The 42,521-nt window shown below is 68.5% G+C and carries 34 protein-coding genes and 1 pseudogene; 21 read left to right on the top strand and 14 right to left on the bottom strand.

All coding sequences use genetic code 11. The features are described from left to right. Window positions 1-29: 29 nt before the first annotated feature. From GBZ48_RS29880 to GBZ48_RS29845, 8 genes are all read right to left on the bottom strand, one after another. Window positions 30-563, bottom strand: a complete 534-nt coding sequence (locus GBZ48_RS29880; RefSeq protein ID WP_174474344.1) for a nitrous oxide reductase accessory protein NosL — start codon at window positions 561-563, stop codon at window positions 30-32. Further along, window positions 563-1,387, bottom strand: a complete 825-nt coding sequence (locus GBZ48_RS29875) for an ABC transporter permease (protein ID WP_174474343.1) — start codon at window positions 1,385-1,387, stop codon at window positions 563-565. Before GBZ48_RS29875 ends, GBZ48_RS29880 begins: the two co-directional genes overlap by 1 nt. Continuing rightward, entirely contained in the window at window positions 1,384-2,322 is a 939-nt protein-coding gene (locus GBZ48_RS29870; protein WP_174474342.1) for an ABC transporter ATP-binding protein, read from the bottom strand. The genes GBZ48_RS29875 and GBZ48_RS29870 overlap by 4 nt, the downstream gene beginning before the upstream one ends. After that, complete coding sequence (locus GBZ48_RS29865) at window positions 2,319-3,683, bottom strand: nitrous oxide reductase family maturation protein NosD (protein ID WP_174474341.1); 1,365 nt, start codon at window positions 3,681-3,683, stop codon at window positions 2,319-2,321. The genes GBZ48_RS29870 and GBZ48_RS29865 overlap by 4 nt, the downstream gene beginning before the upstream one ends. A 188-nt stretch (window positions 3,684-3,871) precedes the next feature. Continuing rightward, on the bottom strand, window positions 3,872-5,821 hold the full coding sequence (gene nosZ / locus GBZ48_RS29860; protein WP_174474340.1) for a TAT-dependent nitrous-oxide reductase: 1,950 nt from the start codon (window positions 5,819-5,821) through the stop codon (window positions 3,872-3,874). 86 nt (window positions 5,822-5,907) lie between these two features. Beyond that, window positions 5,908-8,247, bottom strand: coding sequence for a 4Fe-4S binding protein (locus GBZ48_RS29855; protein ID WP_174474339.1), 2,340 nt, complete (start codon window positions 8,245-8,247; stop codon window positions 5,908-5,910). A 361-nt stretch (window positions 8,248-8,608) separates the two neighbouring features. Further along, the gene (locus GBZ48_RS29850) at window positions 8,609-9,496 is read right to left on the bottom strand and encodes a ParB/RepB/Spo0J family partition protein (RefSeq protein ID WP_343049720.1); all 888 of its coding nucleotides are present in this window, start codon (window positions 9,494-9,496) and stop codon (window positions 8,609-8,611) included. Beyond that, entirely contained in the window at window positions 9,486-10,499 is a 1,014-nt protein-coding gene (locus GBZ48_RS29845) for an AAA family ATPase (RefSeq protein ID WP_174474338.1), read from the bottom strand. The genes GBZ48_RS29850 and GBZ48_RS29845 overlap by 11 nt, the downstream gene beginning before the upstream one ends. Window positions 10,500-10,584: 85 nt before the next feature. Between GBZ48_RS29845 and GBZ48_RS29840 the strand changes: the two are divergent. From GBZ48_RS29840 to GBZ48_RS29815, 6 genes and pseudogenes are all read left to right on the top strand, one after another. Beyond that, window positions 10,585-10,863: pseudogene (locus tag GBZ48_RS29840) on the top strand (DDE-type integrase/transposase/recombinase); the annotation flags it as partial. Between the two features lie 195 nt (window positions 10,864-11,058). Beyond that, the gene (locus GBZ48_RS29835) at window positions 11,059-12,216 is read left to right on the top strand and encodes an ABC transporter substrate-binding protein (protein ID WP_174474337.1); all 1,158 of its coding nucleotides are present in this window, start codon (window positions 11,059-11,061) and stop codon (window positions 12,214-12,216) included. Window positions 12,217-12,288: 72 nt separating this feature from the next. Continuing rightward, window positions 12,289-13,323 carry a branched-chain amino acid ABC transporter permease gene (locus GBZ48_RS29830; protein WP_174474336.1) on the top strand — a complete coding sequence of 345 codons (1,035 nt, stop codon included), beginning with the start codon at window positions 12,289-12,291 and terminating at the stop codon, window positions 13,321-13,323. Then, on the top strand, window positions 13,316-15,091 hold the full coding sequence (locus GBZ48_RS29825) for a branched-chain amino acid ABC transporter ATP-binding protein/permease (RefSeq protein ID WP_174474335.1): 1,776 nt from the start codon (window positions 13,316-13,318) through the stop codon (window positions 15,089-15,091). Before GBZ48_RS29830 ends, GBZ48_RS29825 begins: the two co-directional genes overlap by 8 nt. After that, window positions 15,091-15,888 (top strand): ABC transporter ATP-binding protein, encoded by a 798-nt coding sequence (locus GBZ48_RS29820; RefSeq protein WP_174474334.1) that lies wholly within the window; start codon window positions 15,091-15,093, stop codon window positions 15,886-15,888. Before GBZ48_RS29825 ends, GBZ48_RS29820 begins: the two co-directional genes overlap by 1 nt. 109 nt (window positions 15,889-15,997) lie before the next feature. Continuing rightward, window positions 15,998-16,627 (top strand): TetR/AcrR family transcriptional regulator, encoded by a 630-nt coding sequence (locus GBZ48_RS29815; protein WP_174474333.1) that lies wholly within the window; start codon window positions 15,998-16,000, stop codon window positions 16,625-16,627. Between the two features lie 110 nt (window positions 16,628-16,737). On the opposite strand, the gene GBZ48_RS29810 is transcribed toward GBZ48_RS29815, so the two are convergent. From GBZ48_RS29810 to argE, 4 genes are all read right to left on the bottom strand, one after another. Continuing rightward, window positions 16,738-17,280: a MarR family winged helix-turn-helix transcriptional regulator gene (locus tag GBZ48_RS29810; protein WP_174474332.1), complete on the bottom strand. Its 543-nt coding sequence runs from the start codon at window positions 17,278-17,280 to the stop codon at window positions 16,738-16,740. A 149-nt stretch (window positions 17,281-17,429) separates the two neighbouring features. Next, window positions 17,430-18,650 (bottom strand): alpha-hydroxy acid oxidase, encoded by a 1,221-nt coding sequence (locus GBZ48_RS29805; RefSeq protein WP_174474331.1) that lies wholly within the window; start codon window positions 18,648-18,650, stop codon window positions 17,430-17,432. Beyond that, window positions 18,647-20,005 (bottom strand): MFS transporter, encoded by a 1,359-nt coding sequence (locus tag GBZ48_RS29800; protein WP_209798455.1) that lies wholly within the window; start codon window positions 20,003-20,005, stop codon window positions 18,647-18,649. The genes GBZ48_RS29805 and GBZ48_RS29800 overlap by 4 nt, the downstream gene beginning before the upstream one ends. Next, window positions 20,002-21,486: an acetylornithine deacetylase gene (argE, locus tag GBZ48_RS29795; RefSeq protein WP_209798456.1), complete on the bottom strand. Its 1,485-nt coding sequence runs from the start codon at window positions 21,484-21,486 to the stop codon at window positions 20,002-20,004. The genes GBZ48_RS29800 and argE overlap by 4 nt, the downstream gene beginning before the upstream one ends. A 355-nt stretch (window positions 21,487-21,841) precedes the next feature. Here argE and GBZ48_RS29790 point away from each other — a divergent pair, with 355 nt between their 5' ends. From GBZ48_RS29790 to GBZ48_RS29745, 10 genes are all read left to right on the top strand, one after another. Continuing rightward, window positions 21,842-22,936 (top strand): diiron oxygenase, encoded by a 1,095-nt coding sequence (locus GBZ48_RS29790; RefSeq protein WP_174474330.1) that lies wholly within the window; start codon window positions 21,842-21,844, stop codon window positions 22,934-22,936. Between the two features lie 151 nt (window positions 22,937-23,087). Next, window positions 23,088-23,543, top strand: a complete 456-nt coding sequence (locus tag GBZ48_RS29785; protein ID WP_174474329.1) for a MaoC/PaaZ C-terminal domain-containing protein — start codon at window positions 23,088-23,090, stop codon at window positions 23,541-23,543. Between the two features lies 1 nt (window position 23,544). After that, a complete protein-coding gene (locus GBZ48_RS29780; protein WP_174474328.1) occupies window positions 23,545-24,315 on the top strand; it encodes an enoyl-CoA hydratase/isomerase family protein in 771 nt (256 codons plus the stop codon). A gap of 2 nt (window positions 24,316-24,317) precedes the next feature. Next, entirely contained in the window at window positions 24,318-24,737 is a 420-nt protein-coding gene (locus tag GBZ48_RS29775; RefSeq protein WP_174474327.1) for a Zn-ribbon domain-containing OB-fold protein, read from the top strand. Continuing rightward, window positions 24,734-25,888, top strand: coding sequence for an acetyl-CoA acetyltransferase (locus tag GBZ48_RS29770; protein ID WP_174474326.1), 1,155 nt, complete (start codon window positions 24,734-24,736; stop codon window positions 25,886-25,888). The genes GBZ48_RS29775 and GBZ48_RS29770 overlap by 4 nt, the downstream gene beginning before the upstream one ends. 22 nt (window positions 25,889-25,910) lie before the next feature. After that, the gene (paaN, locus tag GBZ48_RS29765) at window positions 25,911-27,578 is read left to right on the top strand and encodes a phenylacetic acid degradation protein PaaN (protein WP_174474325.1); all 1,668 of its coding nucleotides are present in this window, start codon (window positions 25,911-25,913) and stop codon (window positions 27,576-27,578) included. Window positions 27,579-27,649: 71 nt separating this feature from the next. After that, window positions 27,650-28,987 (top strand): phenylacetate--CoA ligase family protein, encoded by a 1,338-nt coding sequence (locus tag GBZ48_RS29760; RefSeq protein ID WP_174474324.1) that lies wholly within the window; start codon window positions 27,650-27,652, stop codon window positions 28,985-28,987. A 2-nt stretch (window positions 28,988-28,989) separates the two neighbouring features. Next, complete coding sequence (locus tag GBZ48_RS29755; protein WP_174474323.1) at window positions 28,990-30,171, top strand: CaiB/BaiF CoA transferase family protein; 1,182 nt, start codon at window positions 28,990-28,992, stop codon at window positions 30,169-30,171. A 60-nt stretch (window positions 30,172-30,231) separates the two neighbouring features. Next, window positions 30,232-31,305 carry a 2Fe-2S iron-sulfur cluster-binding protein gene (locus GBZ48_RS29750; RefSeq protein WP_174474322.1) on the top strand — a complete coding sequence of 358 codons (1,074 nt, stop codon included), beginning with the start codon at window positions 30,232-30,234 and terminating at the stop codon, window positions 31,303-31,305. Between the two features lie 41 nt (window positions 31,306-31,346). Further along, the gene (locus GBZ48_RS29745; protein WP_174474321.1) at window positions 31,347-32,762 is read left to right on the top strand and encodes an FAD-binding oxidoreductase; all 1,416 of its coding nucleotides are present in this window, start codon (window positions 31,347-31,349) and stop codon (window positions 32,760-32,762) included. A 32-nt stretch (window positions 32,763-32,794) separates the two neighbouring features. On the opposite strand, the gene GBZ48_RS29740 is transcribed toward GBZ48_RS29745, so the two are convergent. Then, on the bottom strand, window positions 32,795-33,145 hold the full coding sequence (locus GBZ48_RS29740) for a YciI family protein (protein WP_174474320.1): 351 nt from the start codon (window positions 33,143-33,145) through the stop codon (window positions 32,795-32,797). Between the two features lie 130 nt (window positions 33,146-33,275). Between GBZ48_RS29740 and GBZ48_RS29735 the strand changes: the two genes are divergently transcribed. Then, window positions 33,276-36,749: an indolepyruvate ferredoxin oxidoreductase family protein gene (locus tag GBZ48_RS29735; RefSeq protein ID WP_209798457.1), complete on the top strand. Its 3,474-nt coding sequence runs from the start codon at window positions 33,276-33,278 to the stop codon at window positions 36,747-36,749. A 3-nt stretch (window positions 36,750-36,752) separates the two neighbouring features. Here the strand turns inward: GBZ48_RS29735 and GBZ48_RS29730 are convergent, their stop codons facing one another. Continuing rightward, entirely contained in the window at window positions 36,753-37,034 is a 282-nt protein-coding gene (locus GBZ48_RS29730; RefSeq protein ID WP_174474319.1) for a hypothetical protein, read from the bottom strand. A 144-nt stretch (window positions 37,035-37,178) separates the two neighbouring features. Between GBZ48_RS29730 and GBZ48_RS29725 the strand changes: the two genes are divergently transcribed. From GBZ48_RS29725 to GBZ48_RS29710, 4 genes are all read left to right on the top strand, one after another. After that, complete coding sequence (locus tag GBZ48_RS29725; protein WP_174474318.1) at window positions 37,179-39,254, top strand: 3-hydroxyacyl-CoA dehydrogenase NAD-binding domain-containing protein; 2,076 nt, start codon at window positions 37,179-37,181, stop codon at window positions 39,252-39,254. A 409-nt stretch (window positions 39,255-39,663) separates the two neighbouring features. Then, a complete protein-coding gene (locus GBZ48_RS29720; RefSeq protein ID WP_174474317.1) occupies window positions 39,664-40,341 on the top strand; it encodes an RraA family protein in 678 nt (225 codons plus the stop codon). Window positions 40,342-40,388: 47 nt separating this feature from the next. Further along, window positions 40,389-41,459, top strand: coding sequence for a hydroxyacid dehydrogenase (locus tag GBZ48_RS29715; protein ID WP_174474316.1), 1,071 nt, complete (start codon window positions 40,389-40,391; stop codon window positions 41,457-41,459). Between the two features lie 20 nt (window positions 41,460-41,479). Continuing rightward, the coding region (locus GBZ48_RS29710) for an FAD-binding oxidoreductase (RefSeq protein ID WP_174474315.1) at window positions 41,480-42,521 on the top strand (1,042 nt) is incomplete at its 3' end.

The raw sequence follows: 42,521 nt of genomic DNA, 5'->3' as shown, positions 1-42,521 counted from the left end.
GGTGAAGGGGCGGGTGAGAGCGGTTTCCATCAATGCTCTCCCTCGGCCATGGTGGCGGCGGGCGGGGTGAGGATCCGGTCCTCATGCACGTCGGCGAAGCGCAGGATTGTGCCGCCGTTGGCTGCGGCGAAGCGCTCTGCCGCCGCCTTGTCGGAGAAGGGATAGGGCTCCGCCTCGCCCATGCCGCCGCGCAAGCGGCTGCCCAGCACGTACCACGCCTTGCGCGCCTCCACCCAGGCCGTCATGTCGGGGGCGGCGGGGTCCTTGGCCTTGGCGATGTCGGTGACATAGATGGCGCCGATCTCCTTCGGCTCCTCCGGCAGCATGGTGAAGGCGAAGGTGTCGCGGACGGAGGACAGCCAGATCGGCCGCTCCTGCCCCTTCACCAGGATCTGGCCCTTGGGGCCGGCATGGTCGGCGAGGTTCATGCCGCAGTAATGGCCGATGGCGTCGGCGGTCAGGGTGGCCGGCGGCGGCGGGGCGACCTCCGCCTTTTCCTGCTTGCAGGCGGCGAGCGGTGCCAGGAGGGCGGCGGCGAGAAGGAGGGTCCGGAGGGTGCGCATCAGATCTGCTTCCTCGAAAAGAGGGCGGCGGCCAGCGCCAGCGGGGCGGCGATCCAGCCGGCCATCACCGCCAGCAGCAGCGGGACCGAAAGCTGGACATGGGCGGCGAGGCCGGCGGTGCCGGCGAAGGCGCTGACGCCCTTGAAGCCGGTCAGGTTGAACAGGCGGTAGGCGTCGGCCGGGTTGGCGAGCAGCAGCCAGTTCAGCGTCTCCACCCCCAGGCCGCTGCCGCTGGCGAGGATGCCGAGCAGGGCCATGTCGTAGAGCAGGACGAATCCCAGCCACACCGCCACCGCGATGCCGGCCGCCGTGCCGCGGTCGCGGACGATGGTGGAGGCGAGATAGCCGAGTGCGGTGAAGGCGGCGCCCAGCATCACGCTGGACCCGATCATCGCGGCGAAGGCGCGCCAACTCTCCGGGCCGATGGCGGTATTGCCCATGGCGAGCGCCACCCCGGCGGCGCCGTAGCCGACCACCGTCGCCAGCGCGATCACCGCGGCATGGCCGAGGAACTTGCCGAGCAGGAGCTGCCAGCGCGCCACCGGGTAGGACAGCAGCAGCGTCATGGTGCCGCGGTCGATCTCCCCCACCACGGCGTCGAAGGACAGCAGCAATGCTATCAGGGGCAGCAGGAAGATGGTCAGGCTCGACAGGCTGACGATGGTGACCTCCACCGGGCCGACGCCGACCGTGCCGGTGGGGACGGAGCCGAGGAAGCTGAGCGTCAGGGCCAGCGCCGCCATCAGCAGGGTGGTGGCGACGACCCAGCGGTTGCGCGTCGCCTCGCGCAGTTCCTTGCCGGCGACGATCAGGAGCGTGTTCATTCGGCGGCCTCCCGGCGCAGGAAGTGGGCGTACATCTCGTCCAGGCTGGGCTGGAGGATCTCAATGTCATCGACGGCGATGGGAGCGGTGGGGCCGTTGCAGGTGATGCGGCGGACCAGGGCGACCTTGTCGTCGTTGGCGCAGGCCAGTTCCACCACCCCGCCGGCCAGCCGGGTCAGGGCGGCGCCCTCCCCTACCCTGCTCGCCAGTGCGTCGATCTCGCCGGTCGGCAGGGTCAGGCGGATGCGGACCGGCAGTTGGGCGAGGCTGCGCAGGGTGGCGAGCGAGCCGTCGGCGACCTTGTGGCCGCGGTTCATCACGACGACGCGGTCGGCCTGCCCTTCCAGCTCGGTCAGGGCGTGGCTGCACAGCAGGACGGTGGTGCCGCGGTCGCGCAACTCGGCGACGATGGCGTAGAAGCTCTGGCGCAGGGCCGGGTCGAGGCCGGTGGTCGGCTCGTCGAGGAACAGCAGCTTCGGGCCGCCGAGCAGGGCCTGGGCCAGCGCCAGACGCTGGCGCATGCCCTTGGAATATGTCGAGACGCGGCGCCTGATGGCGGCGGGCTCAAGCCCGACCTTCTCGAACAGCGCGTCGTTGTCGCGGCAGGGCGCGCCCTTCAGCCGGGCGTAGAAGTCCAGCGTCTCCCGCCCGGTCATGCTGGGGTGGAAGGCGACATTCTCCGGCAGGAAGCCGATCCGGCGGCGAATGGGGGAGCAGGCGGCGCTGGCCGGGTCGCCGCCCAGCACGCGGATGCTACCTGCCGTCGGGGTGGTCAGGCCGAGCATCAGCTTGATGAGGGAGCTTTTGCCGGCGCCGTTGTGGCCGACCATCGCCACGCATTCGCCGGGCGCCAGCGTCAGGTCCACGCCGCGCACCGCCTCGGTCTCGCCGTAGCGCTTGGTGACGCCCTGCACCTGTGCGGTGAAGTTGGTCATGGCTGTTTCCTTTCGGCAGTCTGGAGCAGGCTCGGCATGGGGGGAGGCGTCATCAGGGGCGCGCTGTCGATCACGCCGCCGGGGTGCAGGGCCGGGAACTGCTTCTGTGCCCAGCGGATCACCTGGACGCCGGGGCTGTTCATCAGCAGCTTGGCCGCCGGGTACTCCCACATCACCCGGTCGACCACGTCGTTGGGGCGATAGGGCTCGTCGGAGATGCCGTCGCCGTTCAGGTCGAAGGCGGCATTGTCCGACCAGTAGTTGCCGCGCCCATTCTCCGACCAGTCGAGATAGCGGGTGCCGACATACTTCACCTGGGTGCGGTTGCCGATGAAGGCGTTGCCGGTCAGGCTGTTGCGTTCCGATCCGGCGGTGAAGTGGACGCCGATCTCGCAGCCGTCGAAGCGGTTGCCGGTGAAGCGGTTCTTGTTGGCGTTGTAGATGAAGACGCATTTCCAGGTGCCGCTGCGCAGCCGGTCGCTCATCGCCTCGCTGTCGCGCGGGATGTCGCTGTCGGGCAGCGCCTCGCCGGCGTCGGACAGCGCACCGGCGAAGCGGCCTTCGATCACGTTGCCTTCGATGCGCGCGCTGTTGGCGTTGTTCAGCATCAGCCCGTGTTCGCGGTCCGCCCTGGAGCGGTTGTTGCGGATCAGCAGGTTGTTGGAGAACATCACCGCATAGCCGACGTTGTTGGCGACGGAGACGTTGTCGGTCAGCTCGGAATCGTTGGTGTACATGTAATGGACGGCGAACCGGACATGCTCGAACCGGTTGCCGGAGAAGACGTTTCTGCGGGACGAGGTGGTGAACAGCCCGTCGCGCCCCTCGCGCACGCTGTTGTCGAGGATGCGGGTGCCCGGCGCGTTCCACAGCTGGATGCCGTTGCCGCGTTCCGACACGCGCAGGTCGGTGCGGCCGACGATGTCGTTGCGGCGGACCAGGCTGTCGGCGGCGCCCCAGATGTAGACGCCGATCAGGTTGTCGCGCAGGCTGTTGTCCTCGACCACCGCGCCGCGGGCCTCCTTGCCGAGGAAGATACCGGCATTCTGGTCGATCAGGCTGAGGCCGGAATTGCGGATTTCCAGATGCCGCAGCGTGACGTTCGGCGCGAGGATGGTGAGCGTGCTGCCGCTGCCCTGCCCGTCGATGACGGCGCCCGGTTCGCCGGTCAGGGTGACCGGGGTGCGGACGGTCAGCGGGCCGGGATGGACGCCGGCGGACAGCACCAGCGTGTCTCCGGGCGCCGCGGACGCCAGCGCCGCCTCCAGCCCGCCGGGGGCGACCGTCGCCGTGGCGGCGAGCGCCGGGGCGGCCGGCAGGGCCAGGGCGGCGGCGAGGAGTGTCGCGGTGCGGAGGAACATGGGTCGTCCATTGGTGGGGGAGATCCCCTCTCCCGTCCCGGGAGAGGGAGGGACCCGCCGAAGGCGGGAGGGTGAGGGGTGATCCAAGGAACCGAAGGCGTATGGTTCCTTGCACTACCCCTCACCCTTCCCATGCTCCGCATGGGCCCCTTCCCTCTCCCGGGGCGGGAGAGGGAGTGTCAGGTCGATCAGGTGGAGGACGGCTCGACGATCATGCGGCCGGCCATCTCCATGTGCAGGGCGTGGCAGAACCACTGGCAGTAGTACCAGTAGACACCGGCCCGGTCGGCGGTGAAGGTGACCGACGCGGTCGCCTGCGGGCCGACCTCCATGCAGACGCCGTAGTTGGTGATGCTGAAGCCGTGGGTCAGGTCGTCGATGTCGTCCATGTTGGTGACATAGACGGTGACCTCGTCGCCCTGCTTCACCGTGAAGTCCTCCAGCCCGAAGGCCGGGGCGCGCTGCCACATGTAGACGCGGACCTTCTTGCCGTCGCGGATGACCTTGGCGTCGTCCTCCAGCACCACGCCGTCCTTCTTGGCCTGCTGGCGCGCCTCTTCCCACAGCGGGTCGTTGCGGTCGTAGACCGAGCGCGGGTTCACCTTGGAGCGGTGGACGATCAGCGTGTCGTGGGGCTCGGCGAAGGTGGGGCCGTCATGCACCAGCTTCATCTCGTCGCCGGAGATGTCGATCAGCTGGTCGTTCTCCGGCTTCAGCGGGCCGACGTTGAGGAAGCGGTCCTTGGAGAACTTGTTCAGCGACACCAGCCACTTGCCGTCGGCCTCCTTGGTCTCGCCCATCGAGCTGTGGTTGTGGCCGGGCTGGTACTGGACGTCCAGCTTCTGGACGATCGGATCGACCTTCTCGCCCTTGAAGGCGCGACGGGCCTTGTCGATGTTCCACTTCACCAGCTGGCTGTCGAGGAACAGGGTGGTGTAGGCGTTGCCGCGGCCGTCATAGGCGGTGTGGAGCGGGCCGAGGCCGAGCTGCGGTTCGGCGACCACCACGTCGCGCGGCTTGATCTTGTCGTCGAACAGATCGTCCAGCAGCCGCACGTCGAAGACGGTGACGGTCGGCGACAGCTTGCCGTTGACGGTGACGTGGATGCCGTCGGGGGCGGCGTTGATGCCGTGCGGGTTGGCCGGCACCGGGATGTAGCGGGTGTAGGGGCTGCCGTGGCGGCCGTCGACCACCGGCACGCCGTTCACCGCCTGGATCTTGCCGGCCTTCACCGCCTCGTCGATGCGCTTCAGGTTGAAGACGACGACCCAGTCCTGCTCGCCGCTGGTCATCTCCGCCGCGGTGACGCCCTCTTCGGAATCGTAGCAGGTGGAGAAGGCGTATTTGCCTTGATAGTCGGCGTCGGTGTTGTCGAGGTTGCCGTCGACCCAGACCTGCCACGCGATCTTCATCGTGTCGCCGTCGATGGCGGTGAAGTGCGATTTGTAGGCCTTGGTGGCGGTCAGGTCGCGGCCGTCGTTCGGGGTCGGCACGCGCTGTTCGCCGTTGGCGAAGACATAGCCGGTGCGAGGGAACCGCTGCGGGCGCAGACCGTGGATGGCGGCGGCGTTGGGGATCTCGATGATGGTGTCGGTCTTCATGATGTCGCAGCGGATGCGTGCGACACGGGTGTTGGCCTTGTCGTTGATGAAGATGTAACGGCCATCGTAGGTGCCGTCGGTGAAGGACATGTGCGGGTGGTGGGCGTCGCCGTTCAGATAGATGCCGCCGCGCGTCTCCAGAAACTTCTTCGTTTCCGGCAGCATATGCTCGGTCAGGATCTTCCGGCTCTCGTTGGTCATGCCCCAGCCGGTGGCGGAGCAGCGGTTGAAGACCGGAATCCGCATCAGTTCGCGCATCGACGGCAGGCCGAGGATGCGGACTTCGCCGGAATGCCCACCGGAATGGAAGGCGTAATATTCGTCGAGGTCGCCCGGCTTCACGTCGGCGTTGAGGTGGCCGGCCTGGGCGTTGGCGGCCATCGCTTCGGTGGCGCCGAACAGGGCGCTGCCCGCGATGCCGCCGGCGGTCGCCCCGCCCACGGCACCGCCGAGGCCGGCGAGCGCCGCCGCCTTCGCCGTTCCGCCCAGTAGCGCGCGGCGGTTGACGCCTGCGCTGTTGTTGGTCTCGCTCGACATGGTCTGCTCCTTCGCTGCCCCCGCCTTGCGGGGTGTCATGGGGCCCGTTGCGACCGGGTCCCGTTATCGGGGTGAGGGTGTGTGGCTCAGGATCCGTGCGGCCGGATCGTCAGCCGGCCGGTGGCCGGGTCGGCGGTGGCCGCCGTGCTGCGGGCCGTGGCGCTGCGGGCGGCGGCCTCTTTTTCGGCGGCCAGCTTCGCCTCGGCGGCCTGCCACTTCTCGCGCTTCTGCCGCTTCTGGATCATGACCGGGCATTTGTGGTCGTGGTGGTAGAGCATCTGGCAGTGCAGGCACTGGATGCATTCGTTGGGGTTGATCGAGCCGTCGGGGTGGATGGCCTGCACCGGGCATTCGTTGCCGCAGCGCTGGCACGGGCTGCCGCATTCCTTGTAGCGGCGCAGCCAGTCGAACATCCGCAGCCGGCCGGGGATCGCCAGCGCCGCGCCCAGCGGGCAGAGATAGCGGCAGAAGAAGCGTTCGATCACCAGCCCGGCTGCCAGCAGCGCCACGGCGAAGGCGACGAACCACCAGTCGCGGATGAAATGCAGGATGATGGCGGTCTTGAACGGCTCGATCTCCGCCGCCTTCTCCGCCGTGCCCAGCGATTGCAGCGACACGCCGAACAGCAGCAGGAAGACGATGTATTTGATCGGCCACAGCCGCTGGTGCAGGGCGAAGGGCACGGTGATCTGGCGGATGCCGATGCGCTTCGCAGCCTTCGACGCCAGTTCCTGGAGCGCGCCGAACGGGCAGAGCCAGCCGCAGAAGGCGCCCCGTCCCCAGAACAGCAGCGACGCCGCCACCGAGAACCACAGGATGAACACCAGCGGGTCCATCATGAAATAGTCCCAGCGGAAATCGGTGCGCAGCGCGTTGGCGAAGGTCAGGACATTGACCACCGACAGCTGGGCCGTGGCGTACCAGCCGAGCCAGACCAGGGTGAAGACCAGATAGGCGGTGCGCACGCGCTCGTACAGCTTCGGGCGTTTGGTCAGCTGGTCCTGGAAGAAGAAGATGCCGGTCAGCAGCAGGATGGCGGAGGTCAGCACCGCGATGTCGAGCTGCCGGTTCTGCCAGATGCGCTGCCACAGCGGGACTTCGGCGGCCTCCTCCGCGGCCTCGGCACCGGCGGCCTGGATGGCGGCGCTGTGGCTGGCGGACGGGTCGGGAGACGGGGCGGCGGCAGCGGTTGGGGCCCGGGCCGGCTGTTCGGTCTTCAGGTATTTGTCGGGCGGCTGGTAGCCGAGGTCGAAGGTGACGAACACCTTGTCGAGTGCTGCGATGGCGCGCTGGACCAGAAGCTGGAGGCGCCAGGGCTCGGCCGGGTTGAACTCGGTGCCTTCCGGCAGGACGAACAGGCCGATTTCCGGGAAATCGGGGGCACCGGCGGCGGCGACGCTGCCCAGGCGCTTGTGCATCTTGTCGCGGAAGCGGATCGAGCCCTCATGCTGGATCATTTCGACCCGGTCGAAGATGCCGCCGCGGACATAGCCCGAGCCCTTGAAGGAATAGCGCCCCTGCCCCGCCACCCACACCGCCTGCTGGCCGGGCTTCAGACGCCCGGTCAGCGTCCCGTACTCGGCATCGCCCAGCAGCGAGCGGCCGATGGACGGGATCGACACCAAGGCGGCGTAGAGGTCGATGAAGGTTTCGTCGGGGCTGCCGGCCTCGGCGCGGGCGATGGCCTCCGCCCGGCCGGTCCTCTCGAAGGCGGCGTTCACCTCCCCCACCGTCAGGGTCAGGCGGCGGACCGAACCGTCGCCGATCAGGGTCGTCCAGTCCTCCACCGCCGTCTTCGACAGGTCGACGGATTTGACGATTGTCGGTGCGCTGTCCGGCTCGGCCTTCCCCGCTCCATTCTGCCCAAGGCTCTGCATCATCTTCTTGCCGGAGCGGATGATGGAATCGCCGATCACCATCACCGTCACCGTGGCGCCCGACACGATGTCGACCGGCGGGCTGGCGGCGCTCTGGGTGGCGAGCGTCAGCACGTTCTTGCCGACATAGCCGTCGATGAAGCCATTGATGCGGGCCGGCGGGATGCCGATCAGCACGATGGGTTCGTGATGGTCCATCAGCCGGGCGCCGGTCACCGTGCCGTCCGCCGTCAGCCCGACGACCACGTCGATGGGGCGGCCGGAATAGCCGGTGGTGTTGACGAAGTCGGAGGTCAGATAGGCATGGCCCACCACCGCATCGCCCTTGTAGACGGGGACGGTGGGGGTGTTCGGGGTGGGCTGGCCGAAGCGGTCGGCGCCGGGGACGAGGTCGGAGGGGTGCAGCTTCGCCAGATAGGGCAGCAGCCGGCCGCTGTCGGCGGCCTCAGCCGTGGCGATGTCTGGGGCGATCCCGGTCAGCAGCAGCAGGAGGGCGACGAGCGCCGATCCCAACCAAAATTGTACGCGCCTGAACCTCACGACGGCCATCCTCCGGCTTTCGCCACCTTGCGGCGGCGTCTGCATTGGTGTCTCGGAGGGCATGAAAGCCCCTGGCGGCGGGGGAGTTCTTGACCGCGGTCAAGCGGGCCGGGGGGGCTTGTGCGAATTGCGCCAGATCAACAACCATTGGGGGAAGGGGGGACACCGCCTGCCCGACAGTCACGGCGTGCCCCAGGCTGGAGCGAAGTGTCCGACACCCCGCAGAAGCCGAGTGGCCATTGGCTGGCGGATGGGGGCGGCGAGGGGCGGTGATATTCCCTCTCCCGTCCCGGGAGAGGGCATTTTTGGAGAGTTCAGTCCCGGTCGGAATCCGACCACTGCGAAATGGGTGGTCGGATTCCGACCGGTCTTACTGTCCGGTCGCGGCCAGGATCGCGTCGATGGCGCTGCGCATGTCCGCCAGCGCCTGACGGTCGGTGTCGGACAGCGACTGCGGCTTGGCCTGGAGTTCCCGCAGCACGTCGCGGGCCTGGAACACCGGCTTGGCAGTCCGGGCGGGCAGGGCGCTGGAGGCGATGCCGGCGGGCGCGCTGACCGGCTCGCGCCTGGACGGAGCGGCGGCGGGTGCCGCCGGGGAGGAGGGCAGGGGGCCCATCTCGGCGCGCTTCAGCTTCTCCCAGGCGCGGAGCTGCTCGTCCCGGTCGTCGATGGCGGCGAGCGCCTCCAGCCTCGCCTTGGTCGGGCGCAGCAGGGGATAGTCCTCGCGGATCGCCGGGGCCAGGCGCTGGAAGGACAGCATCATGGTGACGTAGGTCTTCTTGCGGCCCAGCGCCTCGGCGAGCTGGCGGTGGGAATAGCCGTGCCGTTCGGCCAGCCGGGCCAGCGCGTCGGATTCCTCCAGCGGGTTCAGGTCGCTGCGCTGGAGGTTCTCGACGATGGCGATCTCCTCGTCGTCGTCGCCGGTGAACAGGATGCCGAAGATGGTCTCCCGCCCCAGCATCCGCATCGCCCGCAGCCGCCGCTCGCCATAGACCAGCTGCCACCGGTCGTCGGCGGTCTGGCGCACGCCGATGGGCTGTTGCAGCCCGTGACGCTCGATGGAGGATGCCAAGCCGCGCAGTTCCTCCTCGTCGAACTCGCGGCGCGGCTGGTTCGGGTTGGGGGCGATGCGGTCGACCGGCACCTCCACCAGATGCGGCGCATGGCGGCTGAGGCCGAACAGCGCGTCCTTCATCCTGGCGGCTGCGGTGGCGCTCTGCGCCGGCTTGGTTGCCTTGCCGAGAAGACTACGCGACACGGTCGACCTCCTTGATGCGGGCGGTGCGTTCCTCGGCCAGGGCGGATGCGACATCGCGGTAGACGGCGGCGCCGGCCACGTCCGGCATCGCTTCCACCGCCGCACGGCCGACCGAGGTCGCCTGGGCATAGACCGACGCCTTCGGCACCGGATCGAAAACCCGCAGATGCGGGCCGTATTCTTCGTGGATCTGCTCCAGAACCTCGCGGTCGTTGCGTTCGCGCTGCTTGAAGATGGTCGGCACGATGCCGAGCACCGACAGGCCGGTGTTCATCCGGCGGCGGATCTTGGTGACGTTCTCCAAGAGGAAGGCCATGCCGAGCAGGCTGAACTTCTCGGTCTGGCAGGGGATGACCGCAGTGTGGGCGGCGACCATGGCGTTCTTGGTCAGCTCGCCGATGTTGGGGGGCGTGTCGATGACGATGAAGTCGAAGCTGCGCTTCGCCGCGGCGATCTTCTCCTTCATGATGAAGTCGCCGCCGGCCTCCTTGCCCAGCTCCACCTCGGTCTCGGCGAGGCGGATGGAGGAGGGGGCGACGCGCAGGCCGCTTTCCGGCACGGTGACCAGGATGTCGTCCAGCTCCAGATCGCCATGCATGACGTAATAGAGGGTCTTGCCCTCCGTCTCCATGGTGTAGGAGTCGATGCCGAGATGCTGGGTGGCGTTGGCCTGCGGATCGCAGTCGATCAGCATGGTGGCATAGCCCTTGATCGCCAGAGCCGAGGCGATGTTCACCGCCGACACCGTTTTGGCGCAGCCGCCCTTCTGGTTCGCCACGACGACGACCAGCGCCGGGCCGCCCAGCCTTTCCGGCTCCGGCCCGTTGATTTCGCGCGTCATCAGTGCATCGACCGCCGTCGGGATGCGCTCCGCGTCATTTTCCCAGCGGCTGATCTTCTGCTTGTCGTAGCGGCGTTGCAGCCGTTCGTTCAGCCAGACGGCGAACTCGGACTGCGACAGTCCTTTCGCTTCCCGATGGGTCCGCAACTCGTCGCCCTTCACCGTCCCCTCCCCAGCATGAACCGGGCCGGAGGGTAGGGGTAGACGCTACAATGGTCAAGGAAAGGCATGCCATATCGCCGTGCAGTATGCGCCGGAGATCGGGAAGCGGCTTCGCTGGCAGTGGCGCTGTCCGCGGTCGGCCAGCTGGCGAGTTGACGAGACCTACGTCAAGGTGGGCGGCACGTGGGCCTACCTGTACCGGGCTGTCGACAAGCATGGCAACACCATCGACTTCTGCCTCTCTCCTTCGCAAAACACCGTCGGCAGGCGCTTCCTGTCCAAGGCGCTGAACGGCTTGAAGGAGTGGGAGACGCCGACGGTCATCGACACCGACAGGGCGCCGACGTATGGGCCGGCCTTGGCCGCCGCATGGCCCGCTCGAAGCTTGAAACGGTGAGCGGAGCCCGCACAACCGGACAATCGCCAGACAGTGTCGGCAACCAACTATTGACCGACCGGACGGACTATAATAGCCTTGATGCAAGGGCGCCAATGCCCAGACGGCGCATGACGCCGCGGCAACGCGAAAAACGCGCAAATCAGGGAAGGAGACGGCTGGATGCAGCTCCAGAGGAAGACGCTTATCGCTTTGGCGATAGGCTCGGCGTTGTTGTCGGGCTTCCCGGCCAAGGCCGATCTCACGGTTGGCGTGATCGTTTCCGCCACAGGACCGGCGGCGTCGGTCGGCGTGACACAGCAGCGCACCGTACAAATCCTGCCGAAAGAATTCGGCGGCGAGAAGGTCAACTGGATTCTGCTGGACGACGCATCGGACACCACCACCGCGGTCAAGCATGCGAGGAAACTGATCGGCGAGGACAAGGTCGACATCATCGTCGGGCCGAGCCTGACGCCGAACTCGCTGGCCCTGCTCGACCAGCTCTCCGAAACCGGCACGCCGATGCTGAGCCTCGCCGGTTCCGGTGCGATCGTGGAACCTGTCGATGAAAAGCGGCGCTGGGCTTTCAAGACACCGCAGAGCGACGGGCAGATGGCCCAGGCGATCGTCCAGCACATGGCCTCGCATGGGGTGCGTTCCGTCGGCTTCATCAGCTTCAACGATGCCTACGGCGAAGGCTGGGCAAAGTCGCTTGGCGCGCTCGCCGAACGCAACGGCATCAAGATCGTTGCCTCGGAACGCTTCCAGCGGACCGACACCAGCGTCACCGGTCAGATCCTGCGATTGATCGGCGCCAATCCCGACGCTGTGTTCGTCGCCGCATCGGGCACGCCGGCCGTCCTGCCGCAGGCGACGCTGGCCGAGCGCGGCTTCAAGAAGCCGGTCTATCAGACGCATGGCATCGCCAATAACGACTTCCTGCGCGTCGGCGGCAAGAATGTGGAAGGCACGCTCCTGCCCGCCGGTCCGGTTCTGGTCGCGGAGCAGCTGCCCGACGGCCACCCGGCCAAGGCGCCGGCGCTGGAATTCGTCCGCCTGTACGAGGCGCTGCCCAACGCCGGCATGCGCTCGACCTTCGCGGCCTATCTGTGGGATGCCGCGCTGATCCTGAAGGCCGCGGTTCCCAACGCTTTGAAAACCGCCAGGCCCGGTACGCCGGAGTTCCGCAAGGCGCTGCGCGATTCCATCGAGGAGGTGAAGGACGTGGTCGCGACCAACGGTGTCTACACCATGTCCCCGACCGACCATCTCGGTCTCGACGAGCGCAGCAGGGTGATGGTCCGCATCGAGAGCGGCACCTGGCGGCTGGTCCGGTAAGCCGGTCCCGCCGGCACCTGTCCAGGCAACACTTCAGGCAACACTCCAGGCAACTCTGGGAGAGGCCGGATCATGGACCTGTCGATCTTCGGTTTTCTCGTTCAGGACGGTCTGGCCACCGGGGCCGTCTATGTGCTGCTGGCGGTCTGTCTGGTGATGGTGTTCACCGTCACGCGGATCGTCCTGGTGCCGCAGGGAGAGTTCGTCTCCTTCGCCGCGCTGACGCTGGCTGGTTTCGAGCAGAGGCAACGGCCGGGCCTCGCCTGGATCCTGCTGATCGCCGGCGGAATTGCCTTCGCAATGGAGCTGTACGGCGCATGGCGCCGCCGGACCCGCCGCGGGCTGGCGGTGGCCGCCTTCAGCTTCCTCGCCCTGCCTGCCGCGCTTTCCGCAGCGGCGCTGGCCGGAAACGCCCTGCCATGGGCGGCCCAGGTGCTCCTGACCTGCGCCATGGTCACGACGCTGGGCCCCATCCTCTACCGGGTCGCGTTCCAGCCGATGGCGATGGCCAGCCCGCTCTACCTTCTGATCGCCGCCATCGCATTGCATTTCGTTCTGGTCGGCAGCGGGCTCTACCTGTTCGGGCCGGAAGGGGTGCGCACGGCGGCGATCCTGGACGGCTCGACCGAAATCCTGGCGATGCCGGTGGCGTTCCAGACGCTGATGATCGTCGCCGCCAGCCTGGCGCTCAACCTCGTGCTCTTCGCCTTCTTCGGCTTCACGCTGCTGGGCAAGGCCTTGCGGGCGACCGCGGTCAACCGGCGGGGCGCGCAGCTCGTGGGCATCAGTCCCGATTATGCCGGACAGGTCACCTTCGCGCTGGCCGCCGCCATTGGGGCGTTGTCGGGCATCCTGATCGGGCCGGTCACCACGATCTACTACGATTCCGGCTTCATCCTCGGTCTCAAGGGCTTCGTCGGGGCGATCATCGGCGGGCTTGCCGCCTACCCGGCGGCCGCACTGGGAGCGCTGGCGGTGGGGCTGCTGGAGGCATTCTCCTCCTTCTGGGCCAGCGCCTACAAGGAGGTCATCGTCTTCACCCTGATCGTCCCGATCCTGCTCTGGCGCTCCTATGCCCATCTCACGGTGGATGACGACCATGAATGACCGCCCCCATGCCCGGCACCTGAAAGGGCCGCTTCCCTGGCTTGCCGCCGCCCTGCTGCTTCCCCTGGTGCTCGGTCCCTATCACGTGGCGCTGCTCGGCTACATCATGATCGCCTCGCTGGTGACGCTGGGCCTGACCCTGCTGACCGGCGTGACCGGGCTGGTTTCCTTCGGGCAGGCCGCCTTCGTCGGGATGGGCGCTTACACGACCGCCTATCTGACGACCGGGTGGCAGCTTTCCCCCTGGCTCACGCTTCCCATCGCCCTGCTCCTGACCGGAGCGTCGGCGGCGGCGATCGGAGCGGTGACCTTGCGGATGAGCGGCCATTTCCTGGCCATCGCGTCGCTCGCCTGGGGGATAAGCCTCTTCTATCTGGTCGGGAATCTGCCCTGGTTCGGCGGCTTCAACGGGCTGTCCGGCATTCCGCCCCTGACCCTGGCGGGCTTCGACCTCCGGGGCGAGGTACCGATGTACTACGTCATCCTCCTGTGTGCCGCCGCCAGCTTCTGGGGGGTTCTGAACCTGCTGGACTCGCGGATCGGCCGGGCGATCCGTTCGATCCGCCATGGCGGGGCGCTGGCCGAGAGCGTCGGGGCCGATCCGGCGCGGTTGAAGATCGCCGTGTTCACGCTGGCCGCAATGCTGGCCGCCCTGGCCGGCTGGCTCTATGCCCACGATCAGCGCTTCGTCAATCCGACGCCTTTCGGCATCCATATGGGCATCGAGTACCTGTTCATGGCGGTGATCGGCGGCGCATCCAGCGTCTGGGGCGCCATCGTCGGCGCCGTCGTCGTCACCCTGCTGCGCCAGGTGCTGGAGGACACGCTGCCCGCCCTGCTCGGCCAGACCGGCAATTTCGAGATCGTGGCGTTCGGTATCCTGATGCTGCTGGTGCTGCAGCGGGCCAGGCAGGGGCTATGGCCCTGGCTGGTCGAGCGGCTGGGCGTCCGCCGTCCGGCCTCCGCTGTGGCGCCGATGGCGATGCCCAGCATCCGCACCCTCCCGGCGCGCGGCGAGCCGGTGCTGAGCATCGACGGGGTGCAGAAGAATTTCGGCGGTCTGGTGGCGGTCAACCGGCTGTCCTTTCAGGTGGAGGCCGGTGGCATCCTCGGTCTGCTCGGCCCCAACGGGGCGGGCAAGAGCACCATGTTCAACCTGATCAGCGGCGTGCTGAACGCCAGCGCCGGCGAGATCCGCTTCCTCGGCCGCCGCATCGACCGGTTGCGCAGCCGGGCCATAGCATCCTGCGGCATTGCGCGGACCTTTCAGCACGTCAAGCTGGTGCCGTCGATGACGGTGCTGGAGAACGCGGCGCTGGGCGCTCATCTGCGCGGGCGCAGCGGGCTGGTCCGCTCCGTCCTGAGGCTGGACCGGGCGGAGGAGGCCCGTCTGCTCGCCGAGGCGGCGCATCAGCTGGAGCGGGTCGGACTGTGGGCGCAGCGCGACGAGCTGGCGGCCAACCTGCCGCTCGGCCAACAGCGCGTGCTGGAGATCGCCCGCGCACTGGCGGTCGATCCGGTGGTCCTCCTGCTCGACGAGCCGGCGGCCGGCCTGCGCTACAAGGAGAAGCAGGCGCTGGCCGGGCTGCTGCTGCGGCTGCGCGACGAAGGGGTCGCGGTGCTGCTGGTCGAGCACGACATGGACTTCATCCTGGGGATCACCGACCGGCTGGTCGTCATGCATTACGGCCAGAAGCTGGCCGAGGGGGCGCCGCGCGACGTCCAGGCCAACGCCGACGTGCAGCTGGCCTATCTGGGAGCCGAGTGATGACTGCGAACATTCTTGCCGAGACCGAGGATTTGCGCGTGTGCTACGGCCGGGTGGAGGCGCTGCACGGTCTCTCCATTCGTATCCGCGAGGGGCAGATCGTCACCGTCGTCGGCGCCAATGGGGCAGGCAAGACCACCTTGCTGTCGGCGCTGATGGGGCTGCTGCCGCACACCGGGCGCATCGCTTTCCCGCGCTGGCCCACTGCAGCCCTGTCGGTAGAGGAACGCATCCGCGCCGGCCTCTGCCTCGTCCCGGAAAGCCGCGACCTGTTCGGCACCATGCCGGTGGAGGACAATCTGAGGCTCGGCGGCTTCAGCCGCCGGGGAGACCGCGGTTATTCGGCCGGACAAAGCCTGGAGGAGGTCTTCGCCCTGTTCCCCCGGCTGAAGGAGCGCAGGCGCCAGACGGCCAATACCCTGTCCGGCGGCGAGCGGCAGATGCTGGCGCTGGGCCGCGCCCTGATGGCGAAGCCGAAGCTGCTGATGCTCGACGAACCCAGCCTGGGTCTGGCGCCGCTGGTGACCAAGGAGATCATCGCCGCCGTGGCGGGCCTGCGCGATCACGGGGTGTCGATCCTGCTGATCGAGCAGAATGCGCGGGCGGCGCTCGCGGTCGCCGACCACGCCTATGTGATGGAGACGGGCAGCATCATGCTGGAGGGACCGGCCGAGGCCGTGGCCCGCGATCCCCGCGTCGTCGACTCCTACCTCGGCGCCCGCAAGGCCGATCCGGAGCCGTCGAACGAGGACGCTGCCCCAGCTCCGCATCCCCGGCTGCGGACTGCCGGGAGTTAGCGCGGGGTGACGGGCTGCGTGGAAAAGTTCACCGGACTTGACAAGCCAACGGGCACGGCGCGATATCCCGACTGAGCGGTCGGATTTTGCAGAAAAGGAGTGTTTGGCCGTGGCCCGCACGCGCGCAATCGATTTCGACGACAAGCAGCAGTTGATCCTGGACACCGCCGCCGATCTGTTCGCCAGCAGGGGCTTTGCCAGCACGTCCATCAATGAGGTGGCGGTTGCCTGCGGGGCATCGAAATCCTGGCTCTATCACTACCACAAATCGAAGGAGGCGATCCTTTTCGCCATCCTGTCGACCCACATCAAGGAGATCCTGGTCCGTGCCGTGGAGGTGTTCGACGAGGCGGATCCGCCTGAGACGCGGTTCCGCAAGTTCCTGCACGAGATCATGGATATCTATGCCGAGGCGCGCAGCAAGCACGTCGTGCTGCTGAACGACATCGGCAACCTGCCGCAGCAGCAGCAGGACGAAATCCGTGCTCTGGAGCGCCGCATGGTGGAGCATCTGATCCGCCTGCTGCGCGATCTCAATCCCGGACTGCTCGACGAGCGGCAGGCGCAGAAGGTCTACGCCATGCTGTTCTATGGGATGGTCAACTGGACCTATACCTGGTTCGACCAGAAGGGGCCGTTGGCACCCGGCGAACTGGCGGACCGGATCGGCGACCTGTTCCTCAACGGCTTCATCGGCCTGTCGGCGGCAAACGGGAAACCGGCGGCCTCCGCCGCCTGACGGGTCCGCCCCGGAGGGGCTTCCTGCAAGCAGCGTCGCGGTCCCGGCCGTATCCGGGCACGGCACCTCCGGCGCCGACTGCGCGCCGGCCCGATCCTATTGGCCCGATCCTATCGATCCTCCGGCACGCTTCCGGCCGGTGCATCGCCGGCCATCCCCTGCAATCCGCGGGTGGCGATGCCGACGCTGCCCTTGTCGATCACGTCGAGCAGTGCATTGAGTTCGCCTCTTTGCTTTTCGCTGAGACCGGCCCACAGCTCGTTCTCGATCGAAAGGCAGATCGTCGTCAGGTCATCGAGAACGGTTTGACCTTGCCGCGTCAAATGGACCTCGGCCCGCCGCTTGTCGCGTTCCGCGGCGTTGCGTTCCGCATAGCCAAGCTCGCACAGTTGGGCAATCGCGCGGCTGGTGGCGAACTGATCGAGGCCCGCGGCGTGGCGGATCTGCCGCGCGCTCATTCCCGGCTTGTCGCCCACGGTCGCCAGAATGCGCCAAGCCGCCTGTGACAGGCCGTAGCGGGGGCCGTAGTAATCGGCCAGCGGTTCGGCCACCCGCGCCGCGATGATGAACAGGCGATAGGGCAGCCACCGGTCGAGATGGAGGCGTTGGTCGCCGGATTTCTCCGGGGCCTTGGCGGAGCGCTTCTTCTGCATGATGGTCGGATTTTCGTTCCTTTGCCGCGGTCACGCAAGCATGAGTTGGTCGTCGTCCACCTTGCGGCCCGTCGCCTTCCCGAACAGGTCCCGCAGTCCGGCAGGCTGACCGCCCGCCGCTGGCTCTTTCCCTTCAGGCCCCTCCCCCTTCAGGCTTGGAGGGCCAAGGAGGCGGACGGCTGGAGCAGGCTGCCGGGATCGCGCCGCGCAAGGGCGGAATGAGGCGCCGGCGAGCGGATCATGCCGGGATGGAAATCGGCGATAGCGGCCGCCCCCGTCAGCGCCTGGACGACGTCGAGCTCGGCCTTCAGCAGGCCCAGGGCATGGAAGACCGCGGCTTCGCCGCCCGCCGCCAGGGCGTAGAGGGTGGCTCGCCCGATCTGGACCGCGTCGGCGCCGAGCGCCAAAGCGCGGGCAATGTCGCAACCGGAGCGGAAGCCGCTGTCGATCAGCAGGGTCAGGCGCCCGCGCGCCTCCGCCACGAAATCCGGCAGGGTATCGATGGGAGCCACGGCGCCGTCGAGCTGGCGTCCGCCATGGTTGGAGATCACCAGCCCGTCGACCCCGATCGCCAGCGCGCGGGCGACGTGGGCGGGATCGAGCACGCCCTTGACGATCAGCGGCTTCCTCCAGCGGTCGCGCAGCCGGGCGATGTCGTCCCAGCACACCGAGGGATCGAGCTGGCTCTGCATCAATTCGGCAATCGTGTCGGTCCGCTCCAACCCGAGACCGGCGGCCATCACCTCCAGCCGCGGCGCGCCGGCACGCGCCATCTGGAGGCTCCAGCCCGGATGCCGCGCCAGGCCCGCCAGGTTCGCCGGTGTCCAGCGGAAGGGGAGGGTGAAGCCGTTGCGCGCATCGCGCAGGCGCTTCCCCGCCACCGCATTGTCGACGGTGACCTCGATCGCTTCGAAGCCAAGCTCGTCGGCCTTGTCGACGATGCGGGCGGAGAATTCCCGATTCCTGAAGAGGTAGAGCTGCATCCATTTGGCACCGTCGCCCGCTGCGGCGACCTCTTCCTGCGTGCAGGTGCCGGCAGTGCTCATCACGAACGGGATGCCGGCCCGCCCGGCCGCCCGTGCCAGGGCCGCATCCCCCTTCGGCCAGGCCGCGGCGGCAAGGCCGGTCGGACCGATGATCAGCGGCATTTCGAACGTCCGCCCGAACAGCGTCGTCTTCTGGCTGCGCCGGCCGACATCGACAGGAGCGGAGCCCAGGAGCCGCCGGGCATCCAGGGCGGCACGGTTGTAGGCCAGCGTGTTCTCGCTGTCGGCGCCGCCGTCATAGAAGTCGAAGATCATCCTGGGCAGGCGGCGGCGGGCAGCCTCGCGGTAATCCGCGATCGATTGCGGGTCTGCCGAACGGGTCATTTCTGTTGTTCCCTCATAAGGGCGGAAGGGCTCGTCATCGGTGGGGCGATTGCCGAATAGCGCACCCGCAGTACGATGAGGGCGGCCAGACTGACCGCAGCGGCCGCCCCGGCGTAAAGGCTGGGGGCAAGCTTGCTGCCGCTGGCGGAAATCAGCCAGGTGATGATGAAAGGGGCGAATCCACCGAAGACCGTCACCGCGAAATTGTAGGCGAGCGACAGGCCGCTGGTCCGGGTTCCGGCCGGAAACAGCTCTGCGAGCAATGCCGGCAGGGGGGCGAAATAGGCGGTCGCGAGCAGGCCCAGAACGATCTGCACGACGACCAGCCGTTCGACCGTGGGGGCTGCGGCGAGCCAGACGAACAGCGGATAGATGCAGACGAGGAACAGCGCCGCGGCCGGAGCCATGATGGCAAAGCGCCCGACGCGGTCGGACCAGGCGCCGAACACCGGCGCGAGGCAAAGCTGGATGACTCCGATCAGGGCGACGGCGCTGAAAGCGGCCGAGGCCGGGACACCCAGCTGCCGGATGGCGAAGGTGGGCATGAAGAGCGCCAGATAGGCCGAGACGGTCGCGAGAATGACGGTGGCGATCCCCAGCGCCAGACGCGGCGTCTGATCGACCAGAACGGTGCGCAGCGGCCGGTCCGCGACATTGTCCGGATTGAACTCGGGCGATTCGTCGATCTTGCGGCGGATGTAGACGGCAATCGGCCCGATGGAAAGGCCGAACAGGAAGGGAATGCGCCAGCCCAGCTCGCCCATCGCGTCGGCCGACAGGCTGGCCGACATGGCGATGCCGAAGGCCGCGGCGAGCATGATCATCAGCCCCTGGCTGGCGACCTGCCAGCTGGCGAAGAACCCGCGCCGCGCCGGGTCCTGTTCGGCCAGCAATGCCGTGGCGCTGCCGAACTCTCCGCCGGCCGAAAGCCCTTGGATCATCCGTGCGACCGTCATCAGGATCGGTGCTGCAATTCCGATCGTCCGATAGGTGGGAAGAACGACGATGATCGCCGTCCCCATCATCATCATGAGGATGGACAGGTTCAGCGCCGCCTTGCGTCCCTTCCGGTCCGCGTAGCTGCCGATCAGGATCGCGCCCAGCGGCCGCATCAGGAAGGCGACACCGAAGGTGGCGAAGGAAAGAAGCAACGAGGCCGTCTCATCGTCACTTGGGAAGAAGAGTCTCCCGATGACCCCGGCGAAGAAGCCGTAGACCGCGAAGTCGAACCATTCCAACGCATTGCCCACCGACGTGGCGACGATGACCTTCCATTGCGCGGCGCTCACGCTGGTCGGGCGCGCTTGTGTCGCGTCCGGGGACATGACGGCACGGCTGTTTCCGGTCGACGTCATCCGATCATCCTCCTGCCGTCGCCGGTCCCGGATGGTGCCGGTATGGGATCCTGGGAAGGAGCGGAAATCGGGGCGCCCGCAACGGCACCGCACATCCTGGCGACAAGCTCCGTCAGCACATGTTCACAGCGCCGGATTTGCGCGAGGTCCACAAATTCATCCGCCCTATGGGCCTGGGCGATGTCTCCCGGTCCACAGACCAACGTGGGAATGCCCGCCTGGTGGAAAATGCCGGCTTCGGTGCCGTAGGCGACCTTGCGCATCATGTGGTCGCCGGTGATCTCGCGCACCAGCCGGGTGAAGGGCGATCCGTCCTCCGCTTCGAACGCGGGTGCGGAGGCAAGCCGTTCCAGGGTAATGCATCCGCAGGCATTGGGCGTCCGCATCTCGGGAAGAAGCCGGCCAAGCGCGTGATCTTCGATCTCGCGGAAAATGGCATCGGCCGGGACGCCGGGAAGATTGCGGAACTCGAAGGTGAAGTCGCAGTCGGCCGGAACCGTGTTGACCGCGATCCCACCGGTGACGAGACCCGTCTGCAAGGTGGTGAAGGGAACGTTGAACCCTTCGGAAAAGGGCCCTTCAGCGGCGAAGCGGCCGGCCATCGACTGGATATGGACGATCAACCTTGCCGCATATTCGATCGCATTGATGCCTTCCGGCGCCAGCGAGGAATGGCGGGCCAATCCTCCGACACGGCAGCGGGCGACATTGGCGCCCTTATGGGCATTGACGACCTGCATCATGGTCGGCTCGCCGACAATGCAGCCGTCGGGTATGAGCCCCTGGGCGACGATGTCCTCGACGAGGGCAGGCGCTCCCAGACAGCCCACCTCCTCGTCATAGGACAGGGCGAGATGGATCGGGGCGGTGAGGGGACGGTCGGCGTGGGCGACCGCCACCGCGATTGCCGTACCGACGAAGCCCTTCATGTCGCAAGCCCCCCGGCCATACAGGCGATCCTGTCGGATGTCGGCGGAGAACGGGTCGCTGGACCAGGTCTGGCCATCGACCGGCACCGTGTCCACGTGACCGGACAGGCACAGCCCACCGTCCAGCCGTCCGTCGCCGGCGGGAAGGCTAGCCAGGAGATTCGCCTTTGCACCGGACTTGTCATGGGTCGTGCGGCAGACGAAGCCGAGCCCGGAAAGCCGGTCCCGGACCTCCTCGATCAATCCCAGATTTGAATTGCGGCTGGTGGTGTCGAAGGCGATCAGACGGCCGATCCAGTCGATGGCAGTCTCGCCCGGTCCGGTCCGTCCCAAGCCATCCGCCCGGACCTGGGGCCCTGCGCCGGCTGGCGGCAGCGGCGTGGTCGGGATCCGACCAGTTTCATTTTCTGCAATTTTCATACGGAAAGCGTCCCTAACCGTTAGCCCAAACGATCCCGGGCATTCGGCGCGCAAGTGTTTGCGCGGCGCCGTTGCGTAATTTTCCGGGGTTGGCTCCAGTCCGGCATGTCGGAACCTCCGTGTTCGCAGCATGCCGGTCCCGAGGAAATCAGCGTTTTATTTGCGTGTCAATTGCAATCTGCAATTAAAAACCGGGACGCGCCCTCCGGCCCGAGTGCTGCCCGCGGGGGCGTCCGCGTGCTGGCACGGCCCTGCCGGGCTCAATTTTCAAATCTCTTTGAAGAGGGGCCGGCATCGGTTGCCCGGCGCCGCCGCATTCCCCGACCGACCGGACGAAAAATACATTGACCGACCGGACGGTCTTTCATAAGCTGGTTTCACGAACGAACGATGCCGGCCCGCCCGATGCAGGCTCCAGGGGGCGGGTTCAGAAGCAACCAGTCAAAAGTTAGAAACCCAGTCAAAAGTTAGAAACAAGGATGACGTCATGGACGGCACCGCCACCCAATCAGCGCAGCATTCGGCCGACCTGCTGAGAATCCCGCCCGGCAACCCGACCGAGGAACCGGATGCCGAGGCGATCCTGTTCGACGGCGCCGCGCCGCCGCCATTTCCGGATCTCAACATCTTCCCGCTCAGCTGGCGGACGGAGACGCCCAAGCTGAACGAGCTGTACGAATCCTCCCGCGATCCCGGCTGGAACCCGTCGCGGCTGCCCTGGCATACGCTGAATGTGGAAGACTACACGCTGGATCAGCGCTATGCGCTGGCCTACTGGTGGGGCCTGCTGTCCACCTTCGACGGCTCGGGTCCCGTGGTCTTCGCCCGGACCATGATCCACACCTTCGAGACGCACGAGGAGGATCCGGTCCGCAAGTGCTTCTTCTCGATCACCCGCGACGAGATGCACCATGAGGAGGTCTGCGGCCGCGCCATCCAGACGCTGACCCCCGGCGGGCCGCTCGGCTACGTGCCGGAAACCATGCTGGGCAAGCTGGCCCAGAACAATGTGCAGTGGCTCTACCACAATGGCGCGCGATACTGGGACAGCTTCAAGAACGCGGTCCACAAATATCCGCTGCCCATCCTGTTCACCTCCTTCCTGATGGGGGAGGTGGCTTCGGCGACGCTGTTCAACGGCATGTACAAGTCGACCACCATTCCGGTCTTCAAGGAAGCCTTCCGCTGCATCGGCCAGGATGAGGCGCGGCACATGGGCATCTGCATCGCGGTGCTGGAGCGCATCCTGCCGGCCCTGACCGACGAACAGCGCACCATGATCACCAAGCAGATCCGCGCCGGCTTCGTCTTCCTCTCCGCCGTGCTGTACGAGCCGCCGCGCGATTTCTGGGAACTGCCGCCGACCTTCAACGACGCCAACCGGCGGCTGGAGGAGGTGGCGCGTTCCGCCGGGCTCGGCATCCTGACGCTGGAGCAGCGCCGCGAGAACTGGCGCAACGCGGTGCTCAAGATGAAGGGCCTGCTGGAGCCGCACGGGATCGTCTTCCCGGCCCTGCCGGAGGTCGGCATCGACGGTGAAACCGTGGCTTTCGATCCCGAAGACATCATCCCGGTCTTTTGACGGTCCTCCCTCGGCCTCGCCGGGAGCCTGCTCCCGGCGGCCTTTTTCGGACTGCGGGAGCCTGCTCCCGGCGGCCTTTTTCGGACCTGCGGGAGCCTGCTCCCGGCGACCCTTTTCGGACCGCACAAGACAATCAGGGGAGGGACCAGGGTTGCGGAATTTCCTGGAGAAGCATTTCGACGAGCTGGAGGTCGGGGAGCGCTTCGTCTCCCGTGGCCGGACGATCACCGAGGCCGACATCGTCGCCTGGGCCTCGCTGTCGGGCGACTGGTACGTGCTGCACACCGATGCGCACCATGCGGCCCGCAGCCGCTTCGGCCAGCGGGTGGCGCACGGGCTGCTGGTCCATGCGGTGACCACGGGTCTGGGCGTGCCGCCGGACGCCCCGGCGATCATCGCGAATTACGGCACCGACACCCTGCGCTTCGTCGCCCCGACCTTCATCGGCGACACCATCCATCTCGAATCCGAAGTGCTGGCCAAGACGGTCAAGCGCGAGGGGCGCGACGGGGTGGTCAAGCTGCAATGGAATGCGGTCAACCAGAACGGCACCACCGTGATGGTCAGCGACCTGCAAATTCTGATGGCCTATGCGGGAGGGCAGTGAGATGAGCGCCGATGCCATCCGGGTCGACCGCCAGGGAGACGTCGCGGTCGTGACGCTGAACCGGCCGGACTTGAAGAACAGCCTGCGCCTGTCCGACATTTCCACGCTGTCGGCAGTGCTGGACGACATTCCCGGCAGTGGCGCGCGCGCACTTCTGCTGCGCGGCGAGGGCGGATCCTTCTGTGCCGGGCGCGACCTGAAGGAAACCGATCCGGAGACCGACGACACGCTGGCGATCCTGCGCGACGTGATCAACCCGGTGTTCCTCAAGCTGCGCGACCTGCCAATTCCGACCGTCGCCGCGGTGAGGGGACCCGCGCTGGGCCTCGGGCTCGGCCTGGCACTCGCCTGCGACGTGACGTATGTCGCGGAGGACGCGGTGCTGGGCAGTCCGTTCCGCAATATCGGGGCGATCCTCGATTCCGGTGGGCACTATTTCCTGGCCGACCGCATCGGGCCGCACCGCGCCATGGAACTGATCGTCAGCGGCCGGCTGATCTCCGGCCGGGAGGCAGCGGCGATGGGCATCGTCAACCGGGCCTTCGGTGCGCTGGATCTCGATCAGGCGGCCGGCGGGTTCGCCCGCTCCGCCGCCGCCGGGCCGACGCTCGCCTTCGGCTTCTCCAAGGCGATCCTGCGCGCGCCCCGCAAGCTGGAGGACGTGCTGGAACTGGAGGCCCGTTATCAGGCCGAGGCGCTGGGCAGCAACGACGCCCGCGCCGGCATCCGCGCCTTCCAGGAGAAGCGCAAACCCGTCTTCACCGGAACCTGACCATGACAGGCGTTCCCCCCACCGACCGGCCGGACCTCTCCACCCTGTCCCCGCGTGCGCGGTTTCTCGCCCACTGCGCGAAGGGCGAGTTGGCCTTCCAGCGTGACCCGGCGACCGGCCGGGCGATCTTCTATCCCCGCATGGCCGCTCCGGGCAGCGGGGCCGAGCATCCGCCGTGGGAGGTCTCGGCCGGCATCGGCACCGTTTACAGCACTACATGCGTCCGCTCGCGCGACGGCGACCACAATGTGGCGCTGATCGACATGGAGGAGGGGTTCCGCCTGCTGAGCCGGGTGGAGGGCACCGCCCCCGACGCGGTGCGCATCGGCCAGCGGGTCCGGGTGCGCATGCGCACCGACGATGGGGAGGACCCCTATCCGGTCTTCGATCCGGTGACTGATTTGCGGGACGGTGCGCGATGAGCGGAGTGCTGCGCGGGGCCACCGCCATCGTCGGGGTGGGTGAAGCCGGCATTCCGGTTCTGTCGGAGGGGGCCACCCCGGTGGATGCCATGGCGCTGGCGGCGGTGCGCGCCGTCGCCGACGCCGGCCTCTCGCTGAAGGAGGTGGACGGGGTGTTCGCCGCCGGGCTTCAACTGTTCATGCCGACGCTCAGCCTGTCGGAATATCTCGGGCTGACGCCGCGCTATTCCGACAGCACGCAGGTCGGCGGCGGCGCCTTCCTCGCCCATCTCAACCATGCCCAGGCGGCGCTGGCGGCCGGGCTGTGCGACGTGGCGCTGATCGCCTATGGCAGCACCCAGCGCAGCGGCGGCGCCAAATTCGTCACCCATTCGGAGCCGAACCCCTACGAGCGGCCCTACCGGGTGCCGGGTCCGGTCGCCGCCTACGCGATGATCGCCGCCCGGCACATGCACCGCTACGGCACAACGCCGGAACAGCTGGCTGAGGTGGCGGTCGCCGCCCGCGCCTGGGCCGGTCTGACGCCGGGTGCCACCATGCGGGAACCGCTGACCGTGGCGGAGGTGCTGGCGGCCCGCCGGGTCGCCGACCCGCTGGGGGTGCGGGACTGCTGCCTCGTCACCGACGGGGCCGGGGCGGTGGTGCTGGTTCGTGCCGACCGCGCCCGCGACCTCGCCCGTCCGCCGGTCCATCTGCTGGGGGTGGGGGAGGCGGTCAGCCACCGCTCCATCGCCCAGATGCCCGACCTGACCGTGACCGCGGCAACGCAGTCCGGGGCGCGCGCCTTCGCCATGGCGGGGCTGGCGCCGGCCGAGGTGGACGTGCTTCAGCTCTACGACGCCTTCACCGTCAACCCGATCCTGTTCCTGGAGGATCTCGGCTTCTGCGCCAAGGGGGAGGGCGGGGGCTTCGTCGCCGGCGGGCGGATCGCGCCCGGCGGGGCCCTGCCGATGAACACCAACGGCGGCGGCCTGTCCTACGGCCATCCGGGCATGTACGGGATCTTCACCATCATCGAGACCGTCCGCCAACTGCGCGGCGAGGCGGGGGACCGGCAGGTGGCGGGGGCGCAGGTCGGGCTGGCGCATGCGCCCGGCGGCTTCATGTCCAGCCAGTCCACCGCCATCTTCGGCACCGCCGCGACGCTGTGAGCGCAAACGAGGAGTGATGTCCATGAGTGTCGCCGCCACCCTGTTCGAGACCCACCGCCCTCTGCTCGACCGCGCCGTCGCCGCCATCGAGGCACGCGGTTATTGGAGCGCCTTTCCCGAGGCGCCGAGCGGCCGGATCTATGGCGAGACCGCCAAGGACGACGGGCTGGCTGGTTATCGGGCGCGGCTCGGCCAACCTTTCGCGCTCGATCTGCCGGGCACGCGGGGTTGGACCGGGCAGGAGCGATCTCCCTACGGCTTCGACCTTGGCATCGCCTATCCCGACTGTGACCTTGGCGCGCTGCTCGCCGCTGCCGTCAAGGCGATGCCCGGCTGGGCTGCTGCGGGGCCGGAGGCACGGGCGGGCGTGGCGGTGGAGATCGTCAAGCGGCTGAACGCGCGCTCTTTCGAGATCGCCTATGCCAGCATGTTCACATCCGGGCAGCCCTTCCTGATGGCCTTCCAGGCGGCCGGCCCGCACGCCCAGGACCGGGCACTGGAGGCGATTGCCTATGCGTGGCGCGAGATGGCGCGGATCCCGAGCCAGGTTCGCTGGGAGAAGCCGCAGTCCAAGGGCGGTCCGCTGGCGATCGAGAAGGGCTTCCGCATCGTTCCGGCCGGGGTGGGCGTGGTGATCGGCTGCGCCACCTTCCCGGCCTGGAACGGCTATCCCGGCCTGTTCGCCAGCCTCGTCACCGGCAATGCGGTGGTGGTGAAGCCGCATCCGCAGGCGATCCTGCCGCTGGCGATCACCGTGGAGGTGGCGCGCGAAGTTCTGCGGGAGTCCGGCTTCGACCCCAATCTCGTCACTCTGCTGGCCGATACGGCGGAACGGCCGCGCACCGTCGAGCTGGTCGAGCGGCCGGAGGTGGCGCTGGTCGATTTCACCGGCGGCCCGGCCTTCGGCGACTGGCTGGAGCGCAACCTGCCCCACGCGAAAGTCTTCACCGAGAAGGCGGGCGTCAACCTCGCGATCCTGCATTCCACCGACGATCCCAAGGGGATGGTGCGCAATCTGGCGACCTCGCTCTGCCTCTACTCCGGCCAGATGTGTACGACGCCGCAAAACCTGCTGGTCCCGGCGGACGGCATCCGCACGCCGGATGGCGTGATGCCGGTCACCGCCTTCGTCGCGGTGCTGGACGAGGCGATCCGGGCCTTGACCGCCGACCCGGCCGGGGCGGTGGAACTGCTCGGCGCAATCCAGAGCGATGCGACGCTGGCCCGGCTGGAGGGGTTCGCCGACGACCCGCGCGTCCTGATCCCCTCCCGCCCGATCACCCATCCCCGCCACCCCGACGCGAGGGTCCGGACCCCGCTGCTGCTCGGCGCCACCGCCGACGATCCGTTGGCCGGGCGGGAGCTGTTCGGGCCGGTCGCGGTGCTGGTCGCCACCGACGGGATCGACGCCGCGGTGGGTCTCGCCCACGACCTGACGCGCCGGGCCGGTGCCATCACCTGGGTGGCGCACAGCACCGACGACGCGGTGGCGGAGCGCATCACGGACGCCGCTGCGGCGGCCGGGGCCAGCCTTGCCGTCAACCTGACCGGGCCGGTGCTGGTCAACCAGTCGGCGGCCTACAGCGATTATCACGTCAACGGGGCCAACCCGGCTGGCAATGCCAGCCTGACCGACACGGCGTTCGTCGCCGCCCGCTTCCGGGTCGCCCAGACGCGCCGCCCGGCGTGACGCCGGCCCTTGACGCCCAACCGAATGAAGAAGCCGGCAAAAGCCGAAGACCAGAGACAGGAGAGGGAACGATGGATGAGAGCGAAAGGCATGCGTCCGATTTCCTGGACCGCGACGGGGTGCTGGCGGTGCAGCGCCGCAAGCTGGCGGCACTCGGCCGGCGGCTGGGCGCCGACCCGGCATGGCGCGCCCATTTCGCCAGGGCTGGCATGGCGCCGGAGGATCTGGCCGACCCGGCCAACCTCCAGCATGCGCCGACCCTGGAGAAGGCGGACCTTCGCGCGCAGTATCCCTATCCCTTCCTGACGGTTCCGCTGCCCGAAGTCGCGCGCTTCTGCGCCACGTCGGGCACCACCGGGCTGCCGGTGCTGTTCGGCTACACCGCGCAGGACATGATGGAGCTGGTGCCGCGCCAGCTCGGCCGCATCTTCCGCACCGTCGGCATCCGGCCGGGCGACCCGGTCTATCAGGGCTACGGCTACGGCATGTGGATCGGCGGCGTCGCAATGGACTCCGCGCTGATGGCCTATGGCGCCACCAATTTCGGCATCGGGCCGGGGCGTGGCGAACTGGTGGTGGAGTGGCTGCGCGACCATGGCTATGTCGCCTGCACCATGTCGCCCCTGTGGCTGATGACGCTCACCCGGCTGGCGCAGGAGAAGGGCATCGACCCCAAGCGTGACTGGAAGCTCAGGATCGGCGTGTTCGGAGGCCAGTCGGTTTCCCGCCAGTTCCGCGACGAGATCGAGGCGGCAATGCCGGAAGGCTTCGTCGCCCACAACATCTACGGGACGACCGAGGCCGGCGGTCCGGTGGTCGCCATCTCCTGTCCGCATTCGCACGGCAGCGACGAGATGCATCTGATCAACGAGGACAGCATCCTGACCGAGATCGTCGATCCGCTGACAATGAAGCCGGTCGGGCCGGGCGAGGTTGGGGAGATCGTGGTGACCACGCTCGACAAGCAGGCTTCGCCGGTGGTGCGCTGGCGCACCCGCGACCTCGTCCGCCTGTCCGACCACCCGCATGATTGCCCCTGCGGCCGGCATGGGCTGCCTCTGATCGGCCGCATCATCGGGCGCTCCGACGACATGCTGAAGGTCCGCGGCGTGATGGTCTTCCCCTCGCAGGTGGAGGACATCGTCGCCGCCACCCCCGGCACGGTGAAGGAGGCCTGGCACATCTACGTCGACCGCAAGGAGGGCGACCTCGACGGGCTGACCGTCGCGGTGGAGCGGCAGGCGGGCTGCGAGTTGGCCGCCGACCTGATCGCGGATCGGGTGGTGTCCGGCATCCATGCCCGGCTCGGCATTCGCTGCAAGGTGGAATGCCAGGAGGAGGGCAGCCTGCCGCGCTACGAGGCGAAGGCGGTGCGCGTCCATGTCCGCAACCCGGCGCCGGTGGCCTGACCATGGCCGGCGCATTGGACGGTCTGCGGGTGGTCGATCTGTCGCGGGTGCTGGGCGGCCCCTACTGCACCCAGATGCTGGGCGACCATGGCGCCGAGGTGATCAAGGTCGAGCCGCCGCAGGGCGACGAGACGCGCGGCTGGGGGCCGCCATTCCGCGACGGTACGGCCTCCTATTTCCTGGGCGCCAACCGCAACAAGCGGTGCATCGCGCTCGATCTCGCGCGTCCGGAGGGGCGGGAGGTGCTGATGCGCCTGCTGGAGTCCGCCGACGTGCTGGTGGAGAACTTCAAGGTCGGCACGCTGGAGAAATGGGGGATCGGCTATGATGAGGTGCTGGCGGAGCGCTTCCCACGGCTGATCCATTGCCGGGTGTCCGGCTTCGGGGCGGACGGGCCGCTCGGCGGGCTGGCCGGCTACGACGCGGCGGTGCAGGCGATGTCGGGGCTGATGAGCGTCAACGGCGAGGCCGATGGGGCGCCGGTGCGCATCGGCATTCCGGTGGTCGATCTGGCGACCGGGATGAACGCGGTGATCGCCATCCTGCTGGCGGTGCAGGAGCGCCACCGTTCCGGCCGCGGGCAGTTCGTCGAGGCGACCCTGCTCGACAGCGCGCTGGCGCTGGCCCACCCGCACACCGCCAACTGGTTCCTCTCCGGCAAGCCGCCGAAGCGGACCGGCAGCGCACATCCCAACATCAGCCCCTATGACCTGTTTCCCACCCGGACCCGGCCGATCTTCCTCGCCGTCGGCAATGACGGTCAGTTCGCGCGCTTCTGTGCCGCGATCGGACGGCCGGAGCTTTCCTCTGACCCACGCTTCGCCACCAACCGCGACCGGGTGGTCAACCGCGACGCCCTGCGGGCGGAACTGGAGGCGGCGCTGGCCGGCCGCGACGGCGAGGCGTTCGCGGTGGAATTGCTGGAGCAGGGCGTTCCCTGCGGCGCCCTTCTCGGCGTGGACGAGGCGGTTGCCCAGCCGCAAGCGGCCGAACGCGGGCTGACGGTCGCCATCGGTGAGTACCGCGGCATCGCCAGTCCGGCGACCCTGTCGCGCACCCCGGCCAGCTATCGGCTGGCCCCCGGCGCCTTCGCCGCCGACACCGCGGCGGTGCTGCGGGAATTCGGGTACGGCGAGGCGGAGATCGACGCTCTGCGGCTCTCGGGCGTGGCGCCGGGCAACTGAACATCGCCAGCTCTCCCGGTGCGGGAGCGGGGCATAGGCAATCGCCGAACGAGGAACAGAATGGACGAGTGCCGGGTCACCATCGCCAACACGGGCGCCAGCTTTTCCTGCGGCCGGGGGGAAACCATCCTCGACGCCGCCCTGCGCCAGGGCGTCATGCTGCCCCACAACTGCCGGGGCGGCGCCTGCGGCCAGTGCAAGGCCGACGTCGTGCAGGGTGCGGTCGAGCATGGCTGGGTCATGAGCTTCGCCATCACCGACGAGGAGAAGGAGGAAGGGCGATGCCTGGTCTGCGTCTCCAAGCCTCTGGGCGACGCGGTGACGGTTTCGATGCACAACCCGGTTCCCGGTGCCGACGCCCAACCCATCGCACCCATGGCCACCCGCGCCCTGGTCGTGTCCTCGGTCCCGCTGACCCCGCAGATACGGGAGATCACCCTGGCGCTCGATCCGGGCTGCGGCTTCCGCTTCCATGCCGGCATGCATGTGGAGCTGGGGGAGGAGGCCGGCGACGGCGGGCGTCCCTATTCGATTGCAACGGTTCCCGGTGCGGACGGAGCCCCGCCGCTCGGCCTGCTCACCGTGCAGGTGACCCTTCAGCCGGGTGGACGCACCAGCCCCTGGCTGCATGAAAATGCCCGCGTCGGGGCCGAATTGACCCTGCGCGGCCCCTACGGCACCTTCGGCTGCGACCCCGCGGTGGCCGGGACCGACGGGCTGCTGCTGCTGGCCGGCGGCTCCGGCTTGGCGCCGCTGTTGTCGGTCGCCGGCGACCTGCTCGCCAACGGCTTCGCCGCTCCGCTCGAACTCGGCCTGTCGGTGCGCACTGCCGCCGACCTGTTCGGCGTGGGCGAGCTGGAGCGGCTGGCGCGCGCCCATGCCAATTTCCGCTACTGGGCTGCGCTGACCCGACAGGAGGGTGATCCGCCGGCCGCGTACTGCCGCGCCGCCCGTGTGCCCGACCTCCTGCGCGAGCGCGCAGCGGAGCTGTCCGGCCGCCGTGTCCTGGTCGCCGGCCCCCCGGGCTTCGTCGAGGCGTGCCGGGGTGCGCTTGCCGCACTCGGCGTTCCCGCCGACCGTGTGACCGCCGAATCCTATGACAACCGGGCCGCCCACCTGCGCGCTGCCGATTGACTCCGCTTCATCCGGAGTTCCTCCACCCGACGGAGATTGCCATGACCCACGCCGAGCCCCGCCGGAGCGCTCAGCAGAGCATCATGTTCGAAAGCTGTATCGAGGATTTGCACCGTCTTCTGCCGGGACGGGTCTCGACGGCGATGGCGGTTCGGATGCATCACGGGACCGACGTCTCGTTCCACAAGCCGTTCCCGCCGGACGCGGTGGTCTTCCCCCATACAACGGAAGAGGTTGCCGGCGTGGCGGCCCTGTGCGCCGGCTATCAGGTTCCGATGATTCCGTTCGGCACCGGCACCTCGTGCGAGGGGCATATCGCGGCCCTGCAGGGCGGCGTCTGCATCGATCTGTCGGGACTGTGCGGCATTCTCCGGGTCAGCCCGGAGGATCTCGACGTGACGGTCCAGGCCGGGGTGACCCGCAAGCAGTTGAACGAGCATCTGCGCGACACCGGCCTGTTCTTTCCCATCGATCCGGGAGCCGATGCCTCGCTGGGCGGCATGGCCTCGACGCGGGCCAGCGGGACCAACGCGGTGCGCTACGGCACCATGCGCGAAAACGTGCTGGGCCTCACCGTGGTGCTGGCCGACGGGCGGATCATCCGGACCGGCGGACGTGCGCGCAAGTCGGCGGCCGGGTACGACCTGACCCGCCTCTTCGTCGGATCGGAAGGGACGTTGGGCATCGTCACCGAGGTGACGCTGCGCCTCTACGGCATTCCGGAGACCATCTCCGCCGCTGTCTGCCCGTTCCCGACCCTGTCCGGCGCGGTCGACACCGCCATCGCCGTGATCCAGTCGCAAATCCCGGTGGCCCGGATGGAGTTGCTCGACGCCGTCCAGATGCGGGCGACCAATCTTTATTCGAAACTCGACCATACGGAGCAGCCGACCCTGTTCTTCGAATTCCATGGCACCGAAGCCGGCGTGGCCGAACAGGTGGCGCAGGTCCGCGCCATCGCCGCGGAGGCGGGAGGAACAGACTTCCGCTGGGCGTCGAAACCGGAAGAGCGCAGCCGGCTGTGGCAGGCGCGTCACGATGCCTGGTGGGCGGCGCTGGCGCTGCGGCCCGGCGCCAAGGGTTGGCCGACCGACGTCTGCGTCCCGATCTCCCGTCTTGCCGAATGCATCGAGGAGACCAGCCGCGACATCGCGGAAAACCGGCTGATCGCCCCGGTGCTGGGCCATGTCGGCGATGGCAACTTCCACCTGTGCTTCGTGCTCGATCCCGACGACACCGACGAGATGCGGCGGGTGCGTGCGGTGAACGGGCGGATGATCAGCCGGGCCATCGCCATGGGCGGCACCTGCACCGGCGAGCACGGCATCGGCTATGGCAAGATCGACGAACTGCGCGAGGAGCATGGTGGCGCGGTGGAGGTCATGGCGGCCGTGAAGCAGGCACTCGATCCAAAGGGGTTGATGAACCCCGGCAAGCTGTTCGGTCCAACCCCCTGACCGTTCGGCACTCGGAGCGGAGAAGTGCGGGCCTAGGCCCGCACCGACACGGCTTCCGCCGCCCGCTCCCGCGCCAGTTCCTGCAACAGGAAGCCGGGTTCGGTTTCGGGCACCATCTGTCGGATGACCCGCACCGTGACCGACTGGAAGAGGCCGCCGCGGTTGTAGGGCTCGTCCGCCAGAAAGGCGTCGAGCTCGGCGCGGCCGGGCAGATCGATGACGAACAGGCTTCCGGCGCTGCCGCCGCCTGGCTCGTCGATCAGAGGGCCGCCGTACCGCAGCAGCCCGGCGGCGGCGATCATGTATTCGAGATGAACCGCGCGGGTGGCGGCGCGCAGCGCAGCCGAATCCGGCTTGTCGATGCAGGTGACGCAGAACAGCATTCGGACGCCTTTCCGGGAGCAAATCCACATTTTCAAGAGGGTAAGGCGTCCAACTTGACATAGTCCGACTGGACGGTCAATTATTTGTGCGGGACTGTCCGCACCCCTGCATATGGGAGAGGAAGGGACGATGGAGTTGGCGTTGGCGAAGGTCGCTCTGGATGACCGCTATCGGCTGGAAAAGGGTCGGGTCTACATCAACGGCACCCAGGCCCTGGTGCGCCTGCTGATCGCCCAGAAGCTGCGCGACAGGGCCGAGGGTCTGGCTACCGGCGGCTTCGTATCCGGCTACCGCGGCTCGCCGCTCGGCAGCTTCGACCGCGAGCTGTGGAGCGCCCGCAAGCAGCTGGAGCAGCACGACATCCGCTTCTGGCCGGGGATCAATGAGGATCTGGCGGCCACCGCCGTTTGGGGCACCCAGCAGATCGCGCTCACCGGTGACGCCGCCTATGACGGCGTCTTTGCCATGTGGTACGGCAAGGGGGCCGGGCTTGATCGCTGCGGCGACGTGATGCGCCATGCCCATGGCGCAGGTACCGCCCCCAAGGGCGGCGTTCTGGCGGTGGTGGGCGACGACCATGCCCAGAAATCCTCCACGCACCCCTACAACTCGGAACCGACCTTCGCCGACCTGATGATGCCGGTCCTCAGCCCCGCCGATGTCGGCGAGGTGCTGAGCTATGGCCTGCTGGGCTGGGCGATGTCACGCTATTCCGGCTGCTGGGTCGGGCTGAAGACGATGGCGGAGATGCTGGACTGCTCCACCTCGCTGGATGCCGACCTGCACGGGCTGGTCATCCGGCAGCCCGACGATTTCATCCTGCCCGAGCGGGCGGTGCACATCCGCTGGCCCGATCCCTGGCCCGACCAGGAACCGCGGCTGGTGCGCTACAAGATGGAGGCGGCACAGGCATTCGCGCGGGCCAACGGCATCGACCGGATCGTTGCCGACGGCCCGGCCCCGCGGCTCGGCATCGTCACCGGCGGCAAGTCCTGGCACGATCTGCGGCAAGCGCTGTCCGACCTCGGCATCCCGCCGGAGGATGCGGGTGCTGCGGGCTTGCGCATCTACAAGGTCGGCATGCCCTGGCCGCTGGAACCGCAGGGAATCCGACGTTTCGCCGAGGGGCTGGACGAGATCCTGGTGGTGGAGGAGAAGCGCGGGATCATCGAAAGCCAGCTGAAGGAGCTGCTCTACGGCCGGCCCGGCGCGCCGAAGATCACCGGCAAGCGGGCGGAGGACGGGTCGTGGCAGTTTCCGCAGGTCGGGGAGCTGTCTCCCGACCGTATTGCACGGGTGCTGGCTTCGAAGCTGGGAACCGCCGGTCTCGGCGAGACCGCCCGCCGCCGTCTGGCCCTGCTGGACCAGCAGGATAAGCTGCTTGCCAAGGCCCGGCCGGTGGTCGCCCGCCCCCCCTATTTCTGTTCCGGCTGCCCGCACAACAGCTCGACCAAGGTTCCGGACGGCAGCCGGGCGATCGCCGGGGTGGGCTGCCACTTCATGGCGGTCGGCATGGACCGAAACACCGCGACCTTCCCGCAGATGGGCGGGGAGGGTGCCGCCTGGATCGGGCAGGCGCCCTTCAGCAAGACCGGACACGCCTTCGTCAATCTGGGGGAGGGGACCTATTTCCACTCCGGCTCGCTGGGGGTGCGCGCCTGCGTCGCGGCGGGGGTCAACGTCACCTTCAAGCTGCTGTTCAACGACGCGGTCGCCATGACCGGCGGCCAGCCGGTGGACGGGCCGCTGACCGTGCCGCAATTGGCGGCCCAGCTCCGCGCCGAGGGGGTCGGCGAGATCGTCGTGCTGTCGGAGGAGCCGGAGAAGTACGGCACCGGCGCGATGCTTCCCCGCGGCGTGCCGGTGGAGCATCGTGATCGGCTGGACGAGGTGCAGCGCCGGCTGCGCGAGCGTCCCGGTGTCACCGCGCTGATCTACGACCAGACCTGTGCCGCGGAGAAGCGGCGGCGGCGCAAGCGCGGCACCATGGCGGACCCGGCGCGGCGGGTCTTCATCAACGATCTGGTCTGCGAGGGCTGCGGCGACTGTTCCAAAACCTCGAACTGCCTGTCGGTGGTGCCGCAGGAGACCGAGTTTGGGCGCAAGCGGACCATCGACCAGTCCAGCTGCAACAAGGATCTGTCCTGTCTCAAGGGATTCTGCCCCAGCTTCGTAACGGTCGAGGGCGGCAGCCTGAAGCGTCCGAAGAAGAGCGATCCGGGCAGCGAGGCACTGCCCGAACCGATGCTGCCGTCGCTTGACCGGCCGTGGAACATCTTCATCACCGGCGTCGGCGGCACCGGGGTGGTGACCATCGGCGCGCTGCTCGGCATGGCGGCGCATCTGGAGGGCAAGGCCTGCGCCATCCTGGACCAGATGGGCATGGCACAGAAGGGCGGAGCGGTGGTGACCCACGTCCGCATCGCCGGAACGTCTGACGCGATCCAGGCGGTGCGGGTGCCGACCGGCGAGGCCGACCTGCTGCTCGGCTGCGATCTGGTGGTGGCGCTGCACGACGGCACAATGTCCAAGGTGGCGCCGGAGCGGGGCAAAGCGATCCTCAACACGCACGAGACCATCACCGGCGATTTCACCCGCGATGCCGACGCACGCTTTCCGACCGACGGCATGATGAGGGCGCTGGTGGAAGCGCTGGGGGCCGACCGGGTCGAGGCGTTCGACGCGACGGCGCTCGCAACCGGCCTGATGGGCGATTCGATTGCGACCAACCTGTTCCTGCTCGGCTACGCCTACCAGAAGGGCCTGATCCCGGTGTCGGCGACGGCGATCCTTCAGGCGATCGAACTGAACGGGGTGGCGGTGAAGACCAATCGCGACACCTTCACCTGGGGCCGCCGCGCCGCCCTCGACCGCAGGGCGGTGGAAGCTCTTCGCGCCAGTGTGGCCACGGCGGCCGTGCCGGACAGCCACCGCCTGTCGGAAACCCTGGAGGAGATGGTGAACCGCCGCGCCACCTTCCTGGCCGACTATCAGGACGCGGCCTATGCGGAGCGCTACCGCGCCTTCGTCCGGCAGGTCGAGGCGGCCGAGCAGGGGCGGGTTCCCGGCCACAGCACCCTGACCGAGGCGGTGGCCCGCAATCTGTTCAAGCTGATGGCCTACAAGGACGAGTACGAGGTGGCACGGCTCCATACCGACACCGGGTTCCTCGACCGGGTGCGGGGGCAGTTCGACGGTGAGACCCGCCTGCGCTTCCACCTCGCCCCGCCGGTGCTGGCGGAGCGCGATCCGACGACCGGGCATCTGCACAAGAGGGCCTTCGGTCCCTGGATGCTGGTGGGGTTCAGGGTGTTGGCGAAGTTCAAGCGGCTGCGCGGCACCGCGCTCGATCCGTTCGGCCGCACAGCGGAGCGGCAAATGGAGCGCCGGCTGATCGAGGAGTACCGGACGATGGTGTCCGGCCTGCTGCCCGATCTGACGGTGGACAGGCATGGGCTTGCGGTCAGCCTCGCAAAGCTGCCGGAAAGCATCCGCGGCTATGGGCACGTCAAGGAAGCGGCAGTCGCCGCAGCCGAGGCGCGGAAGGCCGAGCTGCTCGCCGCATGGCGGCAGCCGCCCGCCCTTCCCCAGGCGGCCGAATGATCGTCAGGCCCAGTCGGTGACGAGACCGCCCGCGGCAGCGGCCTCCAGCTCTCCCAGCAGGTCGGCGTTCGGGCAGAAGCTTGTATAGCCCAAGGCCGCCGTGCCGTCCGCCAGGGCAGCACGGCATCGGCCGCGGTCGGCGCAGACCGGACAGAGGCGCCCGGCATCCTGGATGGCGCCCCAATAGTCCGGGCCCAGCCGCCGCGTGTCGATGCCAAGCACGGTCATCAGCGATTGGGCGGGTGGGATGTCAGGCCCGGCAAATCCGGTGTCGACAGTGATCATGGCGAGCTCTCATTAAAGACCGAATGGACGGATTATTTATCAATCCGGGGACCCGCGGCACTGATTCAGATCAATCGCAGTCCCCCTTTTTCGATTGGCTGGACGGCGATGCGTACGGCCTCCACCTTTCATGAGACGCTGACCATGGCCGAAGCGATCCGTATCGAACGGGACGGCGACATCGCCGTCATCGTCATCGACAATCCTCCCATCAATGCCGGCTCGGCCGAGGTGCGGCGCGGCCTGCTGGCCGCCATCGAGACGATCGGGGGCGACGCGTCCATCCGGGGGGCGGTCCTGATCGGAGCGGGCAAGACATTCATCGCCGGCTCCGACCTGCGGGAGTTCGACCGTCCCCTGCAGGAACCACAATTGCCGGCGGTGATCGCGGCCATCGAAACCTGCGGCAAGCCGGTGGTCGCGGCGCTGCACGGTGCGGCGCTCGGCGGCGGCTTCGAGCTGGCGCTCGGCTGCGACGGCCGCATCGCCCTGGCCGGCACGGTGGTCGGACTGCCGGAGGTGACGCTCGGCATCATCCCGGGAGCCGGCGGCACCCAGCGCCTGCCGCGGATCGTCGGCATCCCCGCCGCCATCCGGATGATCGCGTCGGGCGAGCGGGTGCCGGCGGCGAAGGCCCTGGCGCTCGACATGGTGGACGCGGTGGTGGACGGCGACCTGCGCCCGGCGGCGGTCGCTTTCGCCCGCCGGCTCGGCCACGGAAAGACCCGCCTGCGCGACTGCGGCGTTCCGGTCGCGGATGACGGGGAGATCGCCGCCGCCTCGCGCGATGCGTTGAAGGCCGGCCGCAACCGTCCGGCGGTCCGTGCCGCTGTGGAGGCTGTGGGCACGGCCGCTCGTCTGCCCATCGACGAGGGGCTGGTCCGCGAGCGCGCGGCCTTTCAGGACCTGCGGCTGTCGCGCGATGCCAGGGCGTTGCGCCATCTCTTCTTCGCCGAACGGGAGTCGGCGCGGCACCCCGACTTGGCCGGAGCCATGCGGCGGACAATCGAACGCATCGGTGTCATCGGCGCCGGCACCATGGGCACGGGCATCGCCATCGCCGCGCTGGACGGAGGTTTCCAGGTGGTGCTGGTGGAGGCCGACGACGCGGCGCTGGAGCGTGGCGCCCGGCGCATCGCGGATCACTACGCCAGCCGTGTCGCGACCGGGAGGCTCGGCGAGGCCGATGCGGCCGGCCGGCGCTTCCGCCTGACCGCCGGCACCGACTGGGCGATGCTCGCCGACGTCGATCTGGTCATTGAAGCGGTGTTCGAGGATCTGGCGGTCAAGCAGGAGGTGTTCCGGCGCCTTGATGCCGTGGCGCGTCCGGGTGCCGTGCTGGCGACGAACACGTCCTATCTCGATGTCGACGCCATCGCGGCGGCGACAATGCGACCTCAGGACGTCATCGGCCTGCATTTCTTCAGCCCCGCCAACGCCATGCGTCTGGTGGAGGTGGTGCGCGCGGCGGCGAGTGCGGCGGACGCGCTGGCGACCGGCCTCGCCGTCTCTAAGCGGCTGGGCAAGCTGCCGATCCTGACCGGCAACGCCTTCGGCTTCATCGGCAACCGCATCTATGCGGCCTACCGTCGCCAGTGCGAATTCATGATCGAGGAGGGCGCCTATCCCGAGCAGGTCGATGCGGTGCTGGAGTCCTTCGGCTTTGCCATGGGTCCCTTCGCGGTGGCGGACCTGTCCGGCCTCGACATCGCCTGGCGCATGCGGCAGGCGCGGGCGGCGACCCGCGATCCGCAGGCCCGCTACGTCACCATTCCCGACCGGCTGTGCGAGGTCGGTCGGTTGGGACGCAAGACCGGGGCCGGCTATTACCGCTATGCCGACGGCGGCAAGGGCCGGCAGCCCGACCCAGTCGTTCGCGACCTGATCGACCGCGCCCGCGCCGAGACGGGCATCTCGCCCCGGAGCATGGACGACGATGAGATCCGGCGCCGCGCCCTCCTCGCGATCACGAACGAGGCCGCCCTTCTGCTGGCCGAGGGCATCGCCTTGCGGGCCGCGGACGTCGATCTGGTGCTCGTCAACGGCTACGGCTTTCCCCGTTGGGAGGGTGGTCCCGTTTTCCTTGCCCGCGAGAGCGGCCAGTTGGCGCTGGAGCGTGACCTCGATTGGTTGGCCGGTCTCAGCGGCCCCGGCTTCACCCGTGCCGATCCCACCCCGCTTCTCGGCCATACCCCTGGCCGACCGGTTCCGTCAGCCTGAACCGCCCCGGATTTCCCAGAGGCCGATCTGGTTGAAGCACGCTTGCGAAAGACGTGCTTGGCTGCCTTCGTGTTGCGGCGGCTTTGGACCAAGATATCGGGGACCACACCATTCCGGTCGATGGCACGCCACGGGTGGTGCTGCCCTGCCACGGACAGGGCGCGTCCGCCAACCCGACAGCACCCTTGAAGCGGCTGCGCCCAGGCTGCGGAACGCTTCATCCGCTCGGAAACCATCCGCCAATAAAATGGAACGCTATTGCAAAAATTCATAAGGCGGACGATTCGCCTTGAAGCGTCAAGCGCTCCCTGATAATAGAACGTCATTGCAAAATTTTCGAAACGTGAGTCGTCCGCATACCGGGCCGCGTCGGCCCGGAGCGCGTCCACCTTCGGGGAAGGGAAGCAAGATGCCGTCTGGGTTCCGTGTTCTGCAGCGTCGGCGCGCGGTCGGCCGCGAAGTGGTCGAGCGGTTTGCTCGTCTGCCCGTCGCCAACGTCAGCGACAGTATGGGGCGCATGGTGGCCGGCGGAGCGCGGCTGCGCCCGATGCACGGCGGCGGCGGGCTGGCCGGCCCGGCGCTGACCGTGAAGGTCCCCGCCGGCGACAACCTCATGATGCACAAGGCGATCGCCATGGCTCAGCCGGGCGACGTCATCGTCGTGGACGCCGCAGGCGACCTGACCAACGCGCTGATGGGCGAAATGATGCTGATGCAGATGGCCCGGCGCGGCGTGGCCGGCGTGGTCATCAACGGCGCGATCCGTGACGCGGCCTTCATCCGCGCCCAGGCGATGCCGGTGTTTGCCGCCGGCGTGACCCATCGCGGCCCCTACAAGAACGGTCCGGGCGAGGTGAATGTCCCGGTCGCCATCGACGGCATGGTCGTCGCGCCCGGCGACCTGATCCTCGGCGACGACGACGGCGTGCTCTGCGTGCCCTACGACGACCTGGATGCGGTCTACGCGGGGGCGACGGCGAAGTATGAGGCGGAGCAGCGCCAGATCGCCAACATCCAGGCCGGCACCCACAGCGCGGCCTGGGTGGACGAGACCCTGCGCCGGCTGAACTGCGAAGGGGTGGACTGAGCTCCCCTCCAGCCCGCTTCTTCTTTTCCCGATCAAGGACTTCCGACATGACCGCCTTCCCGCACGGCCGCGACGGCCGGCCCACCGTCGTGGTCAGCGCCGCGGCCCTCGCCCCCGAAGCCACCGCCCTGCTGGAACGCGCCGGCTACGCCGTGGTCACCACCACCGCCTACCCGAGCGAGGCTGAGCTTCTCGACGCGGTGCGGGAACTCCGTCCGGTGGCGCTCCTGCACCGCCAGGGCCACATCAACGGCGCCGTGCTCGACGCGGCGGCACCGGGCTTGCGCGTCGTCGCCCGTCACGGCGCCGGCATCGACGGGATCGACATCGCGGCGGCCAAGGCGCGGGGGGTGACCGTCGTCCGGGCGGCCGGCGCCAATTCGCGGGCGGTGGCAGAGCACGCCTGGGCGCTGCTGCTGGGCCTGCTGAAGGATCTGCCGTCCATCGGCGCGGGCATGGCGGGGGGCAAGTGGGAGAAGACCTCGCGCTTCACCCGCGACGCTGAGGGGCGGACGATCGGCATCGTCGGTTACGGCGCCATCGGCTCGAAGGTCGCCGGCTACGCCGAGGCCTTCGGCATGCCGGTGCTGGCCTACGACCCCCATCTGCCGGGTGACGGCCTGCTGGAAGGCGGTTTGCCGGGGCCGGGCGAGCGCGTCGGGTCTCTGGCCGATCTGCTGGCCCGCGCCGACGTGCTGTCGCTGCACTGCCCGCTGAGCGCCGAGACCCGCAACATGATCGGCGCGGCGGAGCTTGCCCGGCTGCCGCAAGGGGCGCTGCTGGTCAACGCCGCCCGCGGCGGCATCGTGAACGAGGCGGCGCTGGTCGAGGCGCTGGATTCGGGCCATCTGGCAGGGGCCGGCGTCGACGTCTTCGAGACGGAGCCGCTGCCGCAGGACAGCCGGTTGCGGAACCACCCGAAGGTGATCGCGACGCCGCACATCGCGGCCAACACCCCGCGCGGCGCCGTGGGCATGGCGACGGGCGCCGCCGACGGCATCATCCAGGTTCTGGCCGGGCGCCTGCCCGCGCTGAAGGGAGCCATCGTCACGCTCGGCGAGAAGACCCCGCTCGCCGGCGGCCATGCTGCCGACCACGCCGCCACCCACGCCGCTTGAGCCCAGGCAGGACCCGCCCGATGCTGCCCCGCCTGCCGCACGCCCCCGAACCGGCGCCGCTCTACCGGGAGTTCCTGAACGAACTCCGGCTGCGCGGCTTCGAGGGCGACCTGACGCCGGACCATGCCGGACGCACGGTGCTCGCGACCGACAACTCGATCTATCAGGTGATGCCGCAGGCGGCCGCCTTTCCACGCACCACGGAGGATCTGGTCCGCATCGCCCGTGTCATGGCGGAGCCGCGCTTCGCGGCGCTGCGGATCGCCCCGCGCGGCGGCGGCACCGGCACCAACGGCCAGTCGCTCACCGACGGGCTGGTGGTGGACGTCTCGCGGCACATGACCGAGGTGCTGGAGATCAACGCCGCCGAAGGCTGGGTCCGCGTGCAGGCCGGCGTGGTCAAGGACCAGCTTAACGCCGCGCTGGAGCCCTACGGCCTGTTCTTCCCGCCGGAGCTGTCCACCTCGAACCGGGCGACCATCGGCGGCATGGTCAGCACCGACGCCAGCGGCCAGGGCTCCTGCCTCTACGGCAAGACCCGGGACCATGTGCTGGAGCTGACCACCGTGCTGCTCGACGGCACCGTCTGGACCTCGCGCGCCCTGGAGCCCGATGAACTGGCCGAGGCCCAGGGCCGCGCGGACCGCGTCGGCGCCGTGCACCGGGCGGTGGACCGGATCCAGCGCGAACAGGCCGACCTCATCGCCCGGCAGTTCCCGCCGCTCAACCGCTGCCTGACCGGCTATGATCTGGCGCACATCCGCGACGGGCAGGGGCGTTTCCACCTGAATTCGGTGCTGTGCGGATCGGAAGGCACGCTCGGCCTGCTTGCGGAAGCCAAGCTGAACGTCCTGCCGATCCCGCGCCACGCCGCGCTGGTCAACCTGCGCTACGACAGCTTCGACGCGGCGCTGCGCGACGCGCGGACGCTCATCGGCTTCAGCCCGGCCTCGATCGAGACGGTGGATTCCAAGGTGCTCGGGCTCGCCCGGGACGACATCGTCTGGGAGAAGGTCCGCGCCTTCTTTCCCGACGATGAGGGGGCTGGGGATGAGGGGACGG

This window comes from Azospirillum melinis, assembly GCF_013340935.1.
Classification (GTDB): domain Bacteria; phylum Pseudomonadota; class Alphaproteobacteria; order Azospirillales; family Azospirillaceae; genus Azospirillum; species Azospirillum melinis.
The sequence above is the reverse complement of the archived record's forward strand: the minus strand, read 5'-3'. Positions and strand labels throughout refer to the sequence as shown.

Coding starts and splice junctions, on each gene's coding strand:
- GBZ48_RS29750 (WP_174474322.1), top strand. CDS start 30,232: ATGGACGAGTGCCGGGTCACCATCGCCAACACGGGCGCCAGCTTTTCC.
- GBZ48_RS29790 (WP_174474330.1), top strand. CDS start 21,842: ATGGACGGCACCGCCACCCAATCAGCGCAGCATTCGGCCGACCTGCTG.
- GBZ48_RS29820 (WP_174474334.1), top strand. CDS start 15,091: ATGACTGCGAACATTCTTGCCGAGACCGAGGATTTGCGCGTGTGCTAC.
- GBZ48_RS29770 (WP_174474326.1), top strand. CDS start 24,734: ATGAGCGGAGTGCTGCGCGGGGCCACCGCCATCGTCGGGGTGGGTGAA.
- GBZ48_RS29825 (WP_174474335.1), top strand. CDS start 13,316: ATGAATGACCGCCCCCATGCCCGGCACCTGAAAGGGCCGCTTCCCTGG.
- GBZ48_RS29730 (WP_174474319.1), bottom strand. CDS start 37,034: ATGATCACTGTCGACACCGGATTTGCCGGGCCTGACATCCCACCCGCC.
- nosZ (WP_174474340.1), bottom strand. CDS start 5,821: ATGTCGAGCGAGACCAACAACAGCGCAGGCGTCAACCGCCGCGCGCTA.
- GBZ48_RS29875 (WP_174474343.1), bottom strand. CDS start 1,387: ATGAACACGCTCCTGATCGTCGCCGGCAAGGAACTGCGCGAGGCGACG.
- GBZ48_RS29805 (WP_174474331.1), bottom strand. CDS start 18,650: ATGACCCGTTCGGCAGACCCGCAATCGATCGCGGATTACCGCGAGGCT.
- GBZ48_RS29780 (WP_174474328.1), top strand. CDS start 23,545: ATGAGCGCCGATGCCATCCGGGTCGACCGCCAGGGAGACGTCGCGGTC.
- paaN (WP_174474325.1), top strand. CDS start 25,911: ATGAGTGTCGCCGCCACCCTGTTCGAGACCCACCGCCCTCTGCTCGAC.
- GBZ48_RS29720 (WP_174474317.1), top strand. CDS start 39,664: ATGCCGTCTGGGTTCCGTGTTCTGCAGCGTCGGCGCGCGGTCGGCCGC.
- argE (WP_209798456.1), bottom strand. CDS start 21,486: ATGCTGCGAACACGGAGGTTCCGACATGCCGGACTGGAGCCAACCCCG.
- GBZ48_RS29745 (WP_174474321.1), top strand. CDS start 31,347: ATGACCCACGCCGAGCCCCGCCGGAGCGCTCAGCAGAGCATCATGTTC.
- GBZ48_RS29830 (WP_174474336.1), top strand. CDS start 12,289: ATGGACCTGTCGATCTTCGGTTTTCTCGTTCAGGACGGTCTGGCCACC.
- GBZ48_RS29880 (WP_174474344.1), bottom strand. CDS start 563: ATGCGCACCCTCCGGACCCTCCTTCTCGCCGCCGCCCTCCTGGCACCG.
- GBZ48_RS29835 (WP_174474337.1), top strand. CDS start 11,059: ATGCAGCTCCAGAGGAAGACGCTTATCGCTTTGGCGATAGGCTCGGCG.
- GBZ48_RS29810 (WP_174474332.1), bottom strand. CDS start 17,280: ATGCAGAAGAAGCGCTCCGCCAAGGCCCCGGAGAAATCCGGCGACCAA.
- GBZ48_RS29725 (WP_174474318.1), top strand. CDS start 37,179: ATGGCCGAAGCGATCCGTATCGAACGGGACGGCGACATCGCCGTCATC.
- GBZ48_RS29865 (WP_174474341.1), bottom strand. CDS start 3,683: ATGTTCCTCCGCACCGCGACACTCCTCGCCGCCGCCCTGGCCCTGCCG.
- GBZ48_RS29715 (WP_174474316.1), top strand. CDS start 40,389: ATGACCGCCTTCCCGCACGGCCGCGACGGCCGGCCCACCGTCGTGGTC.
- GBZ48_RS29855 (WP_174474339.1), bottom strand. CDS start 8,247: ATGGCCGTCGTGAGGTTCAGGCGCGTACAATTTTGGTTGGGATCGGCG.
- GBZ48_RS29740 (WP_174474320.1), bottom strand. CDS start 33,145: ATGCTGTTCTGCGTCACCTGCATCGACAAGCCGGATTCGGCTGCGCTG.
- GBZ48_RS29760 (WP_174474324.1), top strand. CDS start 27,650: ATGGATGAGAGCGAAAGGCATGCGTCCGATTTCCTGGACCGCGACGGG.
- GBZ48_RS29775 (WP_174474327.1), top strand. CDS start 24,318: ATGACAGGCGTTCCCCCCACCGACCGGCCGGACCTCTCCACCCTGTCC.
- GBZ48_RS29800 (WP_209798455.1), bottom strand. CDS start 20,005: ATGACGTCGACCGGAAACAGCCGTGCCGTCATGTCCCCGGACGCGACA.
- GBZ48_RS29735 (WP_209798457.1), top strand. CDS start 33,276: ATGGAGTTGGCGTTGGCGAAGGTCGCTCTGGATGACCGCTATCGGCTG.
- GBZ48_RS29870 (WP_174474342.1), bottom strand. CDS start 2,322: ATGACCAACTTCACCGCACAGGTGCAGGGCGTCACCAAGCGCTACGGC.
- GBZ48_RS29755 (WP_174474323.1), top strand. CDS start 28,990: ATGGCCGGCGCATTGGACGGTCTGCGGGTGGTCGATCTGTCGCGGGTG.